At 71.4% G+C, this 47,174-nt stretch carries 39 protein-coding genes; 20 read left to right on the top strand and 19 right to left on the bottom strand.

Annotated features, from left to right (window positions below; all coding sequences use genetic code 11):
• Positions 1 to 1,437: WD40 repeat domain-containing protein (locus tag ACFYWM_RS41475; RefSeq protein WP_389926320.1), on the top strand; the 1,437-nt coding region annotated here is incomplete at its 5' end.
• 174 nt (positions 1,438 to 1,611) lie between these two features.
• Here the strand turns inward: ACFYWM_RS41475 and ACFYWM_RS41470 are convergent.
• The 6 genes from ACFYWM_RS41470 to ACFYWM_RS41445 all read right to left on the bottom strand — a co-directional run bounded on the left by ACFYWM_RS41470 (position 1,612) and on the right by ACFYWM_RS41445 (position 8,242).
• Positions 1,612 to 2,544 carry an SDR family oxidoreductase gene (locus tag ACFYWM_RS41470; protein ID WP_389926317.1) on the bottom strand — a complete coding sequence of 311 codons (933 nt, stop codon included), beginning with the start codon at positions 2,542 to 2,544 and terminating at the stop codon, positions 1,612 to 1,614.
• A gap of 86 nt (positions 2,545 to 2,630) precedes the next feature.
• Complete coding sequence (locus ACFYWM_RS41465; RefSeq protein ID WP_389926314.1) at positions 2,631 to 3,239, bottom strand: TetR/AcrR family transcriptional regulator; 609 nt, start codon at positions 3,237 to 3,239, stop codon at positions 2,631 to 2,633.
• A gap of 124 nt (positions 3,240 to 3,363) precedes the next feature.
• Complete coding sequence (locus tag ACFYWM_RS41460; RefSeq protein WP_389926311.1) at positions 3,364 to 5,295, bottom strand: DUF6807 family protein; 1,932 nt, start codon at positions 5,293 to 5,295, stop codon at positions 3,364 to 3,366.
• A 126-nt stretch (positions 5,296 to 5,421) separates the two neighbouring features.
• Positions 5,422 to 6,465 (bottom strand): mandelate racemase/muconate lactonizing enzyme family protein, encoded by a 1,044-nt coding sequence (locus tag ACFYWM_RS41455; RefSeq protein ID WP_389926308.1) that lies wholly within the window; start codon positions 6,463 to 6,465, stop codon positions 5,422 to 5,424.
• A complete protein-coding gene (locus ACFYWM_RS41450; protein WP_389926305.1) occupies positions 6,462 to 7,328 on the bottom strand; it encodes a 5-dehydro-4-deoxyglucarate dehydratase in 867 nt (288 codons plus the stop codon). Before ACFYWM_RS41450 ends, ACFYWM_RS41455 begins: the two co-directional genes overlap by 4 nt.
• 26 nt (positions 7,329 to 7,354) lie before the next feature.
• The gene (locus ACFYWM_RS41445; protein ID WP_389926302.1) at positions 7,355 to 8,242 is read right to left on the bottom strand and encodes an NAD-dependent epimerase/dehydratase family protein; all 888 of its coding nucleotides are present in this window, start codon (positions 8,240 to 8,242) and stop codon (positions 7,355 to 7,357) included.
• Between the two features lie 147 nt (positions 8,243 to 8,389).
• On the opposite strand from ACFYWM_RS41445, the gene ACFYWM_RS41440 reads away from it, so the two are divergent.
• The 8 genes from ACFYWM_RS41440 (at position 8,390) to ACFYWM_RS41405 (ending at position 18,040) form a co-directional block, all read left to right on the top strand.
• Entirely contained in the window at positions 8,390 to 9,361 is a 972-nt protein-coding gene (locus tag ACFYWM_RS41440; protein WP_389926299.1) for a LacI family DNA-binding transcriptional regulator, read from the top strand.
• 592 nt (positions 9,362 to 9,953) lie between these two features.
• Positions 9,954 to 10,934 (top strand): carbohydrate ABC transporter permease, encoded by a 981-nt coding sequence (locus ACFYWM_RS41435; protein ID WP_389926296.1) that lies wholly within the window; start codon positions 9,954 to 9,956, stop codon positions 10,932 to 10,934.
• Complete coding sequence (locus tag ACFYWM_RS41430) at positions 10,918 to 11,778, top strand: carbohydrate ABC transporter permease (protein WP_389926293.1); 861 nt, start codon at positions 10,918 to 10,920, stop codon at positions 11,776 to 11,778. Before ACFYWM_RS41435 ends, ACFYWM_RS41430 begins: the two co-directional genes overlap by 17 nt.
• Before the next feature lie 36 nt (positions 11,779 to 11,814).
• Positions 11,815 to 13,077 (top strand): ABC transporter substrate-binding protein, encoded by a 1,263-nt coding sequence (locus tag ACFYWM_RS41425; protein WP_389926290.1) that lies wholly within the window; start codon positions 11,815 to 11,817, stop codon positions 13,075 to 13,077.
• 85 nt (positions 13,078 to 13,162) lie between these two features.
• Positions 13,163 to 14,446: a Gfo/Idh/MocA family oxidoreductase gene (locus ACFYWM_RS41420; RefSeq protein ID WP_389926286.1), complete on the top strand. Its 1,284-nt coding sequence runs from the start codon at positions 13,163 to 13,165 to the stop codon at positions 14,444 to 14,446.
• 90 nt (positions 14,447 to 14,536) lie between these two features.
• Positions 14,537 to 15,355, top strand: a complete 819-nt coding sequence (locus ACFYWM_RS41415) for a PIG-L family deacetylase (protein ID WP_389926284.1) — start codon at positions 14,537 to 14,539, stop codon at positions 15,353 to 15,355.
• Between the two features lie 307 nt (positions 15,356 to 15,662).
• Entirely contained in the window at positions 15,663 to 17,336 is a 1,674-nt protein-coding gene (locus tag ACFYWM_RS41410) for a penicillin-binding transpeptidase domain-containing protein (RefSeq protein WP_389926282.1), read from the top strand.
• A gap of 113 nt (positions 17,337 to 17,449) precedes the next feature.
• The gene (locus ACFYWM_RS41405) at positions 17,450 to 18,040 is read left to right on the top strand and encodes a phosphoribosylanthranilate isomerase (RefSeq protein ID WP_389926279.1); all 591 of its coding nucleotides are present in this window, start codon (positions 17,450 to 17,452) and stop codon (positions 18,038 to 18,040) included.
• Between the two features lie 27 nt (positions 18,041 to 18,067).
• On the opposite strand, the gene ACFYWM_RS41400 is transcribed toward ACFYWM_RS41405, so the two are convergent.
• The gene (locus ACFYWM_RS41400) at positions 18,068 to 18,790 is read right to left on the bottom strand and encodes an SDR family oxidoreductase (protein ID WP_389926276.1); all 723 of its coding nucleotides are present in this window, start codon (positions 18,788 to 18,790) and stop codon (positions 18,068 to 18,070) included.
• Between the two features lie 302 nt (positions 18,791 to 19,092).
• On the opposite strand from ACFYWM_RS41400, the gene ACFYWM_RS41395 reads away from it, so the two are divergent.
• From ACFYWM_RS41395 to ACFYWM_RS41385, 3 genes are all read left to right on the top strand, one after another.
• Complete coding sequence (locus ACFYWM_RS41395; protein WP_389926273.1) at positions 19,093 to 19,680, top strand: carboxymuconolactone decarboxylase family protein; 588 nt, start codon at positions 19,093 to 19,095, stop codon at positions 19,678 to 19,680.
• A gap of 370 nt (positions 19,681 to 20,050) precedes the next feature.
• Positions 20,051 to 20,845 (top strand): SDR family NAD(P)-dependent oxidoreductase, encoded by a 795-nt coding sequence (locus ACFYWM_RS41390; RefSeq protein ID WP_389926270.1) that lies wholly within the window; start codon positions 20,051 to 20,053, stop codon positions 20,843 to 20,845.
• A gap of 12 nt (positions 20,846 to 20,857) precedes the next feature.
• Complete coding sequence (locus ACFYWM_RS41385) at positions 20,858 to 22,774, top strand: FUSC family protein (RefSeq protein WP_389926267.1); 1,917 nt, start codon at positions 20,858 to 20,860, stop codon at positions 22,772 to 22,774.
• A gap of 32 nt (positions 22,775 to 22,806) precedes the next feature.
• On the opposite strand, the gene ACFYWM_RS41380 is transcribed toward ACFYWM_RS41385, so the two are convergent.
• The 6 genes from ACFYWM_RS41380 to ACFYWM_RS41355 all read right to left on the bottom strand — a co-directional run bounded on the left by ACFYWM_RS41380 (position 22,807) and on the right by ACFYWM_RS41355 (position 30,042).
• A complete protein-coding gene (locus tag ACFYWM_RS41380; RefSeq protein WP_389926264.1) occupies positions 22,807 to 24,180 on the bottom strand; it encodes a GntP family permease in 1,374 nt (457 codons plus the stop codon).
• Positions 24,177 to 24,758, bottom strand: coding sequence for a gluconokinase (locus ACFYWM_RS41375; protein WP_389926262.1), 582 nt, complete (start codon positions 24,756 to 24,758; stop codon positions 24,177 to 24,179). Before ACFYWM_RS41375 ends, ACFYWM_RS41380 begins: the two co-directional genes overlap by 4 nt.
• A 240-nt stretch (positions 24,759 to 24,998) precedes the next feature.
• Positions 24,999 to 25,814, bottom strand: a complete 816-nt coding sequence (locus tag ACFYWM_RS41370) for an SAM-dependent methyltransferase (protein WP_389926259.1) — start codon at positions 25,812 to 25,814, stop codon at positions 24,999 to 25,001.
• 363 nt (positions 25,815 to 26,177) lie between these two features.
• A complete protein-coding gene (locus ACFYWM_RS41365; RefSeq protein WP_389926257.1) occupies positions 26,178 to 27,545 on the bottom strand; it encodes a hypothetical protein in 1,368 nt (455 codons plus the stop codon).
• Positions 27,542 to 28,678 (bottom strand): methyltransferase domain-containing protein, encoded by a 1,137-nt coding sequence (locus ACFYWM_RS41360; RefSeq protein WP_389926255.1) that lies wholly within the window; start codon positions 28,676 to 28,678, stop codon positions 27,542 to 27,544. Before ACFYWM_RS41360 ends, ACFYWM_RS41365 begins: the two co-directional genes overlap by 4 nt.
• 395 nt (positions 28,679 to 29,073) lie before the next feature.
• Positions 29,074 to 30,042 carry an aldo/keto reductase gene (locus ACFYWM_RS41355; RefSeq protein ID WP_389926253.1) on the bottom strand — a complete coding sequence of 323 codons (969 nt, stop codon included), beginning with the start codon at positions 30,040 to 30,042 and terminating at the stop codon, positions 29,074 to 29,076.
• A gap of 458 nt (positions 30,043 to 30,500) precedes the next feature.
• Here ACFYWM_RS41355 and ACFYWM_RS41350 point away from each other — a divergent pair, with 458 nt between their 5' ends.
• On the top strand, positions 30,501 to 31,814 hold the full coding sequence (locus tag ACFYWM_RS41350; RefSeq protein ID WP_389926251.1) for a hypothetical protein: 1,314 nt from the start codon (positions 30,501 to 30,503) through the stop codon (positions 31,812 to 31,814).
• Positions 31,815 to 32,003: 189 nt separating this feature from the next.
• Here the strand turns inward: ACFYWM_RS41350 and ACFYWM_RS41345 are convergent, their stop codons facing one another.
• Entirely contained in the window at positions 32,004 to 33,233 is a 1,230-nt protein-coding gene (locus tag ACFYWM_RS41345; RefSeq protein ID WP_389926248.1) for an alginate lyase family protein, read from the bottom strand.
• 393 nt (positions 33,234 to 33,626) lie between these two features.
• Here ACFYWM_RS41345 and ACFYWM_RS41340 point away from each other — a divergent pair, with 393 nt between their 5' ends.
• From ACFYWM_RS41340 to ACFYWM_RS41315, 6 genes are all read left to right on the top strand, one after another.
• Complete coding sequence (locus tag ACFYWM_RS41340; RefSeq protein WP_389926246.1) at positions 33,627 to 34,502, top strand: NAD-dependent epimerase/dehydratase family protein; 876 nt, start codon at positions 33,627 to 33,629, stop codon at positions 34,500 to 34,502.
• A 34-nt stretch (positions 34,503 to 34,536) separates the two neighbouring features.
• On the top strand, positions 34,537 to 35,802 hold the full coding sequence (locus ACFYWM_RS41335; protein ID WP_389926243.1) for an enolase C-terminal domain-like protein: 1,266 nt from the start codon (positions 34,537 to 34,539) through the stop codon (positions 35,800 to 35,802).
• A gap of 52 nt (positions 35,803 to 35,854) precedes the next feature.
• Positions 35,855 to 37,912, top strand: coding sequence for a substrate-binding domain-containing protein (locus ACFYWM_RS41330; protein ID WP_389926240.1), 2,058 nt, complete (start codon positions 35,855 to 35,857; stop codon positions 37,910 to 37,912).
• A 540-nt stretch (positions 37,913 to 38,452) separates the two neighbouring features.
• Positions 38,453 to 39,856 (top strand): ABC transporter substrate-binding protein, encoded by a 1,404-nt coding sequence (locus ACFYWM_RS41325; RefSeq protein WP_389926238.1) that lies wholly within the window; start codon positions 38,453 to 38,455, stop codon positions 39,854 to 39,856.
• Positions 39,853 to 40,827, top strand: a complete 975-nt coding sequence (locus tag ACFYWM_RS41320) for a carbohydrate ABC transporter permease (protein WP_389926235.1) — start codon at positions 39,853 to 39,855, stop codon at positions 40,825 to 40,827. The genes ACFYWM_RS41325 and ACFYWM_RS41320 overlap by 4 nt, the downstream gene beginning before the upstream one ends.
• A complete protein-coding gene (locus ACFYWM_RS41315) occupies positions 40,824 to 41,648 on the top strand; it encodes a carbohydrate ABC transporter permease (RefSeq protein WP_389926232.1) in 825 nt (274 codons plus the stop codon). The genes ACFYWM_RS41320 and ACFYWM_RS41315 overlap by 4 nt, the downstream gene beginning before the upstream one ends.
• 38 nt (positions 41,649 to 41,686) lie before the next feature.
• On the opposite strand, the gene ACFYWM_RS41310 is transcribed toward ACFYWM_RS41315, so the two are convergent.
• Positions 41,687 to 43,216 (bottom strand): N-acetylmuramoyl-L-alanine amidase, encoded by a 1,530-nt coding sequence (locus ACFYWM_RS41310; protein WP_389926229.1) that lies wholly within the window; start codon positions 43,214 to 43,216, stop codon positions 41,687 to 41,689.
• 262 nt (positions 43,217 to 43,478) lie between these two features.
• A complete protein-coding gene (locus ACFYWM_RS41305; protein ID WP_389926226.1) occupies positions 43,479 to 43,652 on the bottom strand; it encodes a hypothetical protein in 174 nt (57 codons plus the stop codon).
• Between the two features lie 690 nt (positions 43,653 to 44,342).
• Between ACFYWM_RS41305 and ACFYWM_RS41300 the strand changes: the two genes are divergently transcribed.
• Entirely contained in the window at positions 44,343 to 44,522 is a 180-nt protein-coding gene (locus ACFYWM_RS41300) for a hypothetical protein (protein ID WP_389926223.1), read from the top strand.
• A 188-nt stretch (positions 44,523 to 44,710) separates the two neighbouring features.
• On the opposite strand, the gene ACFYWM_RS41295 is transcribed toward ACFYWM_RS41300, so the two are convergent.
• The 3 genes from ACFYWM_RS41295 to ACFYWM_RS41285 are packed head-to-tail and all read right to left on the bottom strand — an operon-like array spanning position 44,711 to position 47,033.
• Entirely contained in the window at positions 44,711 to 44,941 is a 231-nt protein-coding gene (locus tag ACFYWM_RS41295) for a zinc-ribbon domain-containing protein (RefSeq protein ID WP_389926220.1), read from the bottom strand.
• Positions 44,942 to 44,985: 44 nt separating this feature from the next.
• Positions 44,986 to 45,876 carry a carbohydrate ABC transporter permease gene (locus ACFYWM_RS41290; protein WP_389926218.1) on the bottom strand — a complete coding sequence of 297 codons (891 nt, stop codon included), beginning with the start codon at positions 45,874 to 45,876 and terminating at the stop codon, positions 44,986 to 44,988.
• Positions 45,876 to 47,033 (bottom strand): carbohydrate ABC transporter permease, encoded by a 1,158-nt coding sequence (locus ACFYWM_RS41285; protein ID WP_389926215.1) that lies wholly within the window; start codon positions 47,031 to 47,033, stop codon positions 45,876 to 45,878. Before ACFYWM_RS41285 ends, ACFYWM_RS41290 begins: the two co-directional genes overlap by 1 nt.
• Positions 47,034 to 47,174 lie beyond the last annotated feature (141 nt).

Raw genomic sequence — 47,174 nt, 5'->3', positions numbered from 1 at the left:
GTGATCGCGCCGGACGGCAGCTGGCTGGCGACGCTTTCGGGTGATCGGAGTGTGCGGTTGTGGGAGGCCGACGGTGCCGAGCGGGCGGCCCTGACGGGTCACGCGGGGACGGTCCGTCAGGTGGTGATCGCGCCGGACGGCAGCTGGCTGGCGACGCTTTCGGGTGATCGGAGTGTGCGGTTGTGGGAGGCCGACGGTGCCGAGCGGGCGGCCCTGACCGGTCACGCGGGGACGGTCCGCCAGGTCGTGATCGCCCCCGACAGCACCTGGCTGGCCGCCTGCTCCGACGAGGGGACGATCCGGATCTGGCAGTCGGAGCGCGCCACCCGGCAGAGCCGCAGGGGCCGGACCGGGACGGTGCACCAGGTGACGATCTCACCCGAGGGAAGCTGGATCGCCACGCACTCCGGTGACGGGTCGGTGAGACTCTGGAACGAGGACAGGATCGAGGGGGCCACCCTCAGCGTTCCCCTGGAGAACGGCCATCGCGGCACGGTCTCCCCGGACAAGACGTGGCTGGCCGTGTGGTCCGCCGACCACGTCGTCCGGATACGCGGCGCCGGTGGCCGCAGGCGGGCCATCCCCACGGGGCACGCGGGACGCCTGCGCGGGGTGGCGATCGCCCCCGACAGCACCTGGCTGGCCACCTGGTCGGCCGACCGGACCGTACGGCTGTGGGGCGCGGGCGGCAGCAGGAGGGCGGTGCTGACCGGCCACACCGGGCCGGTGCGTGAGGTCGTGATCGCGCCCGACAGCGGCTGGCTGGCCACCTGCTCGGAGGACGGCACCGCCCGCGTGTGGTGGGCCGACGGCACCGAGCGGGCCGTCCTGGTCGCGAACGTCAGGGCGACGGCCCACCTCCTCATCTCCCCGGACGGCGCCTGGCTCGCGACCCTGTCCATCTACGGGAGGATCCAGCTCTGGAGACCGGACGGCCGCAGGTACGCCACCCTGAGGGGCAGGGTGGAGGGCATCGGCGAGATCACCGTGGCGCCGAACGGCAGGTGGTTCGCGATCTTCTCCGCCAACGGGACGGCCGGTCTGTGGGGGGCCGACGGCAGGGCGCGCGCCTCGCTCAAGGGGTGCCCGGGACCGGCCCGGGGGGTGACGATCGCCCCCGACGGCACCTGGCTGGCCGCCTGCTTCGACGACGGCGGCGCCCGTGTCTGGTCGGCGGGCGGCAGGGAACGGGCGAGGCTGTCCGGCGGCGCGGGAAGGATCCGCGGCGTGGCCATCTCCCCCGACAGCAACCTGCTCGCCACGTGCTCCGACGACGGCACCATCCGGGTGTGGGACAGGTACGGCGAGCCGTTCGCCGCCGGGGCCAGGGTCGAGGCGGGCCTCACCTGCCTGGCCTGGTTCCCCAGCGGCTTCGCCCTGGCCGCGGGCGGCGACCAGGGCCTGTACGGGTTCGACCTCTATCCGCCGCCGGAGTAGCGGCCGGCCGTCCTCCCGCCTGGACGGCGGACGCCTGCCCTTCCGGGATGGCCGCCCTCCGTCCTCGGACGCCTGCGCCTGTTCCCCGCTCTGGCAGCGGCCGATGCGGTCGTCGCGAGGTCGTCGGCCGTCACGGAGTCGTCGGCTGTCACGGGGGCATCGGTTGTCACGGGGTCATCGGTAGTCCTCCGGGGCGACGCCGCCGACGCCGTCGCCATGGCGCTGGGTCGCGCCGTAGTAGCCGCCCCAGTCGGGACGGGAGCCGTCGGCGTCGGTGAAGTCGTACTCCTTGACCAGTTGCCAGGTCGACAGCGACCGCCCGCTCCAGCGGTCCACCTCGGGGTCGGCCGCGAGCGCGGCCACCGCGCGGCCGAGGTAGACGGGGGTCTCCGACAGCGCGAAGTAGGGGTCCTGCGCGATGCCGTCGCGCCAGGTGGCCTCGGTGACGCCGAAGTGGTCGAGCATCGCCTCCGACCGCAGGAACCCGGGCGTGATCGCGAGGGCGGTGACGCCGTACGGGCGCAGGTCGCCCGCCTGTGCCCGCGCCATCCGGATGACACTCGCCTTGGCCAGGTCGTAGAAGAAGGTGCCCCGGTACTCCTGCTCGTCGGTGCCGTCGGTGACCTCCACGACCAGGCCGCGGCGGCGGGCCACCATCAGCGGCAGCGCGTGCCAGCTGGTGATGATGTGCGTGTGCACCGCCTGCCGCTGCAGCCGCAGGCCGCCGTCGAGGGGCTGCTCCCACAGCGGCTTGTCCCACACCGTCAGCGGGTCACCGCCCCAGACGTTGTTGACCAGGATGTCGAGCCTGCCGTCCTGCTCGCGGTCGATCCGCGCCACCAGCTCGCGGACCTGGTCGACGTCCAGGTGGTCGGTGGGGACGGCGATGCCGTGACCGCCGGCGGCGGTCACCAGGTCGGCGGTCTCCTCGATGGTCTCGGGGCGGTTCATCGGCGACCTCGCCGCCGCCGTGCTGCGGCCGGTGACGTAGACGGTCGCGCCGGCCACGCCGAGCTGGACGGCTATTCCCCGGCCCCCGCCGCGGGTGGCCCCGCTCACGAGGGCGACCTGCCCCGTCAGCGGTCTGCCTGCCGGTGGATTCGTCACGGGTCTGTCCGTCGCTGATGCGCCTGTCTCTGGTGCGTCTGTCGCTGGTTCGCCTGTCGTCGGTTCGTCTGTCACCGGCTTGTTCGTCACCGGTCCTCCTTGTCGCTCCGGTAGGGGGAGAGCAGCGTGCTCAGGTCTCGGCGGAGCGCCTCGGCCAGCGGCTCCGACCTGGTCATCGCCCAGGTGAGCTGGGTGCCGTTGCGGATGGAGTCGACGGCGGCGGCGAGCGCGTCCACGTCGGCGCCCGCCACCAGGTGCCCGCTCGCCGCCGCCGACCGCAGGCAGGCGGCGAGCTCGGCGCGGACCGCCGCGTCGTGCTCGCCCAGAAGCGCGCGGAACTCGGGGTCGGCCAGCTCGAAGTGCAGGAAAGCCAGGTGGTTGGCGAACTCCTCCGGCCCGACGTCGGGCCCGGCGCTGCGCACCACGGCCCGGATCAGCCCCTCCACCGGGTCGTCGGCGGAGTCGAACGCGGTCCGCATCCGCTGGACGAACGCCTTCCCGGCCAGGCCCCACCGGACGAATCCGAGCAGCAGGTCGCGCTTGCTGCCGTACCGTCCGACGAGCACGCCCGTCGACACCCCGGCCTCCCCGGCGACGTCGGCCAGCGTCAGCCGGCCCGGCCCCACCCGTCCGATCGCCACGGCGAGCGCGACCATGATGCGCTCCTCGCTGATCGTGCGCGGCCGTCCCGCCATGGACCCTCCCCATTAAATAATGAACAGTCATTATTTATAGCACGCGACGACGGTCCCACTCGATCGACCGTCACGGCCCGCCGCGGGGCGCCGGTGCGTCAGGGCGCCCCGCGGCGGGGGTCCTTCAGGGGGCGGCGAGCTCCCCGGCGAGGGCGGTGGCCCGTTCGGGGGAGAGCCGCCCGTCGGCGACCACGACGGTGATCGCGCGCTCCAGCCGGTCGGGGACGGTCAGCGGCGCGTCCCAGGCCAGGGCCGGTCCGACGCCCGGATACTCGGCGACGCGGACGAACCACGGGTCGAGCCCGAGGGTCTGCACGAACAGCAGGCTCCAGTCGTCACAGGTCAGCGCGAGCCAGGGCGAGAGGCTGCCGTGCACGGCCCGCTCGCCCGAGGCGCCCTCGGCGAGGACGTCCAGCCCGGGGGAGTCCTTGGGCGCGCGCCAGAAGAACCCGCCGTAGCCGGCGCCGGTCCGGCCCTTGCAGGCCGAGCTTTGGATCGACAAAGGCTCGCCGGTCCGGTTGTCCAGAGTGAAGGCGAAGTCCAGGGCCCAGGCGTCCGGCAGGGTGCGGGCCACGAGGGTCCGCTCCTCGGCGGCCAGGACGGTGCCGTCCGGGCCGACCCAGTCGAGCAGCTCGGCGAAGCCGCCGTCCACCGGGCGCAGCGAGCGCCGCCGCTGCCGCCCGTGGTTGGGCAGGATCTTCGGGCCGACGCCGGGCACGTAGGTGGAGCCGCCCCAGAAGTTGACCCCGTTGACGTCCGAGATCGCCACGCCCGCCCCGAAGTGGTGCACGTGGTCGGCGGGCTGGGTCTCGGTCACGACCGTGCCACCGAGGGTGCGGACCGGGTGCAGGTGGGGCCGTGGCGCGTCCGTCGGCTGGAGGTCGCCCCGCTGGGTGTACGTCGCGACCTCCCGCGACCCGGCGCGCAGCGACGACTCCGGCCAGGTGCTCGGCAGGGGAGCGAGGCCCCCGGGGAAGCTCGGCAGGGAGGCGAGGCTGCCGGGGAAACCGACCTCCGACAGGGTCCTCAGCTCCGCCGCCGCGCGTACGGCCAGGACGTCGATGCCCGGCAGCACGAGCCGGGACGGCTCGACGCGGGCGCCGTCGACGGGCAGCGGGTCGGGCGCGCGCCGGATCTCGTCGAGCAGCCGGGTGAAGCCGCCGGTCCGCTCCAGCGGCACCAGCAGCTCCTCGCCCTCCCCGATGTGCGCCAGGAGGTTGTCCAGGAGGTCGACCCTGCCGAAGCCGGTACGGACGCCGTCCACCTCGATCTCGTCGAGGGTGTAGAAGAGCAGGGCGGAGCGGGTCTCGCCGTGCAGGTGCAGGTAGGGCTCGGTCCTGCGGTCGCCGCACAGGCTCACGGTGATCGCGATGACGGTTCCGTCGGCGAGGCGGACCCGCGCGCTGGAGGTGTCGTCGCAGGAGATCGCGTTGGCCCGGTACAGCTCCAGCTCGATCTCCTCGACGGAGGAGACCGCGTCGGCCCCTGCGACGGCGAGCGCGGTGGCCACCGCGTGCGCGAACGGGTTGGTCAGCGCGCCGTCCATGACGTCCACGCCGTCCAGCCGCCGGTGCCCGGCCCAGGGCGCGCGCGAGTAGTAGGTGAACGGGCGCGTCCAGGACCCTGCGACGCCGATGGCGCGGATCGGCTCGCCCAGCAGCCCGGCCGCCGCGGGGACGGCGGCCGAGCCGAGCGACTGGAAGCCGACCTGGCAGGCCAGTCCCGTCTCGGCCACGGCGGCGGAGATCCGCTCGAACTCCTCCACCGACGGCGCGGGCGGCTTCTCCAGCAGCACGTGCGCCCCGGCCCGCAGGGCCGCGACCGCGAGCGGCGCGTGGGTGTGGATCGGTGTCGCGATCACCGCGACCTCCGCCCCCGTCGCGGCGATGAGTGACGGCAGGTCCGCCGAGAACGGCACGTCCAGGCCGGGCGCCGGGCGGGTGTCGCAGACCCCGGCGAGCTCGGCCCGGCCGGTCGCGGCGAGCCGCCGGACGTTCTCCACGTGGTTCCGTCCGTGGCCGTGGATTCCGGCGACCACGACGCGCGCCGGCTTCATGGCATCCACCTCTGGTTTCGTCCGTGGCCGTGGATTCCGGCGACCGCCACGCGCGCCGGCTTCATGGCATCCACCTCTGGTTTCGTCCGTGGCCGTGGATTCCGGCGACCGCCACGCGCGCCGGCTTCATGACACCCACCTCGTCGGTGCCCCGGTCGCCCGCAGTTCCGGCCCGGTGACCTCCACGGGGAGGGGGTGGGCGAGCAGCCCGAGGTCGGTCAGCGCGGCGTCCTCCACCATCTCCACCATCGCGGGATGGTGCAGCGCGAGGGCGAGCTGCCCCGACAGCTCGGTGAGCAGATGCGGATATATCGGGACATTGAAGGCGCGGGCCAGCTCGGCGATCCGCAGGAACGGCGTGATCCCGCCGACCCGTACCAGGTTCGGCTGCAGGACGTCGCAGGCGCCCGCGGTCAGCAGGTCGCGGAACCCGTGGACGGTGGCGACGTTCTCGCCGGCCGCGACCGGGACGCCGACGCCGCGGCGCAGCTCCACCTGGGCGGCCAGGTCGTCGGCGGGCAGCGGCTCCTCGATCCAGAACAGGTCGTACCTCTCCAGGGCCCGCAGCGCGGTCCGGGCCCGGTGCAGGTCCCAGCGCTGGTTGGCGTCGATCATCAGCAGCCGGTCGGGGCCGATCACCTCGCGGACCGCCGCCACCCGCTCGACGTCCTCGGCGAGCGAGGGGCGGCCGACCTTGACCTTGACCGCGGTGTACCCGGTGGCGACCCAGCGCCCGGCCTGCGCGCGGAGCTCCTCCAGGGGGTAGTGGAGGTTGACCCCGCTGCCGTAGACGGGGACGCTCTCGCGCCGCGCGCCGAGGACCTCGGCCAGCGGGCGCTCGCCGCAGCGCAGGTCCCACAGCGCGAGATCCACCCCGGCCAGGGCGATGGGCACGATCCCGGACCGGCCCGCCTCGCCGAGATGGGCCGAGAGCCGGTCCCACACGAGCTCCGGATGCGCGGGCAGGCCGACCACCGCGTCGCGGACGTCGTGCTCCAGCAGGGCCTTGATCGCCTGGGCGCCGATCTGAGGCGTCCACGACAGGCCGGTGCCGTGCCGCCCGTCGTCCAGCGTGATCGTGACGAGCAGCGCGTGGTTGCAGGGCACGTCCGCGCCCCAGGGCCGGGCCAGCGGCACCGACCGCAGTGAGACCGTCAGATCCTTGATCATGACGCGACCAGGGCGAGCCCCGACTTGATCAGCGCTTCGAGCTCGGCCTCGTGCTCGGGCGCCACGGGGACCAGCGGCGGCCGGACCGCGCCCGCGTCCAGCCCGCGCAGCCGTACGCCCGCCTTGACCAGCGAGACCGCGTAGCCGGGCACCTTGGAGCGCAATCGCACCAGCGGCGCGTAGAACTCGGTGAGCAGCCGCTCGTCGCCGTTCAGGTAGGCGTTGGCGATCTCGGGCGCGAAGCAGAACACCGCGCTGGAGTACAGGCCGACGCCCAGGGCCCGGTAGGCGGGCTGGGTCAGCTCGGCGGTCGGCAGCCCGTTGAAGAACAGGAAGTCCGGGTGGGCCTCCCGGACGGCGAGCACGATCCGCTGCATCCGGTCGATGTCGCCGAGGCCGTCCTTCAGCCCGATGACCCCGGGGATCCCGGCCAGCTCGACGGCCGCCTCCGGTTCGAGCGCGATCGGCCCGCGCTGGTAGATGATCACCGGGAGCTCGGCGGCGATCGTCCGCACGTACTCGGGGAAGCCGGGCCCCTGGGCGAGGTAGGGCGGCATGAGCAGCAGCCCGGAGGCGCCCGCCTCGCGGGCGGCCCGCGCCTGGGCGAGCGCCGCGCCGATCGGCCCGCCCGCCCCGGCGAACACCGGGGCGGCCCCGGCCGTCGCCTCCACCGCGACCCGGACGACCTCGGCGTGCTCGGCCTCCGACAGCGCGGTGAACTCGCCGGTCCCGCAGGCGGCGAACACGCCGCCCGGCCGGTGTTCGAGCCCCCGCCGGACGTGGTCGGCCAGCACGCCGGGCGCGAGCCCGCCGTCCGGGCCGAAGGGGGTCACGGGAAAGAACAGGACACCATCGAGGTTCATGATCAGGGTCTCTCTTTCGGGAGAGGTCAGGAGAGTTCGGTGCGCCAGCTGCGCTTGGCGGTCCAGCCGAGCAGTCGCTCCGCCTTGGCGGAGGAGAAGGCGGGGGCGGTGCCGGTCAGGTGGGCGGCGAAGGACTTCGTCTCCGGGATGACGGCCGGCAGCAGCTCGGCCAGCGGCTCGCGCGCCAGGGCGTCGGCGGCGCCCGCGAAGAAGATCTCGCCGTTCGTCTCCAGCAGGGGGAGCCTGGTGAGCAGCGTGTCGACGAAGTCGCCGGCGTCGCGGGCGTCGAGATAGTTGAACAGGGAGAGCCCGCCTATCTCGGGCCGGTCCAGCCGCTCGGTGATCGTGTGCCCGGACTGGGTGGGCGCGCCCTCCCACTCCTCGGGCGCGACGACGAAGCAGGGGCGGAACGCGGCGATCCGGGTGGTCTCGGTGGTCCGGGCGAACGACAGCACGGTCTGCTCGGCCACCACCTTCGACAGGTTGTACGCGTTCCAGGGCCTGGTCGGGTGGTCCTCGTCCAGGGGCAGGTAGGCGGGGGTCCAGCCGCCCGGCGCGCCGTACCCGATCACCGTGGGGCTGCTCGCCACGACGAGCTTCTCCACGCCGAGGCCGACCGAGGCCGCGCACAGGTTGAAGGCGAGCTGGGTGTTGACGCGGAAGGTGGTGGGCTCGGACCGGGTGAACGGCACCGCGATGGCCGCCAGGTGGACCACCGCCTCCGGCCGGAACCGCGCGATCACCGAGTACGCCTCACCCAGGTCGGTGAGGTCCGCGGGAAGGGTCGAGGCGGCCTCGGGCGGGGTGCCCGGCGCGCTGTCCACGCCGATCACCTCATGTCCGGCCGCCGCGAGCGAGGTGACCACGCTGCGGCCGAGCCGGCCCGCGCTGCCGGTGACGAGCACTCTGCTCACCGTGTGGACTCCTTCTGGAGACTGCAATCAGTTGCAGTAAACAATCGCGTCCGGCGGGACAATACGTCAAGTGAGCGGGGTCAATCACCGGCAACCGGTCTCAGGATGGTTGACCGACCTGCAAACGATTGCGTTAGGGTGTGCGGCATGTCAGTGACCATCCGGGACGTCGCCCAGGCGTCAGGCGTTCATGTGTCGACGGTCTCCCGGACCTTCTCGGCGCCCCATCTGGTGAACGCCGAGACCCGGATCCGGGTGCTGGCCGCGGCCGAGCAGCTCGACTACCGGCCCAACCGGGCGGCCCGCTCGCTCAAGACGGGCCGCACCAACAACATCGGGTTGATCGTGGCCGATCTGGCCAACCCGTTCTTCCCCCCGCTGATCAAGGCCGCGCAGGCCGCCGCCCGGCGCCAGGACTACCACCTGTTCGTCGCCGACACCGGCGAGGACCCCGTGGAGGAGGAGAACCTCGTCCTGGCCTTCTCCAAACAGGTCGACGGCATCGTGCTGTGCAGCCCGCGCCTGTCCAACAAGGCCCTGGAGAAGCTCTCCGAGCAGGTCTCGTTCGTGCTGGTCAACCGGCGCATCCGCGGGCTGACCACGGTCGTCATGGACGTCGCGAACGGCGCGCGGGCCGCGCTGGAGCACCTCGTGGGGCTCGGCCACCGGCGCGTCGCCCTGGTGGCGGGCCCCGCCGGCTCCTGGACCAGCGGCGAGATCCGCAAGGCCGTCTCGGAGTTCCCCGGTCTCGACACGGTCGTCATCGGCCCCAACTCCCCGACCGAGGAGGGGGGCATCGCCGCCGCGCCCAGGGTCGCCGAGGCGGAGGTGACCGGCGTGCTCGCCTACAACGACCTCGTCGCCATCGGCCTCATCGAGGGGCTGGAGGTGCTGGGGGTCCAGGTGCCGAACGACATCAGCGTGATCGGCTTCGACGACAGCATCACCGGACGGCTGCACCGTCCCAAGCTCACCACGGTCGCGATGCCCGCGAGCGACGCCGGCCGGATGGCGGTGGACCTGCTCATCCAGTCGATGAGCGCGGCGACCGTCCTGGAGACCCATCTGGTGGTCCGGGAGTCCACCGCACCACCGGCACGAGTCCACCGCGCCACTTAGCCCTGCTTGTGCGGGTCCGTCGCGTTGCTTGGTTCTGCCTGTGCGAGTCCGTCGCTTCGCCTTGCCTGTGCGAGTCCGTCGTGTCGCTTGGTTCTGCCCGTGTGAGTTCGCTATGTCGCTTTCCTGCCCGCGAGGGTCTGTCACGTCGTTTGGCCCTGCCTGTGTGAGTCGACCGCGCCGCTCGGCCCCGCCCGCTGTCCGGTCGCCCGTGTCCACCCGGCCCTGCCTGTCGCCCGCGTCGCCCGCGTCGCCCGGCCCGCCTGCCGTTCGGTTGCCCGGACGTGCGGGCGATCTCTCCGCGTACGTGCCGTGCCTGAACCGGACGCCCTGTCCGGAGGGCGGCCACCAGGCGCTTCGTGCTCGTCGTGCCCGGAGCGGACCACGATCCGTTACTGCAATCGGTTGTACTAACTCGTGCTCGGGCGAGATTTTTCCGTTTGGCCTCCGACGGGCGATATCCCGCCTGAGCTGCGATAACGATAAAACCGAAGGTTACGATTCGTGAGCTAGCTCACTGCAAAGGGTTGACGTTCTAGTTTGTGAAGCTATAGGAAAAGCGCATCCCATTCACCAACTCCCCGAAGGGCCAGTGATGACGCTGAGTCCCGCACCGGCGGGGACGACCGAGGTGCCGGTCGCGCCCCCGAAAAAGGCGGACGCTCCCCACCCCGGGCGCCTCAAGAGTCACCGCAGCCGAGCGCAGGCGCGGGCGGCCTATCTGTTCCTGGCTCCCTGGTTCATCGGCCTGTTCGCGATCACCCTTGGCCCGATGATCGCCTCGCTCTACCTGTCGTTCACGGACTACAGCCTGCTGACCGAGGCCAAGTGGGTCGGGTTCGCCAACTACGAGAAGATGTTCACCCAGGACGACAGGTTCATGGCGTCGCTGCAGGTGACGACCACCTACGTGCTGGTGTCCGTCCCGCTGCAGCTCGCCTTCGCCCTGGCGCTGGCGCTCGTGCTGGACAAGGGCCTGCGCGGCCTGCCGTTCTATCGCTCGATCTTCTACCTGCCGTCGCTGCTCGGCGGCAGTGTCGCGATCTCGATCCTCTGGCGGAAGATCTTCGGGACCGACGGCATCGTCAACTCGTTCCTCGGCCTGTTCGGCTACGAGGGGCAGGGCTGGGTGACCAGTCCCGACACCGCGCTGTGGACGCTGATCGTCCTGCACATCTGGACGTTCGGCGCCCCGATGGTCATCTTCCTGGCGGGGCTCCGCCAGATCCCGCAGAGCCTGTACGAGGCGGCCTCGGTCGACGGCGCCGGCCGGTGGCGGAACTTCCGCTCGATCACCCTGCCGCTGCTCACCCCGATCATCTTCTTCAACCTGGTGCTGGAGGTGATCAAGTCGTTCCAGTCGTTCACCCAGTCGTTCATCGTCAGCGGCGGCAACGGCGGGCCCGTCGACTCGACCCTCTTCTACACGCTCTATCTCTACATCAAGGGCTTCAAGAACTACGAAATGGGTTACGCGGCCGGAATGGCCTGGGTGCTGTTGCTCATCATCGCCGCGCTGACCGGTGTCAACTTCCTCATGTCTCGATTCTGGGTTTTCTATGGCGACGAGAAGTAAGCGGGTGCCGGTCCTGTTCCGGCCCGCCCCGCGCGCGCTCAGGCACCTGCTCCTCATCGGCGCCGGGCTGTTCATGCTCTACCCGCTTTTGTGGATGGTCTCCAGCTCGTTCAAGCCCGAGGAGCTGATCTTCCGGGAACCGGGGCTGATGCCGACCGCGGTGACGACCGAGAACTACACCGACGGCTGGGACGCCCTCAAGCACTCCTTCGGCTACTACCTGTGGAACTCGGCGGTCCTCACCGCGCTGGCGGTGCTCGGCAACCTGATCGCCTGCTCGCTCGCGGCCTACGCCTTCGCCCGGCTGGAGTTCCCGCTGAAGAAGATGTGGTTCGCGATCATGCTCGGCTCGATCATGCTGCCGCACCACGTCACGGTCGTCCCGCAGTACATCGTGTTCGCCAAGATCGACTGGATCAACACGATCTGGCCGATCGTCGCGCCGAAGTTCCTCGCGACCGACGCGTTCTTCATCTTCCTGATGGTGCAGTTCATCCGCACCCTTCCCCGGGAGCTGGACGAGGCGGCGGCGATCGACGGCGCGGGCTACTGGCGCACGTTCGTCCAGGTGATCCTGCCTTTGTGCGTCCCGGCGCTGGCGACCACCGCGATCTTCACCTTCATCTGGACGTGGAACGACTTCTTCACCCAGAACCTCTATCTGACCAACTCCGACAACCTCACCGTCCCCGTCGCGCTCCGGCAGTTCATGGATTCCAGCGGCGAGTCCTCCTGGGGCCCGCTGTTCGCGATGTCGATCATCTCCCTCGGCCCGATCTTCGGTTTCTTCCTCGCGGGACAGAAGTATCTTGTCCGAGGCATGGCGACCACCGGTCTCAAATAAACCCCTCCCATCCCCCATCCCCCCGGAGGTATCTCGATGAAGCGCATCCTGGCGGCCACCGCCGTCACCCTGTTAGCCGTGTCGGCCACCGCGTGTGGCAGTGACGGCGGCAGTGAAACCGACGGGAAGACGAAGGTCGTCTTCTCGTACTGGGGCAGCGACGCCCGGCAGAAGCTGACGGAGTCGGCCATCGCCGCGTTCGAGAAGAAGAACCCGACGATCGACATCGAGGGCGACTTCTCCGACTGGGACAGCTACTACGAGAAGCTGGCGACCAAGACCGCGGCCGGTGACGCCCCGGACGTCATGTCCATCGAGATCCGCGGCCTGGCCGAGTACTCCGGCCGCGCCACCCTCGCCGACCTCAAGGGCAAGGTCAACACCGCCGACCTCGACCAGGAGGTGCTCAAGGCCGGTCAGGTCGACGGCAAGCAGTACGCCATCCCCACCGGCGTCAACACCTTCCCGATGATCGTCAACAAGGCGACGGTGGAGAAGGCCGGCCTCAGGGTCCCCGACGACACGACCTGGACGTGGGACGAGTACATCACGCTCGCCCAGCGGGTGACCCAGAAGGGCGACGGCAAGGTCTGGGGCACCGAGTACAACGAGAACCCCGCCTTCCTGCAGCTGTTCGCCGCCCAGCGCGGGGAGCAGTTCTACCAGAACGGCAAGATCGGCCTGTCGGAGCAGACCATCAAGGACTGGTGGGCCCTCCTGCAGAAGATCATCTCCACCAAGGCCGGTCCGGACGCCGCCCTGATGCTGGAGACCGGCACCAAGGTCGACCAGGCCCTGCTCGCCACGAACGCCAGCGCGTTCGGCAGCTGGTGGAGCAACCAGCTCACCGCGCTGAGCAAGGGCTCCGGCCAGGAGCTCGACCTGCTGCGGATGCCGAAGGCCGAGGGCGCGACCACCGCGGGCATGTTCCTGCAGCCGGCGATGTACTACACGATCTCGTCCAAGACCGAGAAGGCCGACGCCGCCCAGAAGTTCGTGGACTTCCTCGTCAACGACCCCGAGGCCGGTGCCATCCTGCTCAGCGACCGCGGCCTGCCGACCAACGCCAAGGTCGTCGCCGCCATCAAGGACAAGCTGACCCCGACCGACCAGAAGGTGCTCGCCTTCATCGACTCGATCAGGAGTGAGCTGAGCCCGATCTCGATCCCGCCGAAGGGCGCCATGGAGATGGAGGACATCCTCAAGCGCGCCAGCGACTCGGTGCTGTTCGGCAAGGCCACCCCGGACGACGCGGCCAGGGCCTTCCTCGCCGAGGCCAACGCCGCCATCACCAAGTAGCCGGCGGTAGCCGGGACCCGTTGACGTGCCGTACGGCTCGCGCCGAGCCGTACGGCACTCCTGTCTTCCCCTTATGGAGTGCTTGATGCGATACGCCTTCGTCGGGCTCGGTCACCGCGTACAGCTGTACATCGACGCGCTGCTCGGCGAGTGGAGCGACACCGGTGAGATCGTCGCCCTCTGCGACGTGAACCGGACCCGGATCGGTTACTACCTCGACCGGATCGGGCACGAGGTCCCGTGCTTCGCGCCGGAGGAGTTCGGCGAGATGCTCCGGCTCGCGGACGCCGTCGTGGTCGCCACCGTCGACGCCACCCACGCCCGTTACGTCGTCGCCGCGCTGGAGGCGGGCAAGGACGTCATCGTGGAGAAGCCGCTGTGCACCACCGCCGAGGACTGCGCGGCCATCGTCGAGGCCGCCGAGCGGAGCACCGGACGGCTCGTCGTCACCTTCAACTACCGCTACTCGCCGCGCAACAGCGCCGTCCGCCGGCTGGTCGCCGACGGGGCGATCGGCGACGTCACCTCCGTGCACTTCGAGTGGGTGCTCGACACCATCCACGGGGCCGACTACTTCCGCCGCTGGCACCGCGACAAGGCCAACTCCGGCGGCCTGCTGGTGCACAAGTCCACCCACCACTTCGACCTGGTCAACTGGTGGCTCGCCGACACCGCCCGCTCGGTCTACGCCCGCTCGGCGCTGCGGTTCTACGGGGCCGGCAACGCCCGCGCCCGCGGCCTGCGCGACCGGCCGGGACGCGCCCACGGCGCGCCGGGGCTCGGCACCGACCCCTACCTCCTCGACATCTCCGCCGACCCCCGGCTCAAGCGCCTCTACCTGGACGCCGAGCACGAGGACGGCTACCTGCGCGACCAGGACGTGTTCGACGAAGGCGTGACCATCGAGGACAACATGGCCGTCCTCGCCGGATACTCGCGCGGCGCGACGCTCACCTACTCCCTCAACGCCCACGGCCCCTTCGAGGGCTACCGGGTGGCGATGAACGGCACCGAGGGACGGCTGGAGCTGGAGGTCGTCGAGCGCGCCTGGACCCCGCCGCGGGCCGCGATCGACCCGACCGCCTCCGACAAGGCGCACGCCACCGGCGCCTTCGAGCGGCTCGTCCTGCAGCGGCACTGGCACGAGGCCGAGGAGGTCGCCATCCCCTCGGGCACGGGCGGCCACGGCGGCGGCGACGCCCTCATGCTGGACGACGTCTTCCGCGGCGCGGGGGACGACCCGCTGGGCCGCCAGGCGGGGTACCGGGCGGGGGTCGCCGGCGTGATGGTCGGGGTCGCGGCGAACCGGTCCGCCGCGACCGGCGCCGCCGTCCTGCTGGAGGACGGGGGCACCCGGTACGCGGACTGACCTCCGGTGTCCCGGCCGGTCCAGGTGTCCCGGTGGCCGTCGTAGAGTGGGCCGGTTCGCAGGACTTTTTACGGGAACGGGTGGAAATCCATGGATGAGAAGCTGACGTTGATGGCCGTGCACGCCCATCCCGACGACGAGGTGATCAGCACCGGCGGGATCCTCGCCAGGTACGCGGACGAGGGCGTCCGTACCGTCCTGGTCACCTGCACGAACGGCGAGCAGGGCGACGGCCCCGGCGGGGTGAAGCCCGGGGAGCCCGGCCACGACGAGGCCGCGGTACGCGCGCTGCGGCTGGAGGAGCTCCGGGAGTCGGCGGCCCACCTGGGGATCTCCCACGTGGAGCTGCTCGGCTACCGCGACTCGGGCATGGTCGGCTGGGCCGCCAACGAGGCGCCCGAGTCCTTCGTCAACGCCCCCTTCGAGCAGGCCGTCGGCCGTCTCGTCGCGCTGATGGAGCACTACCGCCCGCAGGTCGTCGTGACCTACGACGAGAACGGCGGCTACGGCCACCCCGACCACATCCAGGCCCACCGGATCGCCCTCGCGGCGGTCGAGGCCAGCGGCATCCCCGGCAAGCTCTACTACACGGCCGTGCCCCGCGAGCGGATGGCCGAACTGTTCGAGGTCCTCCGCTCGACCGGTGATGCCCCCGAGGGCTTCGAGTTCCCCGACGACTTCGGGGTCCCCGAGGAGCAGATCACCGCCGTGGTCGACGTGACCGACCAGGTGGAGCGCAAGCGCAAGGCGCTGGAGGCGCACGGGAGCCAGGGCGACGGCGCCTTCTTCCTGAGCATGCCCGCCGAGGCCCGGCACCGGGCGTTCGCGCAGGAGGCCTTCATCCGCCACATCAACCACGTTCCCGCCGCGGCCGACCGCGAGGACGACCTCTTCGACGGCCTGCGCTAGGGAGGCGCCCCGGGGGAGGGGGCGGCGGGGAAGGGGGCGGCGGGCCGGCCGCCACGAGCGGGCCCGTCGAGCGGCCGTTGGGTGACCGTCGAGCGGCCGTTGAGCGATCACCGCGGGCCTTCGAGCGACCGTCGAGCGATCGCTGGGGCCCGTCGAGCGGCCCTCGGGGACCACCGCAGATCGTCGAGCGGCCCCCGAGGACTACGGTGTCATACCGAAGTCCAGAAAAACCTGGTTAACCGCTTCTCATCACCTTTACGATCTTTTCTCTGGTATGCAACTCTGCAAACCCGGGGGAGTAAACGGCATGCGTGATCGAAGGCTCCTCGCGCTGATCTTCTCCGCGACCGCGATCCTCGTCTTCGGCGTGTACGGGGTGGTGGCCTCCCAGGGGGCGGTGGAGGCCTCGCCGTCGTCGCGTCCCACGCCCGCCGGCGACGCTGACGACTCCGACGACTCCGACGACTCCGATACCCCGGAGGCCAGGGCGACCGTGACGAGGGCCGGGGAGTCGCCCCGCCCCGTACCCGTCTCCCCGCCGCCGAACCTGGTCACGCTCACCCCGGTCACGCCGACCCCGCAGGGCGGGCCCGGGACGGTCGCGGCGAGCTACCTGACCGCCTGGCAGTCCGGCGACATCATCGGCATGACGGGCATGGTCGTCGACCCCCCGGCCGACTTCGGCCTCCGGCACCGCGGGTTCGACGCCGACCTGCGGGTCTCCTCGCTCTCCCTCACCCCCGGAGAGCTGCGTCTGAACGGTGAAGAAGCGGCCGAGATGTCCTTCAAGGGGGTGCGGCAGGTCACCGGGCTGGGCGACTGGCCGTTCGACTCCGTCCTGCGCCTGGAGCTGCGGTTCGGGGTGTGGAAGGTGCGCTGGAGCCCCGAGACGATGCACCCCTCCCTGAAGAACGGCGGGAGCCTGCGGCTGAGGCAGACCGAGGTCCGGCGCCCGGCCACGCTGACCCGGGAGGGGAAGCCGTTCCCGCGCGACAGCAGGGCGGGCCACTACTTCGGCGGGCTGAGTGACACGGCGGTCGACCTGAAGCTGCAGGAGGAGCCCTCCGGCCAGGTACTGCTGGCCTCACCGCCCCAACCGGCGTCGGGGACGAGGACCACGATCTCCGAGGCCGTGCAGGCCGCCGCGGCCCGCGCCCTGGACGGTGTCGGGCAGCCCGCCGCGATCGTGGCCGTGGACGTCCAGACGGCCCAGGTGCGCGCGGTGGCGGACACGCTGGGCGCCAAGGGGGCGTTCAACGGCCTCTACCCGCCCGGCTCGACGTTCAAGGTCGTGACCGCCGCCGCGCTGCTCCGTGCCGGCCTGACCCCGGACTCGCCGGTCGCCTGCCCGGCCAACTACACCATCCCGAACGGCAGGAGCTTCAGCGACTCCGACGGCGTCGACCACGGCGACGTGCCCCTCACCACGGCCTTCGCGCTCTCCTGCAACACCACCTTCGCCCAGCAGACGTACGAGCGGCTGCGCGACGACCGGCTGCGCGCCGAGGCGGCCGACCGGTTCGGCTTCCGGGAGAAGCCGGGGCTGAGCTCCTGCCGGATCCAGCCGTACGGAAGTCCGGACCAGCTGGGGTCCGACGCCATCGGCCAGAACTCGGTGCAGGCCAGCCCGCTCTGCATGGCCGAGGTCGCCGCCGCGGTCGCGAGCGGGGTGTGGAAGCCCGCGATCCTGACCGAGGAGCCTCCCGCGGACTCCCCGGCCCCGGTGCCGCTGGACGAGGGGGTGGCCGCGAGCCTGCGGACGATGATGGGCGCCGTGGTCACCCAGGGAACGGCCTCCCAGGCCGGGCTCCCGCCGGGCACCGCGGGCAAGACCGGTACCGCCGAGGTCGAGAACGACGGGGACCACGCCTGGTTCATCGGCTACCGCGACTCCCTGGCCTTCGCGGTGTTCGTCCGGAACGGCGGCGCCGGGGGTAAGGTCGCGGCGCCGATCGCCGCGAGGTTCCTGAACGCCCTCTGACACCTTCCTGTGCCTTCCGGCGCCTTCCCGGGGCGACGCGCTCCAGGGACAAGGGCGCGGGAGAGCGGGCCATCGTGCGTTCCGGGGGCGAGGAACGGGCTACCGTACACAGGGTGTACGTGAAGATCTGCGGGCTGCGCGAGCCCGGTCATGTGACGGCCGCCGTCGAGGCGGGAGCCGACGCCATCGGGTTCGTCCTCACCAGGAGCTCGCGGCGGGTCACCCCCGCGCGGGCGAGGGAGCTGGCCGCCGAGGTGCCCCCGCACGTGCTGACCGTGGGGGTGTTCGCCGGTGAGCCCACCGAGGAGGTCAGGGCGGTCACGCTGGAGGCGGGACTGCGCGCCGTCCAGTTGCACGGCGATCACCCGCACGAGGACTTCACCGCGCTGAAGGACCTCGGCGTCACCCTGGTCCGCGCCGGTGCCGCGAGCACCGACCTGCGCTGCGGTGCCCTTGACGAGGACCTGCTTATCGTCGACGCGCCCAGGCCGGGCTCGGGGGAGCCCTGGGACTGGGCGGCCGTACGCGGGCGCCCGGCGGGCCGCTGGATGCTGGCCGGGGGGCTGGACCCGTCGAACGTGGGGGCGGCGATCGCCGCGGCCCGGCCCTGGGGAGTCGACGTGTCGAGCGGCGTGGAGACCGCGCCCGGCGTGAAGGACTCCGCTCTCATCAGGGACTTCGTCACCGCCGCCCGCGACGCCTGAGCACCGGGCCGGGAGCCCGGTGCCCGGTCAGCGGGTCTCGGGCAGGGGCTCGGCCAGCTGCGGGTAGAGCGCGGTGAGGTCGCCGGAGAGTCCGGCCTTGACGTTCGCGCTGATCTCGTCGGCGAGGACCTCGTACCGCCCCGCCTCCACGCCGTCGAGGGCGGCGCGGGCGACGAGCGAGGGGTCGGTCTTGGGCGTGCTGATGTGCGCGGCCATGTCGGTGTCCATGTATCCGACGTGCAGGGCGGTGACCAGGGTCTTCTGGTCGGTGAGCCCCAGGCGCAGCGCGTTGGTCAACGACCAGGACGCCGCCTTGGCCGCGGAGTAGGCCGTGCTACTGGGGAGCGCGAACCAGGACAGCACCGACAGGACGTTGAGGACGGCCCCGCCGCCGTTGCGGGCGAGGATCGGAGCGAAGGCCCGGCTCATGGCGAGCGTGCCGAAGTAGTGGGTCTCCATCTCGAGCCGGAAGGCGTCGAGGTCCCCGTCGAGAAGCCCCGCCTTGGTGGAACTTCCGGCGTTGTTGACGAGCAGGGTGACGTCCTGGGCCAGGTCGGCCGCCGCGCGTACGGCCGCCGGGTCGGTGACGTCCAGCGCGATGGGCACAACGCCGGGAGTGGTGATCGTGTCGGGGTTGCGCGCGGCGGCGTAGATCTTCGACGCGCCGCGTTCGCGGAGTTCCTGGACGAACCGCTCGCCGAGTCCGCGATTACTACCGGTGACGAGAGCCACAGAGCCGTTGATGCGCATGATTTCCCTTACGTGGATGGTGGGCGAGGACGCCGCGAGATGGTTCCCACGTCACAGGGCCATCGTAGAGTTTCCCCCCCTGAGTTGGTATATCCAACCTAGCAACCTGAGTTGGAAAAACCAACTTGGTAGAGGCTGGAGTCGTGTCCGTGGAGACGGGCCGTGCATCCGAGTCGGAGACGGATCGTTGCCAAAGTCGTCAACTGTGTTTACTATATAGACAACCTCATTGACGATATCGCCTCAACACGCGATCGCGGAGCCCGCCTTCCGAGGGCTCGGAGAATCCAGGAGAAGATCCCATGTCCACTGATGTCCACGCCGTTTTCGTCACCCACACCGCCGAGAGCGCCCCGCCCGAGGCCCGCTCCACCGTCGAGGGTGTGCGGCGGAAGTTCGGCCACGTCCCCACGGCGGTCGGCCGGATGGCCACCTCCCCGCAGCTGCTCAAGGGGTTCCTGGCGGCCAGTGCCACCTTCGAGCAGACCACCCTCGACCCGGTCGACCGCGAGATCGTCATCATGACGGTCGCCACCCGCAACGGCTGCCAGGTCTGCGTGGCGATGCACACCGCCACGCTGGTCAGGCTGGAGGCCCGGCCCGAGGTCGTCGAGGCGCTCCGGGCCCGGCGCCCCCTCCCGGACGCGCGCGCGGAGGCGCTCCGGTCGTTCACCCTCGCCGTCATGGACCGTCACGGCGCGGTCGGCGACGAGGAGACGCGGGCGTTCCTCGACGCGGGCTACAGCGCGCGGAACGCGCTCGACGTGGTCCTCGGCGTCGGCGCGTACACGATCTCGACCTTCGCCAACCGGCTGATCGACGCCCCCCTCGACCCGCCGTTCCACGCCTTCGCCTGGGACGGTGACGACTGGGACGGTGACGACAGGTGACCCCGGGGCACCGGCGGCGGGAGGCCGGTCTCGCTCCGGTGCGCGACGGTGCCCGGCAGACACAGGTGCCAGGCAGGCACAGGTGCCAGGCAGGCACAGGTGCCAGGTAGGCACAGGTGCCAGGCAGGCACAGGTGCCAGGCAGGCACAGGTGCCAGGTAGGCACAGGTGCTCGGCAGGCACACGAGCGCATTTATCAAGAAAAATCGTCGTCATTCACATCCGTTTCCCGCAAACGATCACCCTTCGCGCGTTCCACCCCGGCGGACACGGGAACGAACACCGGGTCAGCTGGACGACATATCGCCAGGTGGTGAGGCACCCGCCGGCACCGGCGGGTGGCTTCGCGCCGGGCTCCAAGGACGTGACGCATGCATATCGATCTCACCGGCAAGACGGCGCTGGTCAGCGGATCCACCCAGGGCATCGGGGCGGCCATCGCCGCCGGCCTCGCCCGGGCGGGCGCGACGGTGGCCGTCAACGGCCGTAAACCCGACAAGGTGGAGGCCGCCGCCGACGCGCTGCGCGCGGAGGTCCCCGGCGCGCAGGTCGTCCCGCTCGCCGCCGACCTCGCCACCGAGGAGGGCGCGGACCGCGCCGTGGACCTCCTGCCGGACGTCGACATCCTGGTCAACAACCTCGGGATCTTCGAGTCGAAGGACGCCCTGGAGATCACCGACGACGAGTGGCGCCGCTACTTCGAGGTGAACGTCCTGTCGGCGGTCCGCCTCACCCGCGCCTACCTTCCGGGGATGACGGCCCGCTCCTGGGGACGCGTCCAGTACATCGCCAGCGACTCCGCGATCGTCACCCCCATCGAGATGATCCAGTACGGCATGTCCAAGACCGCCCTCCTGGCCGTCTCGCGCGGCTTCGCCAAGAAGGTGGCGGGCAGCGGCGTCACCGTCAACTCGGTGATCGTCGGTCCCACCCGCACCGGCGGCGTGGAGGACTTCGTCTACGGGCTCGTCGACCGGAGCCTGCCCTGGGAGGAGGCCCAGCGCGTCTTCATGCTGGAGCACCGCCCGCAGTCGCTCCTGCAGCGGCTGATCGAGCCGGAGGAGGTCGCCAACATGGTCGTCTACCTCAGCTCGCCGCAGGCCTCCGCCACCACGGGCGGCGCCCTCCGCGTCGACGGGGGATACGTCGACGCCATCCTCCCCTGAGCACGGCGAGCGATGCCCCGGCTCTTCCGGCGGGCCGCCGACCGGCTGACCGAGGCCGCTCCCGGCTGGCTGGTCGAGACGGTCAGGCCCGCGCCCGCCGCGCTCCGATGGTGGCCGATGCTGCGCATGGCCGTGGCTGTGACCGTCCCGCTCCTGTCGGGGTTCGCCTCGGGGAACGCGGTGGCCGGTCTGATGCCCGCCATGGGCGCCATGAACGCCGGGCTGGCCGACCGGGGCGGCCCCTTCCGGGTCAGGATCACCCGGATGGGCGCGGCCGGTGCCGCCGGGGCGCTGGGGTACCTCATCGGGGCCGCGGTCCACGGCCACGGCTGGTGGATCGTCCCGGTCCTGGTGGCCGTCTCCGTGGTGTCGGCGTCCATCAGCACGAGCGGCGCCACGGGTTCGGCGGCAGGGCTGCAGCTGCTGGTGATGACCGTGATCGCCACCGGCGTGAGGCTGCCGGGACCGCCGGACGCGAACGCGCTGGCGTTCCTGCTGGGCGCGCTCTGGGTGATCGTGCTGGGGGTCGCCGACTGGCCGTTCCATCCCAGGGCCCCGGAGCGGGCCGCCGTGATCGCGGTCTACACGGCTCTCGACCGGCTGTTCACCGAGCACGACGCCCCCGCGCTGAAGGAGTTCGACACCGCTCTCAAGGGCGGCTACGACGTCGTGCTCGGCGCCCGCTCCCCGGCGGGAGGGCTGGATCCCGACCGGACCCGCCTGATCGCCCTGCTGAACCAGGCCTCGCTGCTCCGCAACGCCCTGCTCTCGCTGCGCTACGAGCGACGCGAGCCGCCCGGCGAGCTCGCGTCCGCCCTCAGGGCCGTCGCCGCGGCGCTCGGCGGCGGGCCCCACCCCCGGGTGCCGCCCCGCGGGCCGTACGACTCGCCTGCCGCGCGCGCCCTGTGCTCCGCCGTGCGGGGGGCCGTCGAGCTGGTGTCCGGGGCCGAGGTCGCGGCGGAGCAGCTGCCGTACGAACCGGTCGGCTACCGTTCCCGGCTCCGGGACGCGGTGGAGCGGATGTGGCGGGGCCACCTCGTCCGCGTCTACACGGTCAGGCTCGCGCTCTGCATGGGCGTCGCCGCCACGCTCAGCGGGTTCGGCTGGTTCGAGCGGTCGTACTGGATGATGCTCACCGTCGCGCTGGTGCTCAAGCCCGACTTCGGGTCGGTGTTCGCGCGTGCCGTGCAGCGCGCGCTCGGGACCGTCGTGGGCACGCTGATCGGCACCCTCGTGCTCGTCCTGGTGCCGTACGGCCCGCTGCTCCTGGTCCCCATCGCGGTGTGCGCGGCGCTCCTGCCGTACGGCCTGCAACGCAACTGGGGACTGATGTCGACCTTCCAGGCGCCGCTGGTCCTGCTCCTGGTGGACCTGCTGACGCGCGGGGGCCCCGGGCTGGGCGCGATCCGGCTGGTGGACACGACGATCGGATGCGTGATCGTCCTGGTGCTGGGATACCTGCCGTGGCCGGCGAGCTGGGAGGCGCCGGTCGGGCCGAGGTTCGCCGACGCGGTGACGGCCACCGCCGACTACCTGCGGCACGCCTTCGACGCCGAGCACACCGGCAGGGCGCGGCTGCGTCGCAGGGCCTACGACACCCTGGCCGACCTGCGGACGGTCTTCCAGCGGGCGATATCCGAGCCGCCCGTGATCAGCAGGCGCGTCACCACCTGGATGCCCGCGATGGCCGCGCTGGAACGGGTGGCCGACGAGACCGCCATCACCGTCGCGTGCACCGAGCGCGGCGTGCCGCCACCGCCCGAGGAGGCCGTCCGGGTGCTGGCGGACGCCCTGGAGAGGATCGCCGCGGACGTCCGCGAGGGGCGCGAGCCGGCCGACCCCGGGTCCGGTGAGGAGGAGAGCCTGGAGCGGGTCGACTCCGCGGTCCGCTGCCTGCGCGACACGGTCTCCGGAAAGCACTCGTGCTGACCGGGAACCGCGTCCCGCGAAGGCGGCGAGAGCTACAGGAAGAGGCTCAGGAGCAGGACGAAGACCAGGCCGGTCACCGAGATGACCGTCTCCATCACCGACCAGGTCTTGATGTTCTGGCCCACGGTGAGCCCGAAGTACTCCTTGACCAGCCAGAAGCCCGCGTCGTTGACGTGGGAGAAGAACAGCGATCCCGCGCCGATGGCGAGCACGAGCAGCGAGGTCTCCCCGACGCTGAGGTTGGCGACCAGCGGGGCGAGGATTCCCGAGGCGGTGACGGTCGCGACGGTCGCCGAGCCCGTGGCCAGCCGGATGAGCACCGCGACCAGCCAGGCGAGCAGCAGCACCGACAGGCCGCTGTTCTCCACCCAGGTGGCGATGAGGTCGCCGATCCCGGTGTCGATCAGCGTCTGCTTGAAGCCGCCGCCGGCGGCCACGATGAGCAGGATGCCCGCGATCGGCGGCAGCGACTGCTCCAGGGACTTCGCGACGGCCTTCCTGTCCATGCCGGCGCCGAGGCCCAGGGTGAACATCGCCACGATGACGGCGATGAGCAGCGCCACCAGCGGCGTGCCGAGGAAGTCGAGCACGGTGCGCAGGACGTTGCCCTCGGGGGCGAGGATGTCGGCGAGGGCCTTGCCCATCATCAGCACGACCGGCAGCAGCACGGTGGCCAGGGTGACGCCGAACGACGGCCGCCTGGTGTCCTCGGCCGGGGGCCGGGTCTCGTAAAGCTCCGGTGCCGGTACGTCCACCCAGCGGGCCGCGTACTTGGCGAACAGCGGCCCGGCGATGGCGACCGTCGGGATGGCGACGAGCACGCCCAGGCCCAGCGTGATGCCGAGGTCGGCCTTGAGCGCGTCGATGGCGACCAGCGGGCCCGGGTGCGGGGGGACGAGCCCGTGCATCACGGACAGGCCCGCGAGCGCGGGGATGCCCACCCGGATCAGGGAGACGCCGGAGCGGCGCGAGACCAGGAAGATGACCGGCATCAGCAGTACGAGGCCGATCTCGAAGAACATCGGCAGGCCGATCAGCGAGCCCACCGCGGCCATCGCCCAGGGCAGGGAGCGGGGGCTGGACCGGCCGACGATCGTGTCCACGATCTCGTCGGCCCCGCCGGAGTCGGCGAGCAGCTTGCCGAACATCGCGCCGAGCGCGATGAGCGTGCCGACACCGGCCGCGGTGCTGCCGAACCCGTCGGTGAAGGCGGCGATGGTGTCGGTCATCGCCAGCCCCGCGACGGCCCCGACCGCGAGCGAGCCGAGGGTGAGGCTCAGGAAGGGGTGCAGCCTGAAGTACGTGATCAGCACGACGATCAGCGCGATGCCGACGAGCGCGGCCGGGACGAGCCTGCCGGGGGAGGTGGCGGCGGGTTCGGCGAGCGCGGTGAGGAGGGGGCTCACCTCGCGCTCCCGGCCTCGCCGGTGCCCCGGTTCTCCGGCGTGGCCGTCGTCCGGTCCGTCGCGGCGAGGTAGGCGTCCACGAGCTCGTCGACGGACCTGGCGAAGTCGAGGACGATCCCCTGCTCGTCGGGCTCCAGGGGCTCCAGGGTCCTGTACTGCGACTCGACCAGCGAGGCGGGCATGAAGTGCCCCGGGCGACCGGCCACCCTCCGGCGTACGGCGTCCATGTCGCCGTGGAGGTGGACGAAGGTCACCGTCGGCGCGGCCTCCCGCAGGATGTCCCGGTAGCTGCGTTTGAGCGCCGAGCAGCTCGCCACGCCCCCGGTGGCGGCGTGCTCGGCGAGCCAGGCGCCGATCGAGCGCAGCCAGGGCAGCCGGTCCTCGTCGTCGAGGGGGATCCCGTCCGACATCTTGGCGATGTTGGCCTCGCTGTGGAAGTCGTCGGCGTCGGCGAACGGCAGTCGCAACCGCTGGGCGAGGGCGGCGCCCACGGTGGTCTTGCCGGAACCGGTCACCCCCATGACGACGAGCAGCGCGGCGCCGGGGGGTGGTGCGGCGGGATCCTGAGCGGGGTTCATGGCGACGGCCTCCCATGTCGATCTTCACGACAGCCTGGCTGGATCGTTGATCTCTAAAGGCTGTAAAGCATCTTTTATGCTGTTATGTCCTCATTTGGGGTGTTTAGTCGCAGCAGAGAGCAACGACCGAACGAGTAGGAGACTGCACCGGAGCGCCACGAATAAACTCGGCGCGCCGGTCGCGCTGAGTGATCTCGTCGCCGGTCACGTGCCCGGGGCAGGGCCGCCCCGGGGAGGGCGTCAGGGTTTGCGGGCGACGCCGCAGAACTGGGAGACCTCCGCGGGCTCGCCCCACGGGGTGTGTTCCGGGCGCCAGCGCGAGCAGGAGACCACCCCGGGCTCCAGGAGGTCCAGGCCGTCGAAGAACGAGGCGAGGTGGCCGCGGTCGCGGGCCACGATCGGGGTGCCGCCCCGTTCCATGAACTGCCGCATCGCCTCGTGCATCGCCTCGCCGTGAACCTCCGCGGTGGCGTGCGCGATCACCAGGTAGCTGCCCGGCGGGACGGCGTCGACCAGGGCCTGTACGACCTTCGCGGCCTCGTCGTCATCGGTGAGGTGGTGCAGGATGCCCAGCAGCATCAGCGCGACGGGCTTGGTGAGGTCGAGGGTCTCCGCCGCCGCCCGCAGGATGTGGTGGGGGTCGCGCAGGTCGGCGTCGATGTAGGTGGTGGCGCCTTCGGGGCTGCTGACGAGCAGGGCGCGGGCGTGCACCAGGACCAGCGGGTCGTTGTCGACGTAGACGACCCGCGAATCCGGGGCGAGCCGCTGCGCCACCTCGTGCGTGTTGTCGGCGGTGGGCAGGCCCGTGCCGATGTCGAGGAACTGGCGGATCCCGGCGTCGGCGACGAGGTGCTCGATGCAGCGGCCGAGGAACGCCCGGTCGGCGCGGGCCGAGTCGACGATGCCGGGGATGAGCCCCTCGACCATGTCCCCGGCCTCGCGGTCGGCGGGGTAGTTGTCCTTCCCGCCCAGCCAGTAGTTCCAGATGCGGGCCGAATGCGGCCGGTCGGCGTCGAGCTCCACGGGCTGCCAGTCAGACTCGCGAGAGGTACTCATGGGGGCGAAATCCGTTCATGAGGTATTCGAATCGGATGGGATGGTAGGTAGTTGATCACAAGCGCGATGTTCGGGGCAAATCAACTACGCATCCACAGTGGTCGTGAAACCCGCATGTAGCTGCCATTTCGCACGATGGGGAACGGCGGCCCCCGATGCCCTGCGGGGCCCGAGAAAGGCGACAGTCCGGGCGGGGGCCCTGTCGTCCCCGCGCGGACACTTCCCCTCTTCACAGGCGCCGTTCACCTCGGGCCCGCTCATGATCGGGCCTGTCGCCTCGCGGCGGAGGTGGCGGGATACGGGAAAGAAAACAAAGCATTCTTGTACGGCGATATTTCCGCTGTGAGGAAGTTATGACCGTTGTCAGTCCTCTCGCGGGGAAACCTCCGGCGCGGTGGCCGCCGGAGGCGCGGACCCGGCGAGCCGGGCGACCCTCAGCAACGGGATCGCCGCGGCGAGGGTGCCGAACACGCAGAGCACGAGGACGGGCAGCCCCACCAGGGCCCCGGCCTCGGTGAGGAGGTCTTCGCCGAAGAAGGGGACGGCGTAGGTCAGGTGAATGACCTGTATCCCCACGAACGTCCCGGCGATCGCCGCCAGGCCGGTGAACAGGATCAGCGTGGCGCCCGTACGCCCCAGCAACCGGCCGGGTGTGATCACCTGTCGGTGGCTGAGCAGCGCCAGCACGGCGACCGTCCACCCGGCCCAGGGGACGAACTCGCCGAGCAGATACCAGAGCGGACCTCCCGGCATGCCGGTCAGGGCGCACAGGAGCATGAACGGCTGGGTCACCGCGACCGCCGACCATGCCAGCCGGAGGGCGCCGACGCGCCGGTGCAGCAGCACCGCCACCAGGGCTCCGGCCAGCGGCGCGGTCTTGATCACAAGGGACAGGACCGCGACGAGGTGGTCGTGGCCCTCCTCCCCGCCCGGCGGACGTCGGCCCATCTTGTCGGCCAGCGGCTCCAGCAGCGCCGACACCACCAGGTACACGGTCATCGCCCGGAGCACCGGCTGGGTCAAGGTGAAGCGCACCCCCGCGGCGGCCTCGCGCCACCAGCCCGCCCGGGGCCCCGGCGGCTCCTCTGGTACGTCGAGGTGGCGCTCCTCTGGCACGTCGAAGTGGCGCTCCTCTGGTACGTCGAGGCGGTGCTCCTCTGGTACGTCGAGGCGGCGGAACAGCAGCGCCGAGGCGGCGGACGCCACGGCCATGGCCGCAAGGACGGCCGGTACGACGGTGTCGGCATCGTCGCCGAGCATCAGCGGAACGGTGAAGGGGCCGATCGACGCCACGCAGAACAGCGCGGCGTTCACCGGGACCAGCCGGTCGCGGCCGACGACGGACGGGAGGTGGGCGTTCCGGGTGACCTCTCCCATGGTCCATACGATCGCCAGTGCCACAATGGCCACCGCGAAGTGAGGGAACCCGGCCACCCCCAGCCAGGAGACGACCGCGAGGGAGGCGAGCACCCCCGCGCTCAACAGGCCCGTCACCACCAGGGCCGGCCCGCGCCGTACCCGGTCGACCAGCACGCCGAGGGGGAGGGCCAGCAGCAGTGGCGTCAGGAGCGCGGCCATCTGCAGCAGGCCGATCTCGCTGAAACCGGTGTCCAGCAGGATCAGGGTGGAGAAGGCGATCGTGCCGGCCGGGACGCACATGCCGAGCTGCTGGCTCAGGCCACCGGGCAGGAACGACGACGGACGGCGCCGCGGCGGGCTGGGGCAGATCATCCGCGCATCCTCCCGCCGGACGGACCCCGTGGCACGCGTCGCCGCTCCTCACGCCCCCCTTCGCTGCCGGGCATCGCGAACTGGACGAGGAAGGGCTGCGCGCCGGAGATCCGGACACGCTGCACGCGCAGCGGGACGAACCGCCGCTCGATCCCGGCCGCGATGTCACCGGCGTCGGGAAGCAGGACCACGGCCATACCGCCGGGCGTCAGGACACGGCGCAGCTCCGTCCACCAGTGCGAGGAGGAGGCGGAGAGCCGTCCCCGCGCGGCGACCTGGCCGTTCCAGGGAGGGTTGCACAGGACGCGGTCGACGCCGCCGTCCGGCAGCGGCAGGTGACCGGCGTCGGCCCGGTCGAGGGAGATCGGCAGCCCCGCCGCGTTCTCCCTCGCCGCCCGCAACGCCTCCGGCGCCAGGTCGAAGCCATGGAAACGGGCTCCCGGCTGGTGGAGCCCGGCCTCGATCAGCAGGGTTCCCGCGCCGCAGCAGGGGTCGAGGACCGTGTGCCCGGGGTGGATGTCGGCCATCCGCACCATCGCGGCGGCCAGCGGAGGATGCAGGGTCCCCGGAATGGAGTGCTGTTTGTAGGCACGCCGGTGCAGGGGCCGGTCGGTGATCCTCAGCATGAGGGTGGCCCGCGTGCCGTCGAGGGTCAGCCGCCACCCGCTGTGCGCGGGCGGCGGGCCGACGCCCGCCCGCCGCGAGTGGTAACCGGTCCCCAGCCGCCGCGCCAGGACCTGGCCGACGGCGTCCTCGGCGTCGTACCGGTTGAAGGCGCGCCTGCCCAGGAACGACGCCGACACCTCGATCCCGGCGACCCCGGCGACCGTGCCCGGGCCTCCCTGCTCCTCCCGCAGCCGCATCAGCGCGCCGACGTCGGCGGTGTCGGCGAGCCGGGCGAGCTCGGTGAGGTCCCGCTTGGCCGTGCCGATGTCGGGCCGCTGCGCGGCGAGCAGGAACACGTCGTCCGCCGTGCTCAGCCCGAGCGCTCGCGGTCCCGGCCGGAATGTGCGGAAGTGGACTTCGCGATGCCCCAGATGGGTGACCGTTCCGAGTCCGAGCTGGAGTATCTCGGCCGCGACCGTCGACTCCAGCCCGTGAACGCACCGCGCCACCAGACGCGCCGCCGTCACGAGACGGCGAGAGCGCTGGGACGCGGTGCGGTGAGAAAACCTCGCGCGAACGCGCATAGTGATCGTTCTTCTCCCACGTCAGCCCGGAACGGCGCCACGCCGTCCCGCGTCGTCGACGACGGGGTGTGCCTCGCTTCGCCGACGGGGGCTTAGCGGAGGCTGAAGAAGAACGAGTACGTCATAACCGAGGATTTTAGCGATCGACGCCGCGTACGCAACCGGCGGTGCGGTCCTGGGCCCGGTATGACCTCGGGCTCGGTGGGTTCCAGGGTCGGTGCGGTCCTAGGTTCGGAGCGGTTCCGGGTTCGGTGGGTTCCGGGGTCGGTGCGGTCCCAGGGGCGGGGGTCCTAGGTTCGGGGCGCTCCTGGGTTCGGTGTGGTCCCGGGTTCGGGCGGTCAGCTCCAGGGGAGGGCGCCGCGCTCCGCCCAGTAGCGTTCGGGCTCCTCCGCCAGCCCGGCGAGCCGCTCCTCCAGCTCCGCGTCCCACCCGACCCCGGCGGCGGCGAGGTTGTCGCGCAGTTGCCCGGCCGAGACCGCGCCGCTCAGCACCACCCCGGCCCACGGCCTGGCCAGTACGGCGGCCAGGGCGAGCGCGTCCGGAGTGGTGTCCCGCTCGCGTGCGGCGGCGACGAGCGGGGCGGGGGCCGCGCGGACGGTCAACCGGCCGTTCGCCACGCCCTCCTTGACGATCACACCCATCCCCGCCTCGTACGCCCGCCCGAGAGCCTCGCCGGCCGAGCGTTCCAGCAGGTTCCACGTCGACTGCACCGTGTCGAACACTCCGGTTCCGATCGCCCGCTCGATCGTGTCCGCCTGGCGCGGCCCGCTCGTCGACAGACCGATCGCGACCCCCTCGGCCCGCAACGCGCGCAACCCGTCGAGCACGTCCTCGTCGTCGAGCACGCCGCTCTCGACCGTCGCCGAGTGGATCTGGTAGAGCGACAGGTGCTCGCCGAGCAGCGCGCGCGTCTGTTCCAGCTGGACGCGGAACCGGTCGGCGGTGAGCTCCTTCACCTCGTGCCGCTCGGCGTCCAGCCGCCAGTCGCCGACGTAGGCGTATCCCCACTTCGAGCCGACCGTGACGGCCTCCGGGGCTATCCCGCGCTCGCGCAGCCACCCGGCGAGGAACTCCTCCGCCCGCCCGTACGAGCGCGCCGTGTCGAGGTAGCGCACGCCCGCCGCCCACGCGGCGTCGAGCACGGCCCAGGTGCGCGACCGCATCGCGGCGACGTCCCGGCCGTCGCCGAGGTCCTCGGCGCGGCCGAGTGTGATGTAGGCGGGACGGCCGAGGGCCGCCAGCCCCAGGCCGATCGATGTCACGGACAGGGAGGTCTGGCCCAGCGGGCGTCGGACCAGCGCGTTCATGAGCGCCAATATAGCGACCACGCGTCCGGGGACGCTGGAAGGCTCAGCGCGCCGGGAACGCTCGGAGCACCGGAAACGCTCGGAGCACCGGAAACGCTCGGGGCGCTGGGAAGGCTCAGGGCGCGTCGGTCTTCGCTTCCGCTTCCGCTTCCGCTCCTGCTCCTGCTCCTGCTTCCGCTCCCGTCGCACCGCGTCGTGCCGGTGGTGAATACCATCGCCGGGGCCGTTCGTGACTTTACATAACGAAATAGGTTTGTGTTTTCTTTCTGCTCTCGCGGAGGTTTGAACGCATCTCGAAAGCACACTCGCCCTCGCTCGGGTGTGAGGAAGGACCGACCTTCTTTCTTTGCAAATCGCATGATTCCTGGACTTATCAAGATTCGGGGCTAAAGGTAGAAAACAGTCGGCTTCACAGGGATACGGGGAGATACTCCGGCCGGAGCCGTTCTGGAGGGCGTATGGGGAAGTGGCGGGCCGTGGTCGTCGCGGTGCTGGCGCTGTTCGTTCTGGGCGCGGGGGCGCCGGTCCACGTGGCGGCCGAGAAGTCGTACGAGGTGTGGCTGGTCGACCAGTCCAACACCAACGGGCTCGCCCACGGCGGGACCGTCAGCGTGTACTCCGGACGCGACGTCACCAAACAGCTGTCGTCGGCGCAGCCCGTCCACGTCATAGATCTGGGCGGCGCGACCTCGTCCCTCTGCCTGGCGAGGACCGGCAGCGTGCCCGTGCGCCCGCACATGATCGTTTTCAACAAGGCCGACACCCACGCCGCGCTCGCCTTCGTCGCCAGCGGCCACGTGGTCGTCTTCGACGCCCGCACCCGGCAGCCGCTCACCTGCCTCCTCACCGAGGCCGGGGCGGGAGGGGTACGGCAGGCCCACGCCCTCTGGCCCACCGAGGACGACAGATACCTGATCATCGCCAACCAGAACGGCAAGAAGCTGGAGCGCGTCAGCACCGACTACGCCTCGAACACCTTCGTCCAGCAGCCGGCCGCGACGATCGACCTGGCCGGTTGCACCACCCCGAACGGCGCGCCGTGCCAGTCGGCCGCGCTCCGGCCGGACAACGCGCCGATCTGCCCGTTCATCGCCTCGGACAACGGCCCGGTCTTCGTCAGCCTGCGGGGCGGCGGGATGCTCGTGGTCGACTGGCACACGACGCCGATGTCCATCGTGGGGGAGTACGACGCGACCAGGATCCCGGCGAACGGGTGCGGGTTCATCGAGGCGAAGGGCACCGTCTTCGGCAACGGGGGCGGGGGCACGCACAGCAACCTCGACCAGTTCACCGTGTTCCGGCTGCCGATGAGCGGCTACTCACCCGCGAACCCGCCCAACACCCCGCCGGTCCAGCTGCTCTTCAACGACGACACGCCCGAGCGCGACGCCCACGGCGTCCTCGCGTCCGCCGGGGAACGCCACGTGTGGGCCGGTGACCGCGACGCCAACGTCGCCGAGGTCTTCGACGGGGCGAGCGGCGCCCACGTCGGCACCGTCGACCTCGTCTCCCCGTTCAGCGCGGACCCGACGGTCGACCTCTTCGCCGTCTCCCCGGACCACAAGTGGGCCTTCGCCTCGACGCGGGGGCCGAACCCGCTCTCCGGCGACCCGCACTCCTCCCACGGGACCGACCCGGGGATGCTGATCCTCAAGCTGACCGGCAACGGCAAGAAGGGCACGGTCGAGGGCCTGATCCGGATCTCCAACGTGGACGCCGGAGGTGTCCAGCGGGCCGACGCCCACGGCATCCGCGTACGGAGTACGGACTGACCGGACCTGACGGTTCCCCGGCCCGGTCCGCCGGACGGCCCGGGAAGACGCTCCCGGAGGGACCGGGGCGTACGCCTGACGCGGGTTCTCACGCGCGGGAGGGGCCGTCCCGGTCGTCAGGGCCGGCCCCTCTGGGAGCTCGGGGAACTCGGGGAACTCGGGGAACTCGGGGAACTCGGGGAGTCGGTGTCAGCTGGGGTTGGCGGCGTGGGTCAGGGTCTCCCAGGCGACGAAGAGGACGTTCGTCCCGGCCGGGCGCTGCTGCTCGGTGAGACGCTGGGTGTTCGTCATGGCGATGCCCATCCGGGTGTTCAGGGCGTTGAAGCCGACCTCGGTGATCGGGCCCAGCCCGAGGTGGAGGGTGCCCCCGCACAGCGAGGACGGCACGGTGGCGCCGAGCTGGTACTTCGCCTGCATGCCCAGCGCGTGGCGCAGCCGCTCGCTGATCTCCGGGTAGAGGTCCTGCCCCTGGATCCGGGTGGTCTCGGCGAAGTGCGAGATGGCCGACAGTCCGTACCCGGTGTGGGTGAAGTCGCGGCAGGTCTCCTGGGTGAGGCCGTCCATGAAGGTGGACTGGCCCTGCCAGTAGTCGATGATCTCGGCGCGGGTGTCGATGCTACTTCCCGGAGGTGCCTTGGGAAGCGCGCCGTCGGACGAGATGTAGATGAAGGCCGGCACCCGCCCGCGGAACTTGGCCACGGCCCTGTCGTAGCTCGCCCGGTCCTCAAGGAAGACGGAGATGCCGAGCGCGGCCTCCATCATGCTCAGTTCCCAGTTGCCGTTGCTGTTGGAACCGTTGATGATCTTCGGCAGGTAGACGGTCCGAAGCATGGTGGAGAAGCGGCTGACGGAGGCGGCGGACCAGCCGGTGTAGGTGTAGCGGATGATCTCGGCGGCCCTGGGCCACGAGGACCCGGCCCACCCGGTCTGCAGCGGGGCGTTGCTGTTGGTGTGGTCCTTGATCACCGCCGACCAGGCGTCCATGATCTGGATGGCCTTCTGGGCGTACCTGCTGTCCTGCGTGATGTACCAGGCCAGAGCCATGGTGTACGCGGCGAGCGCGTCCTGGCGCTCGTCGGTGCAGCCGTTGTTGGGGTTGGAGTAGGAGCCGCACTCCACGATCGCGCGCGGCTTGGGGGTCCGCGACAGCGACGCCAGGGAGTGCCCCATCATCTGGTCGAAGGCGCCCTTCCACGGCTGGGCGCCCGCGTTGACCTTCGACCGGACGAAGTCGAGCTGGGCCTTGCTGACCAGGACTCCCGGGTGCGTGAAGGTCGCCGGGGCGGCCTGCGCCTGCACTCGCGCGGCCGGGAGGTTCGGCAGCGGCGCGGCGCCGGCGGCCGGGGCGGCGAGAGTGGTGACGGCGAGAGCCGTGGCACCCAGGATCGCGGTTGCCGTCGTTCGGATGCGTCTGAGCATGTGGAGCTCCTCGCTGGCCTGACAGGCCAAGGGGGTGGCGAGAGATCTCGGCCGGGGGGCTTGATGACCGCCCATCCAACCGACCTCGACAACCATCCGTCAATATCTTTAGGAAAGTTTCCTAACATTTAAAGGTCCCATCGGGACCCTTTATGGGGCTCCTTGCGTCCGGGCGGGACGGTGCCACCGGACCGTGCGGAGACGGCGTCGCTCCCGCGTGCCTCGTCATAAGGAATGCCGTCGCCCCCGGACGCCCCCGGACGCCCCCGGACGCCTCCGGCGCGCCCGGGGCGTACCGCTATTGACACGGCAATGGCGGGGTAGCAAGCTGAGACCATATGTACAAATCGATTTGCAACACAGGCGTGCCCTTCCCGCCGCAGGTGGTGACGCATGGGTGAGGTTCCCCGGCGGGTCCTGGTGACCGGGGCCGCGGGCAGGCTGGGGCGGCTGATGCTCGACCTGCTCGCGCACCGGGGCGTGGCGGCCACCGCCCTCGACCTGCACGACCCGGGCGGGCCGGTGGCGGGCCGGGTGGTCGTCGGAGACGTCGGAGACCCCGCGACGGTTCGCGACGCGCTCGACGGGGTGGACGCCGTCGCGCACTTCGCCGCGATCCCGGCCCCGGTCCTCGGCACGCCGGAGGAGGTCTTCTGCGGCAACACCCGGGCGACCTTCGTGGTCCTGGAGGAGGCGGGCCGGGCGGGGGTGCGCCGGGCCGCCATCGCGAGCAGTTACTCCGTGCTCGGTCTCCCCTGGGCCTCGCGCCCGCTGCACCCGGCCTACCTGCCGATCGACGAGTCGCTGCCCCTGCAGGTCGAGGACCCGTACGGGCTGTCGAAGCAGGCCGACGAGGCGACCGCCGCGATGATGGCGCGCCGCCACGGCATGACGGTCGTCGCGCTGCGCTTCCCCCTGCTCGGCGGGCCGGGGGACAAGCTCGACAAACGCGCGGAGGAGTACGCCGAGGACCCCGGCTCCGGCGCCGCCGAGCTGTGGACCTACCTCGACGGCAGGGACGCCGCCCTCGCCACCTGGCAGGCGCTCACCCGGCCGATCGAGGGCTACCGCGCGATCTTCGTGACGGCCGAGGACACGCTGGCCCCGCAGCCCACCGAGGAACTGCTCGACCGCTTCCACCCCGGGGTCGAGCGGCGGGCGCCGCTGCCGGGCCGGGCCGTCCCGATCGACCTGGGTGAGGCCCGGCGCCTGCTGGGCCTCACCGTCCGGCACCCCTTCACGATGCCGGGCGCGGCGGAGACCGCGTGACCCCTCTTCCCGTACCGGACGCCGCGGAGGCCGCGTGACATCCCTTCCCATGCCCGAGACCCAGGCCCCCTGGCCCGCCAGGGACGCCCTCCGCATCACCGGGGTGCGGCCGATCGTCACCGCCCCCGAGGGCGTGCCCCTCGTGGTGGTCCGGGTCGACACCAGCGACCCCGGCCTGTACGGCCTGGGCTGCGCGACCTTCACCCAGCGCTTCCACGCCGTCGCCGCCGCGGTGGAGCACCACGTCGGCCCCCTCCTGGTCGGCCGCCACCCCGCCGACATCGAGGACATCACCAGGATGGTCCACTTCTCCTCCTACTGGAGGGGCGGCCCGGTCCTGAACAGCGCCCTGTCGGGAGTCGACCAGGCACTCTGGGACATCGCGGGCAAGCGCGCGGGCATGCCCGTGTACGAGCTCCTCGGCGGCCGGGTGCGCGCCGCGGCCGACACCTACCTGCACGCGGGCGCGGCCACCGTGGAGGAGACGATCGAGGAGGCCCAGGCGATCCTGGCGTCCGGATACCGCCACGTGCGGCTCCAGACGGGGGCGCCGGGGCTCGGCCACTACGGTTCGCCGGGCTCGCCGGGCGGCTATCCCGGTTCCCCGTACCCCGACGGATGGGACGTGCAGCGCTACCTGCGCGACACCCCGAAGCTGTTCGAACGGGCCCGCCGGGAGCTGGGGGAGGAGCCGGGCCTGATGCACGACGTGCACTCGCGGCTCACCCCCAAGCAGGCGATCGCCCTCGCGCGGGCGCTCGAACCGTACCGGCTCTTCTTCCTGGAGGACCCGATAGCGCCGGAGTTCTACGACCGCCTGCCCGAGGTCCGTGAGGCCGCCCCGATGCCCATCGCGGCGGGTGAGCAGCTCAGCTCCGTCGCCGACGCGGCCAGGATCGTCCGCGAGGGCGGCGTCGACCTGCTGCGGCTGCACGTCTCGTCGGTGGGCGGGCTCACCCCCGCGCGCAAGCTGGTCGCGCTCTGCGAGCTGACCGGCGTGGGCACCGCCTGGCACTCGCCCGCGGACGTCTCGCCGGTGGGCGCCGCCGCCAACGTGGCGCTCGACGTGACCACGCCCGCCTTCCAGATCCAGGAGGGACACCTCTACCCCGAGGCCGTCCACGAGGTCTTCCCCGGAACGATCGGCCCCGTCAACGGATACCTCTACCCGAACGACGCGCCCGGCTGGGGAATCGACCTGGACGAGACGCTGGCGGCCAAGTATCCGCCGCTGGAGCACCTCCACGAACGCTGGTCGGCGCGGGTGCGCCGGCCCGACGGCGGTATCGAGCCGCCCTGAGAAACTTGTCGTTATAGTGGGTGTAAGGAGTGTGTCGATGTAAGATCCCCCCATGGTCCCGGCACCCTCCGAGGAGCGACCCCCCACGCGGCGTGAGCGGAGGAAAGGGGAGACGCGGCGTGCCATCGCGGGCACGGCGCGCCGCCTGTTCGCCGAGCGCGGCTTCGAGACCGTGACTGTGGCCGAGATCGCGGCGGTGGCCGACGTCTCGACCAAGACGGTCTTCAACCACTTCCCGGTCAAGGAGCAGATCTTCTTCGAGGCCGACCCGCTCGGGTGGCCCGCTCCCGAGCTGGCCCTGCGGGAGCGCGTGGCGGGGGAGCGGCCCGTCGACGCGATCCGCCGCGTCATGACCCGGCCCTCGTCCGGTGCCGCTGTCGGGGCCGGGGAGGGTACGGACGACGCGGCTGACGCGGTCGACGCCGGAGCGGTCGCCGTCCACGCGAGGGTCTACCGCGACAGCCCCGCGCTGCGGTCGTACTCCCGGGAGATGTTCGCGGGCCAGGAGCGCGCGCTGCGCGAGGCGATCGAGTCCGGCGCGGGGGAGGGTGAGCCCGGCGCGGCCGGGGTGCTCGGGGCCGGGGTGGTGGCCGCGCTCATCCTGGCGGCCGTCCGCGAGGTCTGGGAGTCCACCCTGCTCAGGATCGCCGCCGGCGCCGCCTTCGAGGACGCCGCGACCCTCGGACGCCACGAGCTGGACGCCGCCCTCGACCTCCTCTCCCGCGACTCGCCGGGCCTCGACCCGCCGGGCCGTGACCTGCCCGGACGTGACCCGGTGGGTCAGGGCTCGCCGGACCGTGACCTGCCCGGACGTGACCCGCTGGACCGTGGCTCACCCGGCCGTGAGCTGCCGGATCTCGCGCGTGGTGGCCCGTCACGGGTCCCGTCCGCCGAGGTGGCGCGGCCCCTGGAGGACGAGCCCGCGCGGCGGGCGGAGGGAGCGCGGGAAACGCAAGGAGCGGAGGGAGCGCGGGAAACCCGGGAAGCGGAGGAAACCCGGGAGGCGGAGGGAGCGCGGGAGGCGGAGGGAGCGCGGGGGGCGCGGGAGCGGGCTCCGGCGGGGGGCGAGGGGGCCGGTGCCGCAGGGCAGGGCGTCCGCGGGCCGGTCCGCGGTGACCGTCCCAGCATCACCAGGGTCGCGCAGCTCGCCGGGGTGAGCGCGACCACGGTCTCGCACGCGCTGAACGGGCGCCGCCCGGTGGCCGAGGAGACGCGCCGGCGCGTGCTGGCCGCGATCGACCAGCTGGGATACCGGCCCAACGTCCTCGCCCGAGGGCTGCGTACGAGCAGGAGCCAGACGATCGGGCTGATCATCCCGGACATCACCAACCCCTTCTACCCGGCGCTGGCGCGCGGGCTCCAGGACGTGCTGGGACCGGCGGGCTACGACGAGATCATCAGCAACACCGACGGCGACCGGGAGCTGGAGCGCGCCGCCATCGAGCAGATGATCGCCCGGCAGGTGGACGGCCTCGCCTTCGCGGTCTTCCACACGCACGCCGAGGACCTGCTGCCCGTCATCGGGGCGGGCATCCCCGTCGTGCGGCTCGGGGGCCGCCTGGTCCAGGCCGGTGTCGACGTCGTGCACAGCGACGACGAGGGCGGGGCCGCCGAGGCCACCCGCTACCTGCTGGAACGCGGCTACCGCAGGATCGGCTTCGTCTGCGGCCCGCACGCGGAGGGGCCCGCGGCCGAGCGCGTCACGGGTTACCGTTCCGCGTTGCTGGCCGCCGGGGCGGACGCCGACCCCCGGCTCGTGGCGCACACGCACTTCAGCCGGGCGGGCGGGTCGTCGGGCACCGCCCGCCTGCTCGACCTGCCGGACCCCCCGGACGCCGTGCTGTGCGCCAACGACATCATGGCCATCGGCGCGCTCGACACGGCCGGGGAGCGGAGGCTGCGCGTCCCCGAGGACCTGGCCGTCATGGGGTTCGACGACATCGAGGCGGCGAGCCTCGTCTCGCCGGGGCTGACCACCATGGCCAACCCGGCCAGGGAGATCGGCCAGGCGTGCGGCCGCCGCCTGCTGGACCGGCTGCGGGGCGGGACGGCGGAGCCCTCCGCCGAGACGGTCATCCCGGCCCGGCTGGTCCGCCGCCGGTCGGCCTGACCGCTCCGCCGTGCGTGCGAGCCTGAGCGCTCTTCGCCATGCGTGCGGATCCGGATGTTCCGTCATGTGTGCGGGCACGAACGCCCCGTCGCGCGTGTGAGCCTGAGCGCTCCGCCGTGCGTGCGAGCCTGAGCGCCCCGCCACGCGTGCGGGCCTGAATCGTCGCGCCGCGCGTGCGGGTCCGGACGTTCAGTCGCGCCCGGCCGGGCCCCTTCGCTCCGGGGTGACCCTTGACACCCGCTGTGTTGCGTGTAAGTTTCGGAACCAATCTTAACGATTTGCGTAGCCGCCGTCCTGTGATCCGGATCCCCGCCGGGGCACGGGCGAGAGCCCGGACTCATCCTCCGCGACCCCCCCCGAGGAAGTGACGATGCCGATGCCAACCGGCCCATCCCGATCACCCCACAGCGCCCGCAGCGCCCGCAGCGCCCGCAGCGCCCGCCGGGTGCCGGAGCCCGCCAGACGCGGGAGCACCGGATTGTCGTGCGCGGATCGTGCCGCGCACACCGTACGTACCGCCGTGGCGGGGAAGGACGCGACATGAGAGCAGGCAAGCGGGTCCTCGTCGCCGGTCTGGCGCTCGCGGTGGGACTCACCGCGGCCGCCTGCGCGGGCGGCGGGCAGGGCGGTGGCCAGACCGGCGGCCAGGGCGGCGGGCAGGCGGCGGGCCAGACGCTGAAGATGTGGACGTTCAAGCGGACCCACGCCGACGCCCTGGCCAAGGCCGCCGAGCAGTTCAAGGCGGAGACGGGCATCGCCGTCACCATCGAGGCGATCACCCCCGACGACGTGTTCGTCAGCAAGGTGCAGAGCTCCGCGCAGACCGGTGACCTGCCGGACGTGCTGGAGATGCACGCGGGCGGCGAGGACCTCGAGATGGGCTCCTCGGGCCTCCTCGTCGACCTGGCCGCCGACGTCTCCGACGCCTGGAAGCAGCGGCTGCTGCCGACCACCCGCGAGGCCGGGCTGATGACCCAGCAGCGGATCGACCTCGCGGCCAACGACTCGCCGTTCAAGCAGGTCAAGGCGGGCACCCTGTTCAGCGTGCCGTTCACGGCCGGCGCGTTCGGCATCGTCTACGCGAACAAGGAGAAGCTCAAGGCCGCCGGGCTCGACCCGGACACGCCGCCGAAGACGTGGGAGGACTTCCTCACCGCGCTGGAGGCGACCACCGGCAAGGACGCGAAGCAGGGCGGCCTCTCCCTGGGGCTGAAGGTGACCCAGACCGGCTTCAACTGGGCCTACCAGCCGCTGGCCCACTCCTATCTCGGCAAGGAGAGGTTCCAGGCGCTGTTCGCCAAGGGCGCCGCGCAGGGCTTCGCCTCGCCCGACGGGATCAAGACGCTGGAGCTGTACAGCAAGCTCACCCCGTACTGGATGCCCGGTACGACGTCGCTCGGCATCGACGAGGCGGACGTCGCCTTCGCGCAGGGCAAGTCCGCCTTCAACATCGGCGGCACCTTCACCCTGGCGTTCCTCGCGCAGAACGGGATGACCCCCGACAAGGTGCTCGCCTTCCCGATCCCGCCGTCCGCCGAGGGGCTCAACAAGGAGATCGTGATGGCGCCCCTGGCGCTCACCTCCCTCGGCGTCACCGCCACCAGCAAGAACCGGGAGGCGGCGGTCAAGTGGCTGGACTTCGTGACCTCGCCCAAGGGGGCGGGCGTCGTCGCGAAGACCTCGCTCGACCTGCCGGCGACCGACCTCGGCACGGAGGCGGAGACCCTGCTCGGACCCGACCTCGCGTCGCTGCAGAAGTACTTCACCGGCGCCCCGGAGGCCACCTACGAGGCCGGTGACACCACCTTCTTCCCCTCCGACTACGACCAGGTCAAGCCCGGGAACCTGATGGTCAGGCTGACGCCGCTCAAGGAGGTCACCCCGCAGCAGGCCGGGACGGAGATGGACAAGATCATGGGCTCCATGTGGAAGTCCACCAAGTGAGCACCCTCACCACCGAGGATCGTGCCGGGCGGCTCCCCGCGGAGCCGCCCGGCCGCGGTCGCAGCCGTGGCCGGAGCCGCTGGGGGCGGTGGCTGACCGGGTGGGCCTTCGTGCTGCCCGCGGTGGCGCTGTTCCTGCTGATGGGCGTCTACACCATCGGCACCGGTCTCGCGCTGAGCTTCGCCAAGTGGAACGGCTTCACCCCCGAGTGGAAGTGGGTCGGTCTCCAGAACTACCTCGACCTGCTCTACGCCGACCCGGCGCTCGCCCCCGAGCTGCGCCGGGCGGCCTGGAACACCTTCCAGGTCATGGTGGCCGTCCCGGCGCTCACGGTGGCGATCTCGCTCCCGCTCGCGGTCGCGCTGAACTCCGTCAGGCGGCTGCGCGGGGTGCTCCGCTCGGTGTACTTCCTGCCCTACGTCACCACCGGCATCGCGGTCTACTACGCCTGGCGCTACGTGCTGGAGCCCGACGGGGCGATCAACGTGTTCCTGCGGTCGGTCGGCCTGGGCAGCCTGTCGCAGCCCCAGGGCTTCCTCGGCAACCCCGACACCGCGCTTCCCACGCTGATCCTGGTGCTGGTCTGGTCGAGCGTCCCCGTCGCGACCCTGCTCTACCTCAGCGGGCTGCAGGCCATCGACCCCAATGTGATCGAGGCCGCCCACATCGACGGGGCCGCGCCGCGCCAGGTGCTGCGCCGTATCGTCTGGCCGCTGCTCGTGCCCCTCACCGCGGCCATCGTGCTGCTCGGCGTACGGGACGCGCTGCACGGCTTCCAGATCTTCCTGATCATGACGAACGGCGGGCCCGGCGGGCACACCGACGTGCTCGGCCTGCAGGTCTACCGGCTCTCGTTCATGAAGGGCCTCGCCCAGACCCTGGGGATGGCGAGCGCCCTGGGCTGGCTGCTCTTCGCCGGAGCCCTGCTGCTCACCCTGGTCAACGCGCGGCTGCTCAGGAGGATTCGTTGATCGGGTCACGCGTCGTGAGGACCATCGCCCGCACCGCCCTGGTGGCGTACGCGCTCATCAGCCTCTACCCGTTCCTGTGGATGCTGTCCGGCGCCTTCAAGACCAGGGAGGAGATCCTCGAGAGCGGCGACCTCATCCCGGCCGCCCCCACCCTGGACACCCTGGTGGCCACCTGGAGCCGCCTGCACTTCTTCGACTACTTCCTCAACAGCCTCCAGGTCACCGCGCTCACCGTCGCCGGGGTGCTGGTGGTCTACAGCCTCGCCTCGTACGCCTTCGCGGTGCTGGACTTCCCCGGCAGGAAGGCGCTGTTCTGGTTCTTCGTCTCGCTGCTGTTCGTCCCGGGCATCACGGTGCTGCTCCCCGTGGTGATCCTGGAGAAGAACCTCGGCATCCTGGGCTCGCACCTGGGGCTGGTCCTGCCGTTCGTCAACGGCACCGCCCCGCTGACGGTGCTGCTGCTCACCAACGGCTTCAGCTCGATCCCCCGGGAGCTGCGCGAGGCCGCCCGCGCGGACGGGGCGCGGGAGTTCCGGATCTTCTGGTCGGTCTACCTGCCGCTCGCCCGCCCCACCCTCATCACGGTCGCGGTGCTGACCGCGGTGCCGACCTGGAACGAGTACGTCCTGACGCGGGTGTCCCTCAACGACGCCTCCCTCTACACCCTGCCGCTCGGCCTGGAGACCCTGCTGTCGAGCGACGTGCCGCACTACAACGAGGTGATGGCCGCGTCCCTGATCATCGTCATCCCGGTCATCGCGCTCTTCCTGCTGCTGCAGCGCTACTTCGTCAACGGCCTCGTCGGAGCCGTCAAGGGGTGACCCCCGGCCGGGCGGGCCGCCCGGCCGGTCCGGGGAACTCAGAGCCGGGTGAGGCGTACCGCGTCGGCGACGACGATTCCCGTGCCGGAGGTCCAGCGGCTGACACCGACGGCGTTGTACGTCCCGGCCTTCAGGGCGAACGTCCCGATGCTCCGCCAGGCGCCGCCACCGGCCCGCTGGTCGACGTACACCGTCCTGCTTCCGGTGGAGGTGGCGACGATGTACGGGGCGGAGCCGTTGTGGCCCGGGGCGGCCGGGTACCAGACCTCGACCTGGTAGGTGGCCGCGGCGGGGACGGCGAGACGGTACCAGGCGACGTCGCTCGCGGTCACCGGCCTCGCCTGGCGGTGGTCGGGGCCGTGGCGCCCGGCGGCGGAGGTCGAGGCGGTCCAGTTCGCGCTCGCGGTGAACGCGCCGGAGGTGGAGTTGTCGACGGTCGCCGTCCAGGGGGCGGTGCTCCCCGTGACGTACCGCATGTACTTGGCCCAGTCCCAGTGGGAGCCCGGGTCGGTGTGCGTGGCGCCGGGGACCTGGTTGTGCCCGATGATGTGCGAGCGGTTCTTGGGGATGCCGTACTTGTCGCACAGGGCGCGGGTCAGGGCCGCCGAGGCGCGGTACATCGCGTCGGTGAACCAGGAGGCGTTGTTGACGAAGCCCTCGTGCTCGATCCCGATCGACCTGGTGTTGTAGGACCGGTTCCCGGCGTGCCAGGCGATGTCCTTGTCGCGGACCATCTGGGTGACGTCGCCGTCGGAGGAGCGGACGACGTAGTGCGCGGAGACCTTCGCGGCGGGGTTCTGGAACCAGGAGAGCGTGCCCGCGTACGCCCCCTGGGTGACGTGGACGACGATCCGGTCGATCTTGTTGCTTCCCGGCCTGCTCGCGGCGGTCCGGTTGCCGGTGTGGGCGGCCACCCAGCTCGCGGCCGGGTAGTCCTGGCTCGGGGCCTTGGCCGCCAGCTCCCGCACGCGCTCGTAGGCGCCGCGGTCCGCCTGCAGCTCCACGGGCACGACGGTGACGACCTCGCCGCCCGGCGAGGTGGCCCGGACGCCCTTGCCGAGGAGGTCGTAGACGGTGTCGGCGTACAGCCTGGCCGTCTCGGAGCTGGAGGCGTTGCCGTACCTGGCCACGGCCGGGTACCACCGCCCGGCGTCCTTCCTGGCGATGGCGTCGAGGCCGAGCGCGTCGGCGTGGGAGCGCAGCACCGCGGCGCCGCCGAGGACGTTGGCCGCGTCGTCCCGCTTCAGCGTCGCGGCCGGTTGGCCGGTCAGCTGGGCCGCGCGCTCCAGGGCGCGCACGGCGGGGTCGCTGACCAGGTGCATCACCCCGTACCCGCCGCTCGCGCTCGGCTCGCCGTCGTGCCCGTCGAGGTGCGTCTCCGCGTACGCGAGCGCCACGAGCAGGTCACGCGGCACGTCGTACGCGGCGGAGGCACGAGCGAAGGCGTCCGCCAGTGGGCCCGCCGACCTGGCGCTCGCCGCCTGGGCGGGGGCGAGGAGCAGGACGGCGAGAACGGCGGACAGGATCGCGGCTGACCGGCGGTGCGAGCGCGGCCGGGCGTTCTGCACGGAATCTCCTGGGGGAATCGGGGGTTCCGGTCCCGTCCGGGCACCGGCTGATTCGGCACCGTAAAGGACAATTGCGATAAATGTAAATAATTAACACTTGTTTGTTTGTTAGCGATAATTATCTTTTTTGATCTGGTAGGCCGTCGTATCCGCTGGTCAGAGGGCCGCGCCGGTGGGGTCCGCCGTGACGGGCGAGAAGGGCGTGCCGCGCCCGGGAGTCCCGGCACGGCACGTGCCTGTTCTCGGAAGGTCCCGCCCCGCCTCAGGTGGGCGGGGTCAGGTTGACGAAGGCGCTGCAGTTGCCCGGCCACGGCGGGACCAGCAGCACTCCCGGAGCGGGATACACGACGCAGGCCGCCCGGGCGATAGAGCCCGCCGGGTTCGCCACCGTGACGTAGAGGTAGGTCAGATCCTCCTCAAGTGAGACCTCGTTCACGCCGGCGGGATAACCGGCCAGCCCGGAGAGGTTGTGCCAGGCGGGAGTCGCCCGAGGGTCCCGGACCGAGGTCGTTCCCGCGCTCGAGACGAACGCCGTGAACTCCGTGGTGCCGTCACGCGAGGTCGCGAGGCCGCTGTCGGGTCCCGCGAGGCCTGCCGGTCCCGCTGGTCCCGCGGCTCCGGCCGGTCCCGCCGGTCCGGTGCGGCCCGGAGATCCCGGGGGACCCGCGGGCCCCTGAGGTCCGATCGGACCCGGTATGCCCATGGGGTCGACCACGACCGTGTCCGGGGGGCGGCCGCGGTCGTAGGTGGAGGGTCGGCTGTGGGCGTGCCCGGCGGGTCGGTCGCGGCGCGCGGGCTCCCCGGCGGGACCGGCCCCCGATCGCCGGACGGGCCGGCGGGGCCCTGCCCGGCCGCCGGACCCGGGGAATCGGCGGCCCTCGCCGCGACCCGCCGGCTCACCGTCTCTCTCGGCCCCGCGGAGTACTTCGGCCAGGCCGTGCCCTTCGTGCCGCTCCGGCCGCGCCCCTCCTGCTGGTCGGCGGGGCATCCCCAGTGGCCGGACCGGTACGCGCACCGCGTGCCGGAGCAGTTTTCCCTCATCCGGAGGCACGGCTTTCCGGAGGCGTCGGGGAGTCGGCGGCCCACGAGGGCGGTGACGAAATCCGGTGGCGGGTTGAATCGGACGGTGTTCGTCTCCTGGGCCGAGGCGCCGGCGGGCGTCTGGCACGACGCCGCCAGGAAGGCCCCGGCGATCGTCGCCATGGCCGCCCACGCCTGGGCACGCCCGCCGGGCTTCGAGGACGAAATCCTTTTGTTGCCGCTGTTAGTCATCTTTTCCGTTTTACTCGCTGTTCTGAGGAGTTGAAATATCAACACCGGAACGGTGACCAGCGGTAATTACCCATTGGAGTAAAAGGTGACGCTGCGGCTTTTCCAGTAAATCTTAAATTGACATAAAGGCGACTCCAAACAGGCGGATGTCTCTTTTGTGGTGTGGTGGCACGTGGATTCACCCCGGCACCCGTGTGCCAGGGGCGGGTGCCGCGCGAGAGGTCAGCGCACCGCCAGCTGGTTCGCCTCCTCCTTGGAAACGGTGTACGAGGCTCCGCAGAAAGTGCATTGCATCCCGTATCTCGTCCTTACCGGAAACAACGGGATGAAGAACAGGCTGAACTTGGTGACCCGCCGTGACAGCACCTGTGCCGCCGTGTTGCCGCAGTTGCGGCAGGTCAGGGTCACCACTCCGAGCCGGTGGGCCACCGTGCGCAAACCGAAGATGAGCATTGTCCACCCATACCCGGTACGCGGCCGCTATTCCCCGCTCCGCGTCACCCCTTGTCCGCACCCTCGTTGGCGCCGCGGATGAAGTAGCGCTGGAAGATCACGAAGATGATCGCGACCGGGATGGTCGCGAGCACCGCCGCGCCGAGCTTGAGCGGGTACTGGCTGCCGAGTCCCAGGGAGCCGCTGACCAGGTCGGCCAGGCCGCGCGGCAGGGTGAAGAGGGCGGGATCCTGGACGGCGACCAGGGTGTGCGGGAACTCGTTCCAGCTGCTCTGGAAAGAGATGATCGTCAGGGTGATGACGGCGGGGCGTCCCATCGGCAGCACCACCGACCAGAAGACGCGGAAGCGGCCCGCCCCGTCGATCCGCGCCGCCTCCTCCACGCTCACCGGGATCGACTCGAAGAACTGCTTCATGATGAACACCCCGGCCGCGTCCGCGACGATCGGCAGGATCAGCGCGGTGTAGCTGTCGTAGATGCCGAGCTGGTTCAGTACCAGGAACTTCGGGATGAACAGCACCACCCCGGGGACCGCCATGATCGCGACGATCGAGGTGAAGAGCGCCCTGCGCCCCCGGAAGCGCAGCCGGGCGAGCGCGTACCCGGCCAGCGAGTCGAGGAACACCCGGCCGACGGTGATGACGACGGTGACCAGCAGCGAGTTGCCCAGCCACAGCGGCATGCCGGTGTCGACGAACACGCGCTCGAAACCGGCCAGCGTCACCGGGTCGGGGATCGGCGAGAGCGGGTTGGCCGCGGCGTCGGGCTCGGTCTTGAACGCGTTCGCGACCTGGATGACGAACGGGTAGAGGAAGACGAGCGAGAAGAAGACCAGGACGGCGTACCCGCCGAAGGTGGAGATCAGCGAGCGGATGCCCCCGCCCGCCCCCTCCGGACGGGCGGGGGCGGAACGGGGGGTCTTGACCGCGGACATCATGCCCTCCTCTGGCTCGACGCAGGACTCGACGCAGGACTCGACGCGGGGCTCGACGCGGGGTGCGGTGCGGGACGTCTCGCGGTGCCGCCGCCCCCGGCGTCCCTGTCGCGCATGACCCACCGCTGGAACGCCGCCAGCACCACGATGAGTACGAACAGGACGAACGAGATGGCGGCGCCGGAGCCGTAGTCCAGCTCCTTGAAGGCCGTCTGGTACGACAGGAAGGCCGGGGTGAGCGTGGTCTTGGCGGGTTTGCCCTGGCTCATCACGTACACCTGGTCGAAGACCTGCCAGGTGGCGATCAGGCCGAGGGTGAGCACGAGGAACAGGGTCGGCTTGAGCATCGGCAGCGTCACGTAGCGCAGGCGCTGGCGGGAGGTGGCGCCGTCGAGCTTGCTCGCCTCCTCCAGGGTCACCGGGATGTCCTGGAGCGCGGCGAGGAACATCAGCATGAACGTGCCCGAGGTGGTCCACACGACCAGGATGATGATCGTGCACATCGCCACGCTGGGACCGGACAGCCAGTCCCACCACGACAGCCCGAACGGGCCACCGCCGGTCAGCGCCGCCGGAGGCGCCTCGGGGTCGACCAGGCCGACGGAGCCCAGCAGCAGGTGCAGCACCCCTCGCGCGTCGGAGAACCAGGGGGGCCCGTCGACGCCGACGAACGCGAGCAGCTGGTTGACCGCGCCGGAGTTGCTGAAGATGAACAGGAACAGGACGCTGATCGCCACTGAGCTGGTCACCGAGGGGAAGAAGAACGCGGTGCGGAAGAAGGTCTTGCCCCTCAGCAGCCGGCGGTTGACGACCAGCGCCAGGCCCAGCGCCAGGATCGTCTGGGCGGGCACCACGATCAGCACGTAGTAGAAGTTGTTGCGAAGGCTCGTCATGAAGTTCAGGCGCGTCAGGTTGTCCTGGGTGAACAGCTCGGTGTAGTTGTCCACGCCGACGAACGGCACCTGCGCCCGGAACGGGCTGCCCTGCCCGTTCCAGTCGGTGAGGCTCACCCACAGCGCCATCAGGATCGGCAGCAGCATGAACAGGGTGAGGATCACCACCACCGGCGCCACGAAGAGCCAGCCCGCGATGTTCTCCCTGGCCCTGTCGCCAAGGCGGCGCGCGGGACGCCGCGGTGCGGTCGTTGTCTCGGCCACGTCAGTCTCCCTCACGTCCGGGACGCGGGGCCCCCGCCCGGGGGGGGGGGGCGGGCCCGGGGGGCGGGCGGGGGGGGGGGGGGGGGGGGGGTGGTTTTGTGGGTTGGGCGGGTCGTTTGGGGGGGGACGGCGGGGGCCGGG

This window comes from Streptosporangium sp. NPDC002721 (genome assembly GCF_042888905.1).
Classification (GTDB): Bacteria; Actinomycetota; Actinomycetes; order Streptosporangiales; family Streptosporangiaceae; genus Streptosporangium.
This window is presented reverse-complemented; position numbering and strand designations above follow the sequence as displayed.

Coding starts and splice junctions, on each gene's coding strand:
- ACFYWM_RS41425 (WP_389926290.1), top strand. CDS start 11,815: ATGAAGCGCATCCTGGCGGCCACCGCCGTCACCCTGTTAGCCGTGTCG.
- ACFYWM_RS41460 (WP_389926311.1), bottom strand. CDS start 5,295: ATGAAGCCGGCGCGCGTCGTGGTCGCCGGAATCCACGGCCACGGACGG.
- ACFYWM_RS41400 (WP_389926276.1), bottom strand. CDS start 18,790: ATGCGCATCAACGGCTCTGTGGCTCTCGTCACCGGTAGTAATCGCGGA.
- ACFYWM_RS41295 (WP_389926220.1), bottom strand. CDS start 44,941: ATGCTCATCTTCGGTTTGCGCACGGTGGCCCACCGGCTCGGAGTGGTG.
- ACFYWM_RS41435 (WP_389926296.1), top strand. CDS start 9,954: ATGACGCTGAGTCCCGCACCGGCGGGGACGACCGAGGTGCCGGTCGCG.
- ACFYWM_RS41420 (WP_389926286.1), top strand. CDS start 13,163: ATGCGATACGCCTTCGTCGGGCTCGGTCACCGCGTACAGCTGTACATC.
- ACFYWM_RS41345 (WP_389926248.1), bottom strand. CDS start 33,233: ATGCTCAGACGCATCCGAACGACGGCAACCGCGATCCTGGGTGCCACG.
- ACFYWM_RS41395 (WP_389926273.1), top strand. CDS start 19,093: ATGTCCACTGATGTCCACGCCGTTTTCGTCACCCACACCGCCGAGAGC.
- ACFYWM_RS41330 (WP_389926240.1), top strand. CDS start 35,855: ATGGTCCCGGCACCCTCCGAGGAGCGACCCCCCACGCGGCGTGAGCGG.
- ACFYWM_RS41325 (WP_389926238.1), top strand. CDS start 38,453: ATGAGAGCAGGCAAGCGGGTCCTCGTCGCCGGTCTGGCGCTCGCGGTG.
- ACFYWM_RS41385 (WP_389926267.1), top strand. CDS start 20,858: ATGCCCCGGCTCTTCCGGCGGGCCGCCGACCGGCTGACCGAGGCCGCT.
- ACFYWM_RS41415 (WP_389926284.1), top strand. CDS start 14,537: ATGGATGAGAAGCTGACGTTGATGGCCGTGCACGCCCATCCCGACGAC.
- ACFYWM_RS41390 (WP_389926270.1), top strand. CDS start 20,051: ATGCATATCGATCTCACCGGCAAGACGGCGCTGGTCAGCGGATCCACC.
- ACFYWM_RS41440 (WP_389926299.1), top strand. CDS start 8,390: ATGTCAGTGACCATCCGGGACGTCGCCCAGGCGTCAGGCGTTCATGTG.
- ACFYWM_RS41290 (WP_389926218.1), bottom strand. CDS start 45,876: ATGTCCGCGGTCAAGACCCCCCGTTCCGCCCCCGCCCGTCCGGAGGGG.
- ACFYWM_RS41410 (WP_389926282.1), top strand. CDS start 15,663: ATGCGTGATCGAAGGCTCCTCGCGCTGATCTTCTCCGCGACCGCGATC.
- ACFYWM_RS41355 (WP_389926253.1), bottom strand. CDS start 30,042: ATGAACGCGCTGGTCCGACGCCCGCTGGGCCAGACCTCCCTGTCCGTG.
- ACFYWM_RS41430 (WP_389926293.1), top strand. CDS start 10,918: ATGGCGACGAGAAGTAAGCGGGTGCCGGTCCTGTTCCGGCCCGCCCCG.
- ACFYWM_RS41350 (WP_389926251.1), top strand. CDS start 30,501: ATGGGGAAGTGGCGGGCCGTGGTCGTCGCGGTGCTGGCGCTGTTCGTT.
- ACFYWM_RS41455 (WP_389926308.1), bottom strand. CDS start 6,465: ATGATCAAGGATCTGACGGTCTCACTGCGGTCGGTGCCGCTGGCCCGG.
- ACFYWM_RS41365 (WP_389926257.1), bottom strand. CDS start 27,545: ATGATCTGCCCCAGCCCGCCGCGGCGCCGTCCGTCGTCGTTCCTGCCC.
- ACFYWM_RS41340 (WP_389926246.1), top strand. CDS start 33,627: ATGGGTGAGGTTCCCCGGCGGGTCCTGGTGACCGGGGCCGCGGGCAGG.
- ACFYWM_RS41375 (WP_389926262.1), bottom strand. CDS start 24,758: ATGAACCCCGCTCAGGATCCCGCCGCACCACCCCCCGGCGCCGCGCTG.
- ACFYWM_RS41370 (WP_389926259.1), bottom strand. CDS start 25,814: ATGAGTACCTCTCGCGAGTCTGACTGGCAGCCCGTGGAGCTCGACGCC.
- ACFYWM_RS41450 (WP_389926305.1), bottom strand. CDS start 7,328: ATGAACCTCGATGGTGTCCTGTTCTTTCCCGTGACCCCCTTCGGCCCG.
- ACFYWM_RS41465 (WP_389926314.1), bottom strand. CDS start 3,239: ATGGCGGGACGGCCGCGCACGATCAGCGAGGAGCGCATCATGGTCGCG.